Origin of the sequence: Nesterenkonia cremea (assembly GCF_014642675.1) — a bacterium.
Taxonomy (GTDB): domain Bacteria; phylum Actinomycetota; class Actinomycetes; order Actinomycetales; family Micrococcaceae; genus Nesterenkonia; species Nesterenkonia cremea.
Genome location: NZ_BMIS01000009.1, coordinates 55,577 through 111,529, shown reverse-complemented (window position 1 = coordinate 111,529; position 55,953 = coordinate 55,577). Strand labels below are relative to the sequence as shown.

At 67.5% G+C, this 55,953-nt stretch carries 55 protein-coding genes (2 of these 55 only partly in view); 30 read left to right on the top strand and 25 right to left on the bottom strand.

All coding sequences use genetic code 11. From position 1 onward, the window contains the following. Positions 1-562 carry the 5' portion of a helix-turn-helix domain-containing protein gene (locus IEW85_RS10545; protein ID WP_188685466.1) on the bottom strand. The gene continues 221 nt to the left of window position 1, outside the view, so the window shows 562 of its 783 coding nt (coding positions 1-562); its start codon is at positions 560-562; its stop codon lies off the left edge, out of view. 76 nt (positions 563-638) lie between these two features. On the opposite strand from IEW85_RS10545, the gene IEW85_RS10540 reads away from it, so the two are divergent. Beyond that, a complete protein-coding gene (locus tag IEW85_RS10540) occupies positions 639-1,250 on the top strand; it encodes a DNA-3-methyladenine glycosylase I (RefSeq protein WP_188685464.1) in 612 nt (203 codons plus the stop codon). A 49-nt stretch (positions 1,251-1,299) separates the two neighbouring features. After that, a complete protein-coding gene (locus IEW85_RS10535; protein ID WP_229658961.1) occupies positions 1,300-1,728 on the top strand; it encodes an NUDIX hydrolase in 429 nt (142 codons plus the stop codon). A 13-nt stretch (positions 1,729-1,741) separates the two neighbouring features. Here the strand turns inward: IEW85_RS10535 and IEW85_RS10530 are convergent, their stop codons facing one another. Both IEW85_RS10530 and IEW85_RS10525 read right to left on the bottom strand, forming a co-directional pair. Beyond that, positions 1,742-2,380 carry a GNAT family N-acetyltransferase gene (locus IEW85_RS10530; RefSeq protein ID WP_188685459.1) on the bottom strand — a complete coding sequence of 213 codons (639 nt, stop codon included), beginning with the start codon at positions 2,378-2,380 and terminating at the stop codon, positions 1,742-1,744. Next, positions 2,350-2,970: a LysE family translocator gene (locus tag IEW85_RS10525; protein ID WP_188685457.1), complete on the bottom strand. Its 621-nt coding sequence runs from the start codon at positions 2,968-2,970 to the stop codon at positions 2,350-2,352. The genes IEW85_RS10530 and IEW85_RS10525 overlap by 31 nt, the downstream gene beginning before the upstream one ends. Before the next feature lie 276 nt (positions 2,971-3,246). Between IEW85_RS10525 and IEW85_RS10520 the strand changes: the two genes are divergently transcribed. Beyond that, positions 3,247-4,857, top strand: a complete 1,611-nt coding sequence (locus IEW85_RS10520; protein ID WP_188685455.1) for an ABC-F family ATP-binding cassette domain-containing protein — start codon at positions 3,247-3,249, stop codon at positions 4,855-4,857. 60 nt (positions 4,858-4,917) lie between these two features. On the opposite strand, the gene IEW85_RS10515 is transcribed toward IEW85_RS10520, so the two are convergent. Further along, a complete protein-coding gene (locus tag IEW85_RS10515; protein WP_229658960.1) occupies positions 4,918-6,105 on the bottom strand; it encodes an acetyl-CoA C-acetyltransferase in 1,188 nt (395 codons plus the stop codon). 128 nt (positions 6,106-6,233) lie between these two features. Continuing rightward, complete coding sequence (locus IEW85_RS10510; protein ID WP_188685453.1) at positions 6,234-6,815, bottom strand: DUF4269 domain-containing protein; 582 nt, start codon at positions 6,813-6,815, stop codon at positions 6,234-6,236. Between the two features lie 297 nt (positions 6,816-7,112). On the opposite strand from IEW85_RS10510, the gene IEW85_RS10505 reads away from it, so the two are divergent. The 8 genes from IEW85_RS10505 to IEW85_RS14405 all read left to right on the top strand — a co-directional run bounded on the left by IEW85_RS10505 (position 7,113) and on the right by IEW85_RS14405 (position 13,685). Further along, complete coding sequence (locus IEW85_RS10505) at positions 7,113-8,579, top strand: SDR family oxidoreductase (protein ID WP_188685450.1); 1,467 nt, start codon at positions 7,113-7,115, stop codon at positions 8,577-8,579. 83 nt (positions 8,580-8,662) lie between these two features. Next, complete coding sequence (gene idi, locus IEW85_RS10500) at positions 8,663-9,229, top strand: isopentenyl-diphosphate Delta-isomerase (protein WP_188685448.1); 567 nt, start codon at positions 8,663-8,665, stop codon at positions 9,227-9,229. After that, entirely contained in the window at positions 9,226-10,101 is an 876-nt protein-coding gene (locus IEW85_RS10495; RefSeq protein WP_188685446.1) for a phytoene/squalene synthase family protein, read from the top strand. The genes idi and IEW85_RS10495 overlap by 4 nt, the downstream gene beginning before the upstream one ends. Next, positions 10,098-11,690, top strand: a complete 1,593-nt coding sequence (gene crtI, locus IEW85_RS10490) for a phytoene desaturase family protein (protein ID WP_188685444.1) — start codon at positions 10,098-10,100, stop codon at positions 11,688-11,690. The genes IEW85_RS10495 and crtI overlap by 4 nt, the downstream gene beginning before the upstream one ends. A gap of 13 nt (positions 11,691-11,703) precedes the next feature. After that, positions 11,704-12,018, top strand: coding sequence for a lycopene cyclase domain-containing protein (locus IEW85_RS10485; protein WP_373286561.1), 315 nt, complete (start codon positions 11,704-11,706; stop codon positions 12,016-12,018). Then, positions 12,018-12,362 carry a lycopene cyclase domain-containing protein gene (locus IEW85_RS10480; RefSeq protein ID WP_188685442.1) on the top strand — a complete coding sequence of 115 codons (345 nt, stop codon included), beginning with the start codon at positions 12,018-12,020 and terminating at the stop codon, positions 12,360-12,362. The genes IEW85_RS10485 and IEW85_RS10480 overlap by 1 nt, the downstream gene beginning before the upstream one ends. Continuing rightward, complete coding sequence (locus tag IEW85_RS10475; RefSeq protein ID WP_188685440.1) at positions 12,352-13,209, top strand: prenyltransferase; 858 nt, start codon at positions 12,352-12,354, stop codon at positions 13,207-13,209. The genes IEW85_RS10480 and IEW85_RS10475 overlap by 11 nt, the downstream gene beginning before the upstream one ends. Next, positions 13,128-13,685, top strand: a complete 558-nt coding sequence (locus tag IEW85_RS14405) for a pyrimidine dimer DNA glycosylase/endonuclease V (protein ID WP_308420883.1) — start codon at positions 13,128-13,130, stop codon at positions 13,683-13,685. The genes IEW85_RS10475 and IEW85_RS14405 overlap by 82 nt, the downstream gene beginning before the upstream one ends. Positions 13,686-13,819: 134 nt before the next feature. Here the strand turns inward: IEW85_RS14405 and IEW85_RS10465 are convergent, their stop codons facing one another. Further along, on the bottom strand, positions 13,820-16,171 hold the full coding sequence (locus IEW85_RS10465; RefSeq protein WP_373286560.1) for a heavy metal translocating P-type ATPase: 2,352 nt from the start codon (positions 16,169-16,171) through the stop codon (positions 13,820-13,822). Next, complete coding sequence (locus IEW85_RS10460; protein WP_188685436.1) at positions 16,168-16,386, bottom strand: heavy-metal-associated domain-containing protein; 219 nt, start codon at positions 16,384-16,386, stop codon at positions 16,168-16,170. The genes IEW85_RS10465 and IEW85_RS10460 overlap by 4 nt, the downstream gene beginning before the upstream one ends. Positions 16,387-16,468: 82 nt before the next feature. Between IEW85_RS10460 and IEW85_RS10455 the strand changes: the two genes are divergently transcribed. Next, the gene (locus IEW85_RS10455; protein ID WP_188685434.1) at positions 16,469-16,768 is read left to right on the top strand and encodes a metal-sensitive transcriptional regulator; all 300 of its coding nucleotides are present in this window, start codon (positions 16,469-16,471) and stop codon (positions 16,766-16,768) included. 56 nt (positions 16,769-16,824) lie between these two features. Here IEW85_RS10455 and IEW85_RS10450 read toward each other — a convergent pair whose 3' ends face one another. After that, entirely contained in the window at positions 16,825-17,862 is a 1,038-nt protein-coding gene (locus tag IEW85_RS10450; protein ID WP_188685432.1) for a YeiH family protein, read from the bottom strand. A gap of 220 nt (positions 17,863-18,082) precedes the next feature. On the opposite strand from IEW85_RS10450, the gene IEW85_RS10445 reads away from it, so the two are divergent. The 9 genes from IEW85_RS10445 to IEW85_RS10405 all read left to right on the top strand — a co-directional run bounded on the left by IEW85_RS10445 (position 18,083) and on the right by IEW85_RS10405 (position 27,548). Continuing rightward, positions 18,083-18,919: a sulfurtransferase gene (locus IEW85_RS10445; RefSeq protein WP_188685430.1), complete on the top strand. Its 837-nt coding sequence runs from the start codon at positions 18,083-18,085 to the stop codon at positions 18,917-18,919. Between the two features lie 91 nt (positions 18,920-19,010). Next, positions 19,011-20,774, top strand: coding sequence for a nitrite/sulfite reductase (locus IEW85_RS10440; RefSeq protein ID WP_188685428.1), 1,764 nt, complete (start codon positions 19,011-19,013; stop codon positions 20,772-20,774). Beyond that, positions 20,771-21,529 carry a phosphoadenylyl-sulfate reductase gene (locus tag IEW85_RS10435; RefSeq protein WP_188685426.1) on the top strand — a complete coding sequence of 253 codons (759 nt, stop codon included), beginning with the start codon at positions 20,771-20,773 and terminating at the stop codon, positions 21,527-21,529. The genes IEW85_RS10440 and IEW85_RS10435 overlap by 4 nt, the downstream gene beginning before the upstream one ends. Further along, a complete protein-coding gene (cysD, locus tag IEW85_RS10430) occupies positions 21,526-22,413 on the top strand; it encodes a sulfate adenylyltransferase subunit CysD (protein WP_229658958.1) in 888 nt (295 codons plus the stop codon). The genes IEW85_RS10435 and cysD overlap by 4 nt, the downstream gene beginning before the upstream one ends. Continuing rightward, entirely contained in the window at positions 22,410-23,816 is a 1,407-nt protein-coding gene (locus tag IEW85_RS10425; protein ID WP_188685422.1) for a sulfate adenylyltransferase subunit 1, read from the top strand. The genes cysD and IEW85_RS10425 overlap by 4 nt, the downstream gene beginning before the upstream one ends. Then, complete coding sequence (gene cobA, locus IEW85_RS10420) at positions 23,813-24,577, top strand: uroporphyrinogen-III C-methyltransferase (protein ID WP_188685420.1); 765 nt, start codon at positions 23,813-23,815, stop codon at positions 24,575-24,577. Before IEW85_RS10425 ends, cobA begins: the two co-directional genes overlap by 4 nt. After that, positions 24,574-26,007 carry an FAD-dependent oxidoreductase gene (locus tag IEW85_RS10415; protein WP_188685418.1) on the top strand — a complete coding sequence of 478 codons (1,434 nt, stop codon included), beginning with the start codon at positions 24,574-24,576 and terminating at the stop codon, positions 26,005-26,007. Before cobA ends, IEW85_RS10415 begins: the two co-directional genes overlap by 4 nt. After that, on the top strand, positions 26,004-26,324 hold the full coding sequence (gene fdxA, locus IEW85_RS10410; protein ID WP_188685416.1) for a ferredoxin: 321 nt from the start codon (positions 26,004-26,006) through the stop codon (positions 26,322-26,324). The genes IEW85_RS10415 and fdxA overlap by 4 nt, the downstream gene beginning before the upstream one ends. A 54-nt stretch (positions 26,325-26,378) precedes the next feature. After that, positions 26,379-27,548 (top strand): acyl-CoA dehydrogenase family protein, encoded by a 1,170-nt coding sequence (locus IEW85_RS10405; RefSeq protein ID WP_188685414.1) that lies wholly within the window; start codon positions 26,379-26,381, stop codon positions 27,546-27,548. Between the two features lie 166 nt (positions 27,549-27,714). Here IEW85_RS10405 and IEW85_RS10400 read toward each other — a convergent pair whose 3' ends face one another. Genes IEW85_RS10400 through IEW85_RS10385 form a run of 4 tightly spaced genes read right to left on the bottom strand, consistent with a single transcriptional unit; the run spans position 27,715 to position 31,650 of the window. After that, positions 27,715-28,803 carry a sulfate/molybdate ABC transporter ATP-binding protein gene (locus IEW85_RS10400; protein WP_188685412.1) on the bottom strand — a complete coding sequence of 363 codons (1,089 nt, stop codon included), beginning with the start codon at positions 28,801-28,803 and terminating at the stop codon, positions 27,715-27,717. Between the two features lie 19 nt (positions 28,804-28,822). After that, entirely contained in the window at positions 28,823-29,731 is a 909-nt protein-coding gene (locus IEW85_RS10395; RefSeq protein ID WP_188685410.1) for a sulfate ABC transporter permease subunit, read from the bottom strand. Continuing rightward, a complete protein-coding gene (locus IEW85_RS10390) occupies positions 29,724-30,626 on the bottom strand; it encodes an ABC transporter permease (RefSeq protein WP_188685407.1) in 903 nt (300 codons plus the stop codon). The genes IEW85_RS10395 and IEW85_RS10390 overlap by 8 nt, the downstream gene beginning before the upstream one ends. A 7-nt stretch (positions 30,627-30,633) precedes the next feature. Then, on the bottom strand, positions 30,634-31,650 hold the full coding sequence (locus IEW85_RS10385) for a sulfate ABC transporter substrate-binding protein (RefSeq protein ID WP_188685405.1): 1,017 nt from the start codon (positions 31,648-31,650) through the stop codon (positions 30,634-30,636). A gap of 199 nt (positions 31,651-31,849) precedes the next feature. Here IEW85_RS10385 and IEW85_RS10380 point away from each other — a divergent pair, with 199 nt between their 5' ends. From IEW85_RS10380 to IEW85_RS10360, 5 genes are all read left to right on the top strand, one after another. After that, positions 31,850-32,740, top strand: a complete 891-nt coding sequence (locus tag IEW85_RS10380; RefSeq protein ID WP_188685403.1) for a sulfurtransferase — start codon at positions 31,850-31,852, stop codon at positions 32,738-32,740. Then, on the top strand, positions 32,737-33,234 hold the full coding sequence (locus IEW85_RS10375) for a SufE family protein (protein ID WP_188685401.1): 498 nt from the start codon (positions 32,737-32,739) through the stop codon (positions 33,232-33,234). The genes IEW85_RS10380 and IEW85_RS10375 overlap by 4 nt, the downstream gene beginning before the upstream one ends. Before the next feature lie 268 nt (positions 33,235-33,502). Further along, on the top strand, positions 33,503-34,891 hold the full coding sequence (locus IEW85_RS10370; protein ID WP_188685398.1) for an FAD-binding oxidoreductase: 1,389 nt from the start codon (positions 33,503-33,505) through the stop codon (positions 34,889-34,891). An 84-nt stretch (positions 34,892-34,975) separates the two neighbouring features. Then, positions 34,976-35,776: a methyltransferase domain-containing protein gene (locus tag IEW85_RS10365; protein ID WP_188685396.1), complete on the top strand. Its 801-nt coding sequence runs from the start codon at positions 34,976-34,978 to the stop codon at positions 35,774-35,776. Between the two features lie 78 nt (positions 35,777-35,854). Continuing rightward, a complete protein-coding gene (locus IEW85_RS10360) occupies positions 35,855-36,829 on the top strand; it encodes a CPBP family intramembrane glutamic endopeptidase (protein WP_188685394.1) in 975 nt (324 codons plus the stop codon). A 192-nt stretch (positions 36,830-37,021) separates the two neighbouring features. On the opposite strand, the gene IEW85_RS10355 is transcribed toward IEW85_RS10360, so the two are convergent. Next, positions 37,022-37,978, bottom strand: coding sequence for a hypothetical protein (locus IEW85_RS10355; protein ID WP_188685392.1), 957 nt, complete (start codon positions 37,976-37,978; stop codon positions 37,022-37,024). Positions 37,979-38,233: 255 nt separating this feature from the next. Here IEW85_RS10355 and IEW85_RS10350 point away from each other — a divergent pair, with 255 nt between their 5' ends. Further along, positions 38,234-38,563, top strand: a complete 330-nt coding sequence (locus tag IEW85_RS10350) for a winged helix-turn-helix domain-containing protein (RefSeq protein ID WP_188685390.1) — start codon at positions 38,234-38,236, stop codon at positions 38,561-38,563. 10 nt (positions 38,564-38,573) lie between these two features. On the opposite strand, the gene trmB is transcribed toward IEW85_RS10350, so the two are convergent. The 9 genes from trmB to IEW85_RS10305 form a co-directional block, all read right to left on the bottom strand. Continuing rightward, entirely contained in the window at positions 38,574-39,416 is an 843-nt protein-coding gene (trmB, locus tag IEW85_RS10345; protein WP_188685388.1) for a tRNA (guanosine(46)-N7)-methyltransferase TrmB, read from the bottom strand. Further along, positions 39,416-41,344: a penicillin-binding transpeptidase domain-containing protein gene (locus IEW85_RS10340; protein ID WP_188685386.1), complete on the bottom strand. Its 1,929-nt coding sequence runs from the start codon at positions 41,342-41,344 to the stop codon at positions 39,416-39,418. Before IEW85_RS10340 ends, trmB begins: the two co-directional genes overlap by 1 nt. Positions 41,345-41,386: 42 nt before the next feature. Continuing rightward, positions 41,387-41,827 carry a heat shock protein transcriptional repressor HspR gene (locus tag IEW85_RS10335; protein ID WP_229658957.1) on the bottom strand — a complete coding sequence of 147 codons (441 nt, stop codon included), beginning with the start codon at positions 41,825-41,827 and terminating at the stop codon, positions 41,387-41,389. A gap of 46 nt (positions 41,828-41,873) precedes the next feature. Then, positions 41,874-42,833, bottom strand: a complete 960-nt coding sequence (locus tag IEW85_RS10330) for a DnaJ C-terminal domain-containing protein (protein ID WP_188685384.1) — start codon at positions 42,831-42,833, stop codon at positions 41,874-41,876. Positions 42,834-42,948: 115 nt separating this feature from the next. Then, on the bottom strand, positions 42,949-43,695 hold the full coding sequence (locus IEW85_RS10325) for a nucleotide exchange factor GrpE (protein WP_188685383.1): 747 nt from the start codon (positions 43,693-43,695) through the stop codon (positions 42,949-42,951). A gap of 13 nt (positions 43,696-43,708) precedes the next feature. Next, on the bottom strand, positions 43,709-45,568 hold the full coding sequence (gene dnaK / locus IEW85_RS10320) for a molecular chaperone DnaK (protein WP_188685380.1): 1,860 nt from the start codon (positions 45,566-45,568) through the stop codon (positions 43,709-43,711). Between the two features lie 442 nt (positions 45,569-46,010). Further along, positions 46,011-46,499: a thioesterase family protein gene (locus IEW85_RS10315; RefSeq protein WP_188685378.1), complete on the bottom strand. Its 489-nt coding sequence runs from the start codon at positions 46,497-46,499 to the stop codon at positions 46,011-46,013. Then, on the bottom strand, positions 46,496-47,524 hold the full coding sequence (locus tag IEW85_RS10310; protein ID WP_229658956.1) for a 3-hydroxyacyl-CoA dehydrogenase NAD-binding domain-containing protein: 1,029 nt from the start codon (positions 47,522-47,524) through the stop codon (positions 46,496-46,498). The genes IEW85_RS10315 and IEW85_RS10310 overlap by 4 nt, the downstream gene beginning before the upstream one ends. After that, positions 47,521-48,441 carry a beta-keto acid cleavage family enzyme gene (locus IEW85_RS10305; RefSeq protein WP_188685376.1) on the bottom strand — a complete coding sequence of 307 codons (921 nt, stop codon included), beginning with the start codon at positions 48,439-48,441 and terminating at the stop codon, positions 47,521-47,523. Before IEW85_RS10305 ends, IEW85_RS10310 begins: the two co-directional genes overlap by 4 nt. Positions 48,442-48,562: 121 nt before the next feature. On the opposite strand from IEW85_RS10305, the gene IEW85_RS10300 reads away from it, so the two are divergent. Next, complete coding sequence (locus tag IEW85_RS10300) at positions 48,563-49,501, top strand: LysR family transcriptional regulator (protein WP_188685374.1); 939 nt, start codon at positions 48,563-48,565, stop codon at positions 49,499-49,501. Between the two features lie 59 nt (positions 49,502-49,560). On the opposite strand, the gene IEW85_RS10295 is transcribed toward IEW85_RS10300, so the two are convergent. Next, positions 49,561-50,619 carry a serine hydrolase domain-containing protein gene (locus IEW85_RS10295; RefSeq protein ID WP_188685497.1) on the bottom strand — a complete coding sequence of 353 codons (1,059 nt, stop codon included), beginning with the start codon at positions 50,617-50,619 and terminating at the stop codon, positions 49,561-49,563. Positions 50,620-50,793: 174 nt separating this feature from the next. On the opposite strand from IEW85_RS10295, the gene IEW85_RS10290 reads away from it, so the two are divergent. Beyond that, on the top strand, positions 50,794-52,581 hold the full coding sequence (locus IEW85_RS10290; RefSeq protein ID WP_229658955.1) for a BCCT family transporter: 1,788 nt from the start codon (positions 50,794-50,796) through the stop codon (positions 52,579-52,581). A gap of 109 nt (positions 52,582-52,690) precedes the next feature. On the opposite strand, the gene IEW85_RS10285 is transcribed toward IEW85_RS10290, so the two are convergent. Next, on the bottom strand, positions 52,691-54,166 hold the full coding sequence (locus tag IEW85_RS10285) for an NAD-dependent succinate-semialdehyde dehydrogenase (RefSeq protein WP_229658954.1): 1,476 nt from the start codon (positions 54,164-54,166) through the stop codon (positions 52,691-52,693). A gap of 94 nt (positions 54,167-54,260) precedes the next feature. On the opposite strand from IEW85_RS10285, the gene IEW85_RS10280 reads away from it, so the two are divergent. Further along, positions 54,261-55,523 carry an aspartate aminotransferase family protein gene (locus IEW85_RS10280; RefSeq protein WP_188685372.1) on the top strand — a complete coding sequence of 421 codons (1,263 nt, stop codon included), beginning with the start codon at positions 54,261-54,263 and terminating at the stop codon, positions 55,521-55,523. Positions 55,524-55,638: 115 nt separating this feature from the next. Here IEW85_RS10280 and IEW85_RS10275 read toward each other — a convergent pair whose 3' ends face one another. Continuing rightward, on the bottom strand, positions 55,639-55,953 hold the 3' portion of the coding sequence (locus IEW85_RS10275; RefSeq protein WP_188685370.1) for an SGNH/GDSL hydrolase family protein. The gene runs 477 nt beyond the window's last position; only the last 315 of its 792 coding nucleotides appear in the window; the start codon falls outside the window, past its right edge; the stop codon is at positions 55,639-55,641.

Sequence of the window (55,953 nt, the reverse complement as noted above, 5' to 3'; positions counted from 1 at the left end):
CGCCCAGCCGGTCCGCCCAGCTGTCCAGGCCGTGGGAGGCCGCGGGGTCGGCCAGGATCTGCTCAGCCGCCCCGGCGATCAGCTCATGGGTGGGCATCTGCAGGATGACCGGCTGCGGGACCGGTCTGACCAGGTCCATCACCACGGCCTCTGCCCGGTGACGTTCGCCCTCATCCAGCTCCCCAGTGCGCAGATGCTCCAGCAGCTGGCCCAGCAGCGGGGTGACCTCCACGCTGGCCGGCTCCTCGGTGCGGGCAGGAGTGTGGTCCGGGTCGAAGAAGGTCGCCCGCGAGGTCACCCCGGCGGGCACTGTGCCGGAGTAGACGGTTCCGGCGGGGATCCACAGCGCCTGGGACCCTGCCACCGTCCAGAGCCTGCGGCCGACCAACACGGTGATCGCTCCGCCCTGGGCCCACAGCAGCTCGTGGGTGGGGTGGAAATGATCGGGCCAGCGCGTCTCCTCGCTGTACTGATCCAGCTCCCCGAAGATCCGACCCCACGGAAAACGGTAGGGCTGCTTCACGGAGGCAGCCAGGAGGTCGGGGGTCTTGGGCAGGCTCATGATCCATCCAGCATAAGAGGTCCGGCTGAGCAGAACCTCATCCGCTCCGATGGTGCTTCCCCGTAGGCTGAGAGCTATGACCATCTCCGCTGAGACCACCGCCTCCGACGGCCGTCCCCGCTGCCCGTGGAGCACCGGCGCCCCCGAGCTGACCAGCTATCACGACGCCGAGTGGGGCTTCCCGGTGGATCAGGATCAGCGGCTGTTCGAGAAGCTCTGCTTGGAGTCCTTCCAGTCCGGGTTGAGCTGGCGGACCATCCTGAACAAGCGGGAGGCCTTCCGCGCAGGATTCGCCGGATTCGAGATCGCCGCCGTCGCACGGTTCGGTGAGGAGGACGTCCGACGACTGCTGGCCGATGCCGGCATCGTGCGCAACCGCGCCAAGATCGAGGCCTGCATCAACAATGCTCAGCGGGCCGAGGAGCTCATCGCCCAGGAGGGGTCCCTGGCCAGCTTCCTCTGGCGCTTCGAACCGTCGGCCGAGGAGCTGGCCGAACCGCAGACGCTGACCGTCTCACCGGCGTCGGGAGCTCTGGCCAAGGAGCTGAAGAGGCGCGGATGGAAGTTCTTCGGACCCACCACCGCCTTCGCCTTCATGCAGTCGATGGGCATGCTCAATGACCACGTCCACGACTGCATCCTCCGCGAGCCGGTGGAGCGCGCGCGGGCAGATTTCCACCGGCCCTGAGCTGGGCACAGAAGGAACGGTGCGGAGAGCGCCCTGTTACAGTGCACGGGTGGATCTCAGAGTCGCCGCCTATGCCGTGATCACCGACGACGCCGGACGCATGCTGCTGCCCCATTGGCACCAGGGCCCCGGCGGATGGACGTTGCCGGGCGGCGGCATCGACCCCGGTGAGGACCCGGCCGACGGTGTGATCCGCGAGGTCCGCGAGGAGACCGGCTACGAGGCCGAGGTCGTGGAGCTGCTGGGGATCGACAATATGGTCATCCCGGGCGACCGCCGTCTCTCCGAGGAGAAGCAGGGCACGCCCATGCAGGCGCTTCGGATCATCTACCGAGCGCGGATCACCGGCGGTGAGATGACCGTGGAGCAGGACGGCTCCACCGACGGCGTCTCCTGGTTCGCCCCGGAGGAGATCGAGGGGCTCAAGCGCGTCTCCCTGGTGGATGTGGGACGCCGCATGGCCGGGCTGATCAGCTAGCCCTGGGGGCCGCTCAGCCCTGCTGGCCGGCGGGGCGCCACATCCCGATCATCGGCGAGGTCCCGTAGGCCGGGATCTCGCTGATCTCCACGAAGCCGTAGCGTGCGTAGATCGGAACGTTCTCCGGCTTGGAGGACTCCAGGTACACCCCGACGCCGGCGCGGTCGGCCTGAGCGAGCCCGTGCCGGATCAGCGCGGACCCCACTCCCCTGCCGCGGGCCTGCGGGGAGGTGCCGAGGACTTTCAGATACCAGTGCGGAGCCTTGGGGCGGTGACGGGCGGCCTCGCGATAGGTCCGCTTCACATCCTTATAGCGGCGGCCATAGATGCGGCGCATCGCCACCGCCTCAGTGAGCTGCTCGCGGCGGCCGGCCTCCTGACCGGGTGCGCCCCAATAGGCCACACCCAGCGGTTCCGCGCCGGCGTCGGCGCCGTCCACAGCCACATAGACGTGACCGCCGGTGCGCAGGTTGCTCAGCGCCTCGAAGCGGAACATCTGCTCCATACGGTCCTGCCTGCGGTCCTGCGGCAGCAGTCCGGCGATATGCGGGTCATCGCCGAAGGCACCGGCGAGGACCCGGGCGGCGGCGTCGGCGTCGGCCTCCGCGGCGGGACGGATGATCACGGAAGAAGCGGCTGGATCGATTCCCATGTCTCTATGATCGCAGGGACCACTGACACCACCAGCAGCCCGGCCATCACGTTGTTGAAGATCCGCATATGACGCGGCCGCGCGATCAGCCTGCCGGCGCCCACGCCCAGCACCGTCCAGGCGGTGGTGCATGGGGCCCCGAAGACCAGGGCGAAGGCTGCGATCACCAGGACTTCGGCGAGGAAGGAGTCCCAGAATCCGGTGAAGGTCGACAGTGCGGCCAGAGCCAGAGTCCAGGCCTTGGGGTTGACATACTGGAACAGCGCCATCTGCACGAAGCCCGGCGGACTTCCCTCACGCCGAGCCTTCAGATCGGTGGGGCCGGTGCCGATCCTCCAGGCCAGCCACAGCAGGTAGGCCACACCCAGCGGGCGGATGATGTCCAGCAGGAAGGGCCACTGGGCCAGGACCCCGCCCAAGCCGAGGCCCACCAGCACGATCATGACGGGGAACCCGACGTTGATCCCGGCGATGGCCGGCACGGACTTCCGGAAGCCGAAGACAGCCCCGGAGGCCATCACGATGGTGTTGTTCGGCCCCGGAGTTCCGGCCCCGGCCACGACGAACAGGATCAGCGACAGAAAGGTCATGAGGAGAATCTACTTGCTCGGGTTGTGTGGTGCGGGCGCGGATCCCGCCGGGCTGCGCTACAGTTGAAAGCGTCTTTGTTCCCGACCACGAGGTGCCCGTTGAAGTTCTGAGGTCTGAGACCTGCGCAGTCTGCCCGCGACGTCCTGATGGCGTCCCGCCCGGCACTGTGCTCTCCGACCGATCAGAAGTTCACGATTCTCCGCCGTTCCGGCTGCACCCGTGGCATCTGCGCAGCGTCTCCACGCGTCATCGACCGCTTCTGCCTGTGGAGACCTATGCCTACCCCCATACTTGCCACACATTCCCTGTCCTATCGCCTGCCCGAAGGTCGCATCGTCCTGGACCAGGTCAGCTTCGGACTGACGCCCGGCCGGCACGCTCTGATCGGTGACAACGGCGCCGGGAAATCGACCCTGCTGAAGCTCATCACCGGTGAGCTCACGCCCTCCTCAGGGACAGTCCAGCTCGACGGCGACCTCGCCCACCTTCAGCAGAACCCGGCCGTGGATGAACACATCCCCGTGGCTGAGCTGCTGGGCGTCCAGCAGACGCTGGACGCCCTGGAGGCCATCGAAGCCGGATCGGTGAGGGAGGAGGACTTCGACGCCGTCGGAGACGACTGGGACATCCGCGAACAGATCCTCGCCTCCCTAGCACGTGCCGGGATGGAGGGGATCGAGCTCTCCCGCACGGCCAGAAGTCTCTCCGGAGGCGAGCTGATCCTGCTCAGCCTCACCGGACTCGTCCTGCGTCGACCATCGCTGCTCATCCTGGACGAGCCCACCAACAACTTGGATGCGCACGCCCGACGGCGACTCAGCGACATCCTCGATCAGTTCTCAGGAACTGTCCTGGTGGTCAGTCATGACCGTGACCTGCTCGAAGAGGTGGACTCCATCGGGGAGCTGCGCCGCGGATCGCTGCGCTGGTTCGGCGGCGGACTCTCGCTCTACGAGGAGATCATCGCCGCTGAGTCCGAAGCCGCCGCCCAACAGGTGGCCCAGGCCAAGGCTGATGTGAGGAGGCAGCGCCGCGAGCTGACCGAACAGCGGCGCAGGCAGGCCGCCCGCGACCGCCAGGGGAAGCAGAGTGCCCAGAGCATGCCCAAGATCCTGGCCAATGCCCGGAAGTCCAAGGCTGAGGCCAACGCCGGCAGAGCCTCGGCGGCCCACCACACCCGGCTGGAAGAGGCGCGGAAGTCACTGGAACAGGCCGAGGAGCAGGTCCGTAAGGATCAGCAGATCCATCTCGACCTCCCTGGCGCCGAGGTGCCCAAGGGTCGCGAGGTGTTGGAGGTGGTCGGACTGCGCCCGCCGCACGGCACCGCTGTGGTCGACCTCCACCTGCGCGGACCGCAGCGCGTGGCGCTGACCGGGCCCAACGGCGTCGGGAAGACCTCAGTGCTGCGCTGCATCACGGGGGAGGCGCAGCCGCTGGAGGGCAGCGCCGGCGTCGCGGTGCCGTTCCGCTGTCTGCCGCAGAATCTGCAGCTGCTCGACGACGGTGCCAGCGTCCTGGAGAATGTGCAGCGCTTCGCGCCGACCACGACGCCGGTTCAGGCTCGACATCGACTGGCGCAGTTCCTGATCCGCGGCGACGCCGTCCACCAGCCGGCCGGGTCGCTCTCCGGCGGGGAGCGTTGGCGGGCCACACTGGCCTGCCTGCTGCTGGCCGAGCCGACGCCGCAGCTGCTCATCCTGGATGAGCCCACCAACAACCTGGACCTGGCCAGCGTGGCTCACCTGACCCACGCTCTGCAGGCCTACTCCGGTGCGCTGCTGGTGGTCAGCCACGATGAACGGTTCCTGCGTGAGCTGCAGCTGGACCAGCGGGTGGACCTGCGGGAGCCGGAGGAGATGGAGGCTCCACCAGGAGGTGAAGTCTGAGCCGGCACGGTGAGCGACCGGCGTCGGGCGGGGCCGCCCAGGTCTGATCAGACCATCTGATCAGACCGTCAGGATCAGGGCGTCGCCCTGGCCTCCGCCTCCGCAGAGTCCGGCGGCTCCGGTTCCGCCGCCGCGCCGTTTGAGCTCCAGTGCGAGGTGCAGCAGCACGCGAGCACCTGACATTCCCACCGGATGGCCCAGGGCGATGGCGCCGCCGTTGACGTTGACCTTCTCCAGGTCGATGCCCAGCTGGCGGGACGAGGCCAGTCCGACCGCGGCGAAAGCCTCGTTGATCTCCACCAGATCCAACGATTCTGCGGCGATCCCCTGCTTGGCGCAGGCCTGGACGATGGCGTTGGCCGGCTGCAGCTGCAGGCTGGAGTCGGGGCCGGCGACCATGCCGTGGGAGCCGATCTCGGCGATCCAGCTCAGCCCCTGCTCCTGAGCCCTGCGCTTGGACATGACCAGCAGGGCGCAGGCTCCGTCGGAGATCTGCGAGGAGGTTCCGGCGGTGATGGCCCCGTCGGCGGCGAAGGCCGGGCGGAGCCGGGACATCGATTCGGCTGTGGTGCCGGGGCGGAATCCTTCGTCCTGACTGACTGTGACCGGGTCGCCCTTGCGCTGGGGCACCTGGACGGGGACGACCTCCTCAGCGAAGAGACCCTCCTCCCAGGCGGCCGCCGCCCGCTGATGCGAGGCCGCGGCGAGCTCATCCTGCTCCTCCCGGCTGACCTGGACCTCACCGGAGTTGCAGGACTCGGTCAAGGCGCCCATGGACTGGCGGGTGGCCTGGTCATACAGGGCGTCATAGGCCATGGAGTCCACCAGGGCGGTGTCCCCATAGGTGAACCCCCTGCGGGATCCGGGCAGCAGGTGCGGAGCCTGGGACATGGATTCCATGCCGCCGGCCAGGACCACCTCGCATTCGCCGGCGCGGATCATCTGGTCCGCTGTGGCCACTGCATTCAGCCCGGAGAGGCAGACCTTATTGACCGTGATGGCCGGTATGTGGGCCGGGATCCCGGCACCCAGGGCTGCGCTGCGAGCAGGGTTCTGGCCGGAACCCGCCTGGATCACCTGCCCCATGATCACGTAGTCGACCTCAGACGCCTCTGTTCCGGCCTTCTCCAGCGCTCCGCTCAGCGCGGCAGATCCCAGTTGGGCCGCGGAGAGGGAGGAGAGGCCTCCCATGAGCTTCCCGATGGGTGTGCGGGCTCCTGCGACGATCACAGTCGGTTCGGCAGACACAGAGTTCTCCTTCGGCGGGCGGGATCAGGCTATGTGCAGTAGACCACATTTTCAGGCGGCCCTGCACGCCCGCCCAGGGTGCGGCATGCCTGCCTCGAGGGGCCCAACCTCGCGGGACTCCCCGCTGATCAGTCCAGCAGCGCCGGGTCCAGCAGGGCGAGGTAGGGATCGCCGTCGAGGTTCAGCGCCTGGGCGAAGGCCGGCTCAGTCTTGAGACCGGACTGCTTGAGCTGGAAGATCTCCTGCCGGAACGCCGCTCCGTGACGCTGCAGCAGCACATATTCGGCCACCAGGTGCCGGAAGGCGCGCTGCTCAGCCAGCGCCCGATCCTGCAGGAAGAACTCGATGAGGAAGCCCTGGGATTCGAAGGTCACGCACCAGGCCCCTGCCTCAGCGCTGTGCGCCCAGGCGGCGAACTGCGACAGCTGCCCGAACTGTTCGGTCAGCTCCTCTCGGGCCGCAGCCACCTCCGAAGTGCAGACCAGCACGTCCAGATCCGATTCCGGCAGGTCCACCCCCAGCGGGATCGTCCCGGCCAAAGCCCACTCGCGCACTCCCGGAAGATCCCCGACGCCGAGCTCCTCCAAGACCGCCGCGGCCCGACGCTGGCGAGGGTTGCCCCGGTGCAGATACTCCGTGCCGAGCAGCTGAACCTCAGCCTGCTCTGCGCTGATCCGGGCAGCGGCGTGCGGGCTCATCGGATCAGGCATGCCTTCATCCTAGTCAGCGCTGTACTCGACCTCTGCACTTTTCGCCCGTTGAATCGATCCGGTGGTGTCCCACTCATCGGTCAGCGCTTCGAGCGGCGTGGATACGGCGAATCGGGCGAAATCAGCCTCACAAGGACATCACGTCACGACTACGCCTGCGGAACACTCCCCCGGCGGATGAGGTTTTTGCACCCTGCTGCCACCGTCGCCGTGGGGAGATAGTGTGAAACTGACGACCAGGCCACAGTCCGAACCACCGAATCCGACGATCGTGATCGCTGAGCGAGAGGACATTCCATGACGAACATCGCAGTGACTGGGGCTACAGGTTACATCGGAGGACGTCTTGTGCCTCAGCTGTTGAAGGCGGGGCATCGGGTTCGGGTGCTGACCCGCCGGGCCGAGTCGCTGCGGGATGTTCCCTGGCGCGACGAGGTCGAGGTGATTGAGGGAGATCTCTCAGACGCCTCGGCAGCCCGGAGACTCTGCGACGAAGTGGATGTGCTCTATTTCCTCGTGCATTCCATGAGCGGTGGCCGGGACTTCGCTGACCTGGACAAGCGATGCGCCGAATGTGTGGCCACAGCGGCTGAGGAGGCCGCAGTGAGCGGAATCGTCTATCTCTCCGGACTTCACCCCGACGAGGAGCTCAGCCCACACCTGCGGTCGCGAGTCGAGGTGGGCGAGATTCTGGAGTCCAGCCGCGTTCCGACGCTCACCCTCCAAGCCGGGCTGGTGATCGGCTCCGGATCTGCCAGCTTCGAGATGGTCCGCCATCTCACCGATGTGCTGCCGGTCATGCCTTCACCGCAGTGGGTGCTGAACCGCGTGCAACCTATCGCCGTACGCGATGTGCTGCACTACCTGAGCCGAGCCGCAGACGTGGAATGGGAGGAGAGCCGCCGGTATGACATCGGAGGCCCGGACGTCCACACATACGCGGATCTGATGAGGCTCTACGCACGGGCTGCCGGCCTCCGGGAGCCCACTGTTCTTCCGGTGCCGGTTCTCACGCCGTGGCTGGCGGCGCAATGGGTCAACCTGGTCACTCCGATCCCCCGCTCACTGGCCGTCCCCTTGGTCCAGTCCCTGCAGCACGATTGTGTAGTCCAAGACCGCAGCATCGACGAGCTGCTCCCTCCCCCTGACGCCGGGCTCACGGACTATCCGTCGGCCGTCGGCCTGGCATTGGAGAAGATCTCAGCGGACCGTGTGGAGACGACCTGGGCCGGGTCGCATCCTTTGGATGCACCGTCCGAACCGCTGCCCTCTGATCCTGACTGGTCAGGGCGCACCGTACTGACCGATGAACGCCGAGTTCGCTCTGCGGCCTCGCCGGAGGCGGTCTTCGCGGTCATCGAAGGCATCGGAGGAGACAGGGGGTATTTCGCCCTGTCACGAGCCTGGAGGATCAGGGGACTGGCGGACAAGCTCGTCGGCGGGGTCGGACTGAGCCGAGGACGCCGCAGTCGCCGGCAGCTTCAACTCGGTGACGCAGTGGACTGGTGGCGAGTAGAGAGACTGGACCGCGGGAAGCGACTGCGACTGCGCGCAGAGATGAAGGTACCCGGGCAGGCCTGGCTCGAGTTCCTCGTCGAACCCGAAGGCGAGGGCTCAGTATGCACTCAGCGTGCGATCTTCTTCCCGTCTGGGCTGGGCGGGCGCCTCTACTGGTTGGCACTGGCGCCCTTCCATTCGGTCATCTTTCGGAAGATGGCCGCGCGGCTTGCGCAGGAATCGGAGTCGAATGCCGCACGGCACTGACGGCGTCGTGCGATCTGATTGGAGACAGACACTAAAGTTACCTAAGCTAGTTATTAGACAGGCAAACTATAGAGGGGAAGCAGATGCATCACGAGGACTCCCAGCATGTGGTGCTGGTCAGCTCGGATGGCGAGCCGTGTGGAACTCAGCCCAAACGATCGGTGCACAGTGCCAGCACACCATTGCACCTCGGCTTCTCATGTCACGTGCTCAGCCCCAGCGGAGACGTGCTCGTCACTCGACGCGCCCTGACCAAGCGGACCTGGCCGGGGGTGTGGACCAACAGCTTCTGCGGCCATCCTGCCCCCGGCGAAGACTGGGCAGACGCAGTGGCCCGGCACGGCTTCGACGAGCTGGGGTTGGAGCTCACCGAGCTGTCTCTCGTCCTGCAGAGTTTCCGTTATCGCGCCACCGATGCCTCAGGCGTGGTCGAGAACGAAATATGCCCGGTGTTCACCGCGGTTACCTCATCCCGGCCCGAGCCGGACCCGAGCGAAGCGATGGAGATCGCATGGTCTGCCCCAGGTGATGTCTCCCGGGCGATCCACCATGCTCCCTGGGCGTTCAGCCCATGGTTCTCGCTCCAGGTCCCGCAGATGGACGTGTACAGGACACAAGCCCGACCGTCTATCGGCGCTGCTGACTCATGAACGGTTTGGAACTCTACACCCGCACATCCACGGAAGCTGCCGCTCGTGTGATCAGAGCCTACTCGACGTCGTTCGGCATGGCGGCGAATCTGCTTCCGCCTGACCGCCGCCGGGGGATCCGGAACATCTATGCTCTTGTCCGCACTGCTGACGAGATCGTCGACGGGACAGCCGCAGAGGCAGGACTGACAGCGGATCAGCAGCGCAGCGTACTGGATGCGTTGGAGCAGGAAGTTCTTCTGGGAACAGCACGTGGATTCAGCGCCAACCCGGTGGTGCACGCGTTCGCCGTCACCGCCCGCGACGCGGACATTGAGACGCCTCTGATCACAGCCTTCTTCCACTCGATGCGCCGAGACCTGAGCCCAGTCGAACGCCTGAGCCGCGCACAGTATGAGGAGTATGTGTATGGCTCGGCCGAAGTCGTGGGACTGATGTGCTTGCGCGTCTTCCTCAACGGCCACGCGTGGGATGCCGAACGGCTCCAGCCCGTCGAGCATGGCGCCGCTCGTCTCGGCGCGGCCTTCCAGAAGATCAACTTCCTGCGCGACCTCGGCGACGACGCGGCCCACCTGGGCCGGGCCTACTTTCCCGGAGCACTGCCAGGACAGCTCAGCGAGCGGGAGAAGGCGGACATCCTCGATGAGATAGACGAGGATCTGGCCGCAGCGAGGACCGGCATCGCCCAGCTGCCCCCCGGCCCGCGTCGGGCTACACTGCTGGCCGCCCAGCTCTTCGAAGACGTCACCGCGCAGCTGCGCAGAACGCCCGCAGCCGAGATCCTGCACCGCCGTGTGTCAGTCCCCCGGCGCAGGAAGACCTACCTTCTGCTGAAGACACTGCTGCCGGCGAACTTCAGGGGGCGGCCATGACGGAGCGCAGGGGCAAGGCCCGCACCGCCGTCGTCATCGGAGCAGGCTTTTCCGGTCTTGCCACCGCGGCGCTGCTGGCTCGTGACGGTGTCGACGTGACTGTTCTCGAAGCCCACGAGTCCGTGGGCGGACGCGCAGGTGAATGGCATCAGCAGGGTTTCCGCTTCGAAACGGGCCCATCCTGGTATCTGATGCCTGAAGTCTTCGATCGCTTCTTCGAAGAGATGGGAACCACCACGGCCGATGAGCTGGAGCTCATTCGGCTGGATCCTGCCTATCGGGTCTTCTTCGAGGAGCAGAGCCAGCCCTTCGACCTGCCTGACCAGGACTCCCTCGGCGCACTTCAGGAGTGGGAGCAGACCCCGGGGTCATTGACCGCCTATATGAGATCCGCAGAGGAGACCTGCCGGCTCGCGACGGACCGACTGCTCTATTCTCCCTATGACTCCCCGCGGGACTTCGCAGACCCTGGGCTTCTCCGACGTCTGCCCCGGCTGCTGCGCCTGCTCTTCGAGCCGATGGACCGCTTCATCAGTCGGCACACCTCGGATCCCCAGGTGCAGAAGATCCTCGGGTACCCAGCGGTGTTCCTCGGAACCTCGCCGAAAGCAGCACCGAGCCTCTACCACCTGATGAGTCATCTGGACGTCAATCAGTCCGTGCTGTATCCGCGCGGAGGGTTCAGCGCGGTCGTCGCAGCGATCGCCCGCTTGGCACGACAGCACGGTGTGGATCTGCGCACCGGGCATCGGGTGACGGAGGTGATCACAGAAGGAACGAACGCTGCGGGGGTGCGGTTCACCACCCCAGAGGGCGAACACAACAGTCTGGCCGCCGACATCGTCGTCTCCAGCGCAGACATCCACCATACGGATACGGCGCTGCTGGCACCGCGCTTCCGCAGCCGCTCGACGGCTTCCTGGGAGCGACGGAACCCGGGGCCCGGGGCAGTGTTGGCGTTGCTGGGCGTTGAGGGTGAACTGCCTGAACTGGCTCATCATTCGCTCTTCTTCACCGAAGACTGGCAACGGGGGTTCGAGGAGATCGAGGGCAGGCTCCCTGCCCAGGGGCCTCCCAGGTCCCTCTATGTCTGCAGGCCCAGCGCCACAGACGATGAGGTCGCCCCTGCGGAACATGAGAATCTCTTCATCCTCATTCCCGTCCGGGCAGATCCTGATACCGGAGCGGGGGGCATCGATGGGTCTGGCTCCCCCTCCGTCGAAAGGTTCGTGGACGAGGCCATAGACCAGATCGCATCCTGGGCAGACGTTCCAGATCTGTCGTCACGGGTGACCGTGCGACGCAGCGTCGGACCGGCCGATTTCGAACGGGAGTTCGGGGCATGGCGCGGTGGTGCGTTGGGGCCGGCCCATACTCTGCGACAGAGCGCATTCCTGAGGGGGCCCATTCGTTCTTCGAAGCTCGATGGACTGTACTACGCCGGCTCGACAACAATGCCAGGAATCGGCGTACCCATGTGCCTCATCAGTGCCGAACTGGTCCGGACATCTGTTCGCCGCGGCCCGAGGAGGTCTCTGCTCCGACGCTTCCGACATCGACCGGCCACCCAGGGGGCGCGACGTGCCTGAACAACTGATCAGCTTGGCATACCTCACGGCTCTTCTCGTCTCCTTCGGCTGCATGCTCCTCATCGACCGACGCTTCGGCCTGTTCCTCTTCCGGGATCCGCTTCGTGCCGCACTGGTGCTGGCAGCCGGTCTCATCTTCTTCCTCGCGTGGGACCTGGCAGCCATCTCCCTGGGAATCTTCCTCCACGGTCCGGCTCCCTATATGACCGGCATCATGTTGGCTCCGGAACTCCCCCTGGAGGAACTGGTCTTCCTCCTCTTCCTCTCGCATCTGACCATGGTCCTGGTGCTCGGGTTCCAACGCCTGTTCAGCCGAGGTGAGGCATGATGGGCGCCAACACCTACCTGGTCCTGAGTGCAGGGTTCGTCGCAGGTGCAGTGGCTGTGGCGCTTGTGGCGGCACACGTGCGCGGCAGAGCAGAACGGCCTGGACGTCTGCTTGGTTCCGCGGCCGCTGCCGCTGCCGCGCTGCTGCTGCTCACCGCCGTCTTTGACAACGTGATGATCGCCGTCGGACTGTTCGAGTACGCGGAATCGGTCATCTCAGGGCTGCGCCTCGGAATGGCGCCGATCGAGGACTTCGCCTATCCGATCGCTGCGGTCATCCTGCTGCCTTCACTATGGGTTCTGCTCGCACCCCTGCGCAGCGACAGGAGCAACAATGATCACTGACATGCTGCGCTCTTCGCGTCCCTTGAGCTGGATCAACACGGCCTACCCTTTCGCCGCCGCATGGCTGCTGAGCGGTGGAGGCTGGGAACCTGCGCTGGTGGCGGGAACCCTGTTCTTTCTGATTCCCTACAACTTCGCTCTCTACGGCATCAATGACGTCTTCGACCACGCGTCAGATATGGCCAACCCTCGTAAGGGAGGAGCGGAAGGCGCCCTGCTGGACACGACTCTGCACCGGCCGGTCCTGATCGCCAGCGTGGCGCTGGTCCTCCCCTTTCTGCTGGTCCTGGTCCCGATGGGAGGTCCCGCATCCTGGTTCATCCTTGCGGTGAGCATGCTGGCGCTCGTCGCATATTCGGCGCCTCCGCTGCGCACCAAAGAGATCCCGGTGCTGGATTCGCTGACCTCGAGTCTGCATTTCGTCACCCCCGCAGCCTATGGCGCGGCCTTGGCTGGAGCTGAGGCCAGCATGGTCCTGGTGTGCGCGTTGGGGGCGTTCCTGCTCTGGGGCATGGCCAGCCATGCCTTCGGAGCGGTGCAGGACATCGGCCCGGACCGTGAGGCCGGCATCAGTTCGATCGCTACGGCGTTGGGGGCAGCGAGCACGGTCCGCCTGGCGCTCGCCCTGTGGGCCGCAGCCGGTCTGCTGGTGCTGGGGACCGGATGGCCCTGGTCTCTGGCCGCCGTGTTGGTCGCGCCCTACCTCGTGGCAGGGGCTCCCCACTGCTCTCTGCGCGATGAGGAGGCGGACCGGGCGCACAAGGGATGGAGGCATTTCCTCTGGATCAACTACGCCGCAGGAGCTGCGCTGACCATCCTGCTGCTGCTGGGCACGGAGGTGGTCTGAGGATGCGTCTATGGTCACTCCACCCAGACCTGCTGGACCGCCAGGGGCTCATCGCATGCTGGCGGGAGTCGCTTCTCGCACAGGCCGTTCTGCTGGGCCGCACACGCGGGTACACCCGGCACCCACAGCTGGAACGGTTCCGGGATCATTCTGAGCCGGAATCAGCGATCGGTGCTTACTTGGCGCAGCTCCACGCGGAAGCGCAACGTCGAGGCTATCGGTTCGATGCGGCGCGGATCGCCCACCCTCCTGTCCCGTCGGAGCTGATGAGAGATGACCCGAGTGCTGCCCTCAGCGCCGTGCCGCAGATGAGTGTCACCAGTGGTCAGCTGGCCTTTGAACGTGACCACCTGCACACGAAGCTGGCACAGCGTTCCCCGCATCTGCTCGATGGATTCCCACAGGGTGCAGTGCCAGCAGCTCATCCGCTCTTCCTCGTGGTGGAGGGAGATGTCGAGCCCTGGGAGCGGGCATGAGCAGCCCCGGACGTGACCAGTCCCTGCGCCCTGGCTGCGCTCCAGCCATCGCTGAAGGCAGATCTCTGCCGGGTCAGCGACATCTCAACCCCGCTGTGACGCGTGAGATGTCGCCAACCCAATAGAGAATCGCCTCACGCTCCCTGGTACCGGCGCAGCCGCAGCGAGTTCGCCACCACCGACAGCGAGCTGAGCACCATCGCGAGCCCGGCCAGCATGGGGTTGAGCAGCCCGACGGCGGCCAGCGGGATCGCAGCCGTGTTGTAGAGGAAGGCCCAGAAGAGGTTCTCCCGAATGGTCCGCAGCGTCCGGCGGGAGAGCTGCACGGCGTCGGCCACTGAGCGCAGGTCCCCGCGGATGACGGTGATGTCGGCGGCGTCGAGGGCCACATCGGTGCCGGTGCCCATGGCCAGGCCGAGATCCGCCTGCGCCAGTGCGGCGGCGTCGTTCACGCCGTCGCCGACCATCGCCACGGACTGGCCCTCGGCCTGCAGCTGCTGGATGACCCGCACCTTATCGCCGGGCAGGGCCTCCGCGATCACCCGATGCACGCCCACGGCATCGGCCACACGGCGGGCCGCGCCCTCATTGTCGCCGGTCAGCAGAATGGGCTCCATGCCCAGCTTCTTCAGCTGAGCCACCGCGCCCACAGCGCTCTCCTTGACCGTGTCCGCCACGATCACCACACCGGCGAAGTGTCCATCGATGCCGACCAGCACCGGTGTGCTGCCCTGGGACTCGGCATAGCTGAGCAGCCCGCCGACCTCCGCGGGCACTTCGATGCCCTGGTCCTCCAGGAAACGACGCCGGCCCACCAGCACTGAGCGGCCGCGGACCACCCCGCTGACCCCGTAGCCCTGGTGGTTCCGGAATTCCTCGGGCACCGACAGCGTGCCGGACCGCGAACCCAGCGACTCCCGGGCGGCATTGGCGACGGCCCGGGCCACCGGGTGCTCGGAGGAGGACTCCAGCGCACCGGAGAGGCGCAGCACAGTCAGATCGTCGAAGCCGTCGGCAGTGTCGGTGCAGCCCACGCTGTGCAGCGCGGTGACCTGCATGGCCCCGGTGGTGACAGTGCCGGTCTTATCCAGCACCGCCACATCTATCCCCCGCGAGGACTCCAGCGCCTCCGGCCCCTTGATCAGGATTCCGAGCTGGGCGCCGCGGCCGGTGCCGACCAGCAGAGCGGTCGGCGTCGCGAGTCCCAGCGCGCAGGGGCAGGCGATGATGAGCACGGCGACGGCGGCGGTGAAGGCGACTTCGGCGGGTGCGCCCAGCAGCAGCCAGGCCAGCAGGGTGACCACGGCGATGACCAGCACGATGGGCACGAAGATCCCGGAGATCCGGTCGGCCAGCCGCTGGACCTCAGCCTTGCCGGACTGGGCGTCCTCCACCATGCGTGCCATCTGGGCCAGCTGGGTGTCGGATCCCACGCCGGTGGCGCGGACCCGCAGACGGCTGGACTCATTGATGGTGGCGCCGATGACGCGGTCTCCCTCGGCCACCTCCACCGGGACGGATTCGCCGGTGAGCATGGACATGTCGACGGCGGAGAACCCGGAGACCACCACACCGTCGGTGGCGATCTTCTCGCCCGGACGAACGATGAACTCGTCCCCCACGACCAGGTCCTTGATGGGGATACGGGTCTCCTCCGGCGCACCGGAGTCGCGGGGGCGCAGCACGGAGACCTGTTTGGCACCCATGGTCAGCAGGGACCGCAGGGCCTGGCCGGCGCGGGCCTTGGAGCGCTTCTCGAAGTAGCGCCCCAGCAGCAGGAAGGAGGTGACGGCCGTCGCCACCTCGAAGTAGACATTGGCCGATCCCATGCTCTCCCCGGAGACCCAATAGGGCTCGGCAAAGAGCACGAACTCATGACGCAGGTGCGGGTCCCCGGCATGGCCGAAGAGCATCGCGTAGAGCGACCAGAGCAGGGCCGCCAACGTCCCCAGAGAGATGAGGGTGTCCATCGTGGCCGCACCGCGGCGGGCGTTCAGTGCGGCGGAGCGGTGGAAGGGCCAGCCGGCCCAGAGGACCACCGGCAGGCTGAGCACCAGCGAGACCCAGGCCCAGTAGGGGAACTGCAGGGCCGGCAGCATGGCCAGCAGCACCACGGGGATGCTGAGGACTGAGGCGATGACCAGGCGCAGACGGAGCCGGGAGAGGTCTTTGTCGGCCACAGATCCACCGGTTGGCTCCTCCTCCGGGGCCAAGGGCGGCTGTGCGGTGTAGCCGGTCTTCTCCACGGCGGCGATGAGCTCCTGGACATCGGCGCCGCCGGTGATCGAGGCTTTCTCGGTGGCGTAGTTGACGGTGGCGCTGACGCCGTCGAGCTTATTGAGCTTCTTCTCGATGCGCTGGGCGCAGGCGGCGCAGGTCATGCCGCCGATCTCGAGCTCGATGTGCTGGGTTTCGGCAGACTCAGAAGCGGCAGACTGGGCAGCGGCCCGAGCGCCTGTGGAGGCGGTGTCTTCGGTACGCGTCACGGGACCCTCACCCCCTGGTATCCCGCCTCATCCACAGCAGCGAGGACGGCGTCGTCGCTGGGGGCCTCAGCTCCCAGGGTGACGAGGAGGGACCCATCGGCGGCGCTGACCTGGATCTCTCCCACCCCGGGGAGCTCAGAGAGCTCTTGTCGGATGGCCTGCTCGCAATGTGCGCAGGACATACCGGTGACCGCATAGCGGCGCGTCTCCGACATCTGAAACTCCTTCGGACGGGGTGACTGTGACATCGACACCCAATATACCCCCAGAGGGTACATTTTTATACCCCTCAGGGGTATGATCTTCCCCATGGACTCAGAGCATGGCTATATGAGCGACAAGGAAAAGTACCTCGCCCGCCTGCGGCGGATCGAAGGGCAGGCCCGCGGCATCCACCGAATGGTCGACGATGACACCTACTGCATCGACATCCTGACCCAGATCAGCGCCACGACTTCAGCACTGGAGAACGTGGCCCTGGCCCTGCTGGATGACCACCTCACCCACTGCGTGGCTCACGCCTCCGAGCACGGCGAGGACGCCGAGGAGAAGATCGCCGAAGCCTCGGCGGCCATCAAGCGCCTGGTGAAGTCCTAACGCGCGCGGCGGGCGCACTACACCGAGCAGCACCGGCCGAGACCATCAGCAGAACGTCACACCACCAGCAGCACCGCGGCCAGCGTCCCGACCCCCATCACTGCGGTGGACACACCCCCGACGACGGCGCCACGGCCGCCGGTCTTCGCCAGGTCCTTCAGGTCGATTCCCACTCCGAGGCCGAACATCGCACCGGCCAACAGCCAGGTGGCAGTCAGCGAGGCGGCATCCAAGAACCCCGCAGGCAGCGGCACCACGGAGCGCACCGCCACCATGGCAAGGAACCCCAGGACGAAGAGCGGAACCAGCGGCACGTTCGGAGCTGAGCCGGCGTCGGCGTCGCGGGCACCCCGGTCACCAACACCCCGGTCACGGGCAGCGCGCCGCCAATAGAGGGCTGAGAAGGTCAGCACCGGGGCCAGCAGGACCACGCGCCCCAGCTTGACCACGGCGGCCGTGGCCAACGCAGCAGCCCCGACCAACCCTCCGGCGGCCACCACCTGCGCCACCTCGTGCACCGTCAGGCCGATCCATACTCCGCCCTGTTCCTGAGTCAGCCCCAGCATGCCGGAGACCAGCGGAAGCGCCAGCAGAGCTGCGGTGCCATAGAGGGTGACCATCGCGACGGCGGAGGCGACCTCCTCATCTTCTGCATTGACCACACTCTGCGCACCAGCCACCGCTGATGCCCCGCAGATGGAGAATCCGGCGGCATAGAGCACCGAAGCGGCCGGACTCATGCCGATCCGGCGGGCGAACCAATGCGTGAAGACGAAGCCGATCAGCACCGTCGCCCCGATCAGCACCAGAACCGGAACGCCCAGGGCGAGGATCTCCGGGACGGCCAGCTGCAGCCCCATCACCACGATCCCCAGGCGCAGCAGCGGCTTGGTGGCCCGCTGAACGCCGGGGCGGACCGCAGGACGGAACAGCCCGAGGTTGCGCAGCAGCAGTCCCAGCACCAGAGCGATGAGCAGAGCGCCCACTGCACTCTGGATGCTCCCCAGCAGCAGCGCCGCCGTGGCCACCGCGGCCAGCAGGATCCGCCCCGGAAGCCGACGGACTCCCGGACTGCCGGCATCCTGGGAACTCACTCGGCCACTTTTCCTTTCTGCGGAGGAAGATGATGCGACACGGCCCCACCCAGGACCGGCGCCCTTCAGGATAGTCGCCCGCCGCTCTTAGCCCCGCACCACTCACAGGGGGGTCCGCGCCCCAAGACCGCACCCACACCGCATCGATGACGCAGCCACCGACCCCGTCACATAAGTTCACGCGATCATTCACCATCCTCAGGACCACTAGCCTGCAGACATGACCGCCCCCGCCGTCACCATCACCGCCCCAGCCCTCCGCGAGCTCCAGGACTCCGGCGCCCCGCTGGCCGTGCTGGATGTGCGGTGGCGCCAGGACCGCCCCGAAGGCCTGCCCGACTATCTGTCCGGGCACATCCCGGGAGCGATCTTCGTGGACCTGGACTACGAGCTCGCAGACCCTTCGCGGGCACCGCAGGAGGGAAACCACCCGCTCCCCTCGGCCGGCGCCTTCCAGGAGACGCTGCGCCGGTGGGGCATCACGCAGGAGCACACCGTGGTGGTCTATGACGATCTGAAGAACCTCTCCGCCGCCCGCGCCTGGTGGCTGCTGCGGGCCGCGGGCCTGAGTGAGGTGCGCATCCTCGACGGCTCGCTGCGCGCCTGGACCTCAGCCGGATATCTGCTCTCCACAGAGATGGAGTTCGCCGAACCCAGCGAGATCAGCATCAGCCTCGGCCACCTGCCCACCGCCCACGCCGAGGAGGTCGCCGCCCTGGGCAGTCAAGACACCCTCCTCGACGCCCGGCCGGGAAGCCGCTACAGAGGCATCGATGACCCGCTGGCCGAACGGCCCGGACACATCCCCGGTGCGATCAGCGCTCCGACGGCGGCGAACACCGACAGCACTGGTCACCTGCTGACTCCGGAAGAGATCCGCGAGCGCTACGCCGCCCTGGGAGCACCCCCGGGCAGCCGTGTCCACGTCTACTGCTTCTCCGGGGTCCACTCCGCCCATTCGGCGCTGGCGCTGACCAGCGCGGGCTACGAACCGGTGCTCTACCCAGGCGGATTCGGCCAGTGGAGCCGAGATCCCCAACGCCCGGTGGAGCGCTGACAGCCTCGGGGTCGCACTCGCCCGACCGCGAGGATGAACTTTGTTTACGAACAAATTCATAAGTTCATTCATGGTCTTCTAGAGTGGCCGCATGGCCTCACTCACACCCACCGAGACCGCCGACGCCGCACCCAAGCGTCCGGCCCGACCGTCCAAGCGCCCCAACGGCCAGTGGAAGGTCGACGGGACGGACCCGCTGAACCACAACGAGGAGTTCAAACAGGCGGACAACGGCCTCAACGTCCGCGAGCGCATCGAGCAGATCTACTCGAAGCAAGGCTTCGCCTCCATCGAGCCGGATGATCTGCGCGGCCGCTTCCGCTGGTGGGGCCTCTACACCCAGCGCCGCCCCGGCGTGCCGGCCGGTGCCCACACCTCGCTGCCGCCCGAGGAGGTGGACGACGAATACTTCATGCTGCGGGTCCGGATCGACGGCGGCGCGCTGACCACCGAGCAGCTGCGGACCATCGGCGAGCTCTCCCGCGACTACGCCCGCAACACCGCCGATGTCACCGACCGGCAGAACATCCAGCTGCACTGGGTCAGGGTGGAGGACGTCCCCGAGATCTGGCGCCGCCTGGAAGCCGTCGGCCTCGGCACCACTGAAGCCTGCGGCGACACCCCGCGCGTCATCCTGGGGTCTCCGGTGGCCGGCATCTCCGCCGATGAGATCATCGACCCCACTCCGGTGATCCAGGAGATCTCGCGGCGCTACATCGGCGACGACACGCTCTCGAACCTGCCGCGCAAGTACAAGACCGCGATCACCGGCCACCCCAGCCAGGACGTGGTCCACGAGATCAACGACTTCGGACTGGTCGGCATCGACCACGCCGAGCACGGCCCCGGCTACGACGTCTGGGTCGGCGGCGGGCTGTCCACCAACTCCCGGCTGGCCGAGCGCCTGGGCGCCTTCGTCACCGAGGCGGAGGCCCCCGAGGTCTGGCAGGCGGTCACCCAGGCCTTCCGCGACTACGGCTACCGTCGGCTGCGCAATAAGGCCCGGCTGAAGTTCCTGATCAACGACTGGGGCGCCCAGAAGTTCCGCCAGGTCATCGAGGACGAGTACCTGGGCTACCGGCTCAAGGACGGCCCGCCCGCGCCGGCGCCTTCCACCCCCGGGGACCACGTGGGTGTCCACCCGCAGAAGGACGGACGCTACTACATCGGAGCCGCCCCCGTGGTGGGACGGGTCGACGGCGAGCTGCTGATCCGTCTGGCCGAACTGCTGGAGGCTCACGGGTCCCACCGGCTGCGCACCACTCCTCACCAGAAGATCGTGGTGCTGGACATCGCGGCAGAGCACATCGACTCGGTCAAGGAAGGCCTGAAGGCACTGGACCTGGATCCCGAGCCCACTGTCTTCCGCCGCTCCACGATGGCCTGCACCGGCATCGAGTACTGCAAGCTCGCCATCGTGGAGACCAAGGTGACCGCCCGCCAGACCATCGAGCAGCTGGAGACCCGCCTGGCCGACGTCGCCGACCAGCTGCCCGAGCGCCTGACCCTGCACATCAACGGCTGCCCCAACTCCTGCGCCCGGATCCAGACCGCGGACATCGGGCTGAAGGGGCAGCTGCTTCCCGACGACGACGGCGAGAAGACCCCCGGCTTCCAGGTCCACCTGGGCGGCGGACTCGCCTCCAGCGACCGGGAGGACCCGGGCCTGGGCCGCACCGTGCGCGGGCTGAAGGTCACCGCAGACGGCCTGGTGGACTACAGCGAAGCTCTGATCCGTCGGTACCTGCGCACCCGCAGCAGCGCCTCAGTGACCTTCGCCGAATGGGCCCATCGGGTGGACGAGTCCCACCTCCAGCTGGAGGACCCGGAAGAGCAGGAAGGGAGCCGAGCATGACCATCTACCCCACCCCGGAGCAGCAGACCGCCTCGGAGCAGCAGACAGAGACGGCAGAGCTGCGTGCCCTGGCTCAGTCCGGCGCGGAGGCACTGGACTGGGACGCCCGAGCCGAGGACGTCATCGCCTGGGTCGCCGCGAACTTCCCCACCCGTGAGGTCGCCGTCGCCTGCTCCATGCAGGACGCTGTGCTGCCGGCCTTGGTGGCCGAACAGATCCCCGGCGTGGACGTGCTGTTCCTGGAGACCGGCTACCACTTCGCCGAGACCATCGCCGAGCGCAACGAGGTCGCCCGCGCCCTGGACGTGAACATCGTGGATGTGACGCCCAGGCTGACCGTAGCCGAGCAGGACGAGAAGCACGGCAAGGACCTCTTCGCCTCTGATCCGGCCGCCTGCTGCCGGATGCGCAAGATGGAGCCGCTGGCCGAGGCTCTGACCGGCTATAGGCTCTGGTTCACCGGAGTCCGCCGCGATGAGGCCCCCACCCGGATCGACACTCCCCTGGTGACCTTCGACGAGCTGCACGGGCTGATCAAGGTCAACCCGCTGGCCACCTGGAGCTTCGATGACCTGGTCAGCTACTCCCACGAGCACAGCGTCCCGGTGAACCTGCTGCTGGAGAACGGATACCCCTCCATCGGCTGCCAGCCCTGCACCCAGCCCGTCGCCCCCGGAGAGGACCCGCGGTCCGGCCGCTGGGCCGGCTCCGGCAAGGTCGAATGCGGCATCCACACCACGGAGGCCACCTCATGAGTTCACTGGCACGGCTCGAGGCCGAATCCATCCACATCATCCGCGAGGTGGTCGCCGAGTTCGACCGCCCCGCCATGCTCTTCTCCGGCGGCAAGGACTCTGTGGTCATGCTGCACCTGGCCGCCAAGGCCTTCCACCCCGGACCCGTCCCCTTCCCGGTGGTCCACATCGACACCGGCCACAACTTCGAAGAGGTCATCGACTTCCGCGACCGCACCGTCGAGCGGCTGGGCCTGCGCCTGGTGGTCGGCTCGGTCCAGGAGCTCATCGACTCCGGTGAGCTGCAGGAGCGCGCCGACGGCACCCGCAACCCGCTGCAGACGGTGCCGCTGCTCAACACCATCCGGGACAACCGGTTCGACGCCGTCTTCGGCGGCGCCCGCCGGGATGAGGACCGGGCACGAGCCAAGGAGCGGATCCTCTCGCTGCGCGATGAGTTCGGCCAGTGGAATCCGCGCAGCCAGCGGCCCGAGCTGTGGAACCTGTACAACGGCCGGCACACCCCCGGCCAGCATGTCCGGGCCTTCCCCATCAGCAACTGGACCGAGCTTGATGTGTGGCGCTACATCGCCGCCGAGGGCATCGAGCTGCCCCCGCTGTACTACGCCCACCACCGGCAGGTCTTCCGCCGCGACGGCATGATCCGCGCCGTCGGGCCCCACAGCCTGCCCACCGAGGAGGAGCCTGTGGAGACCATGCAGGTGCGCTACCGGACCGTGGGCGATATGTCCTGCACCGGCGCCGTGCTCTCCGAGGCCACCACCAATGAACTCGTCCTCCAGGAGGTCGCCGCCGCCACGGTCACCGAGCGCGGAGCAACCCGTGCCGATGATCGGCTCAGCGAAGCCGCCATGGAAGACCGCAAGAAGGACGGTTACTTTTGATCACCCCGAACTCAGACCAGACCGGCTCGCTGTTCCGGCTGGCCACCGCCGGAAGCGTGGACGACGGCAAATCCACCCTGGTGGGCCGCCTGCTCCACGACGCTCAGGCCATCCTCTCCGACCAGCTGGCCTCAGTGGCCCGCACTTCGGCCGAGCGCGGCTTCGACGCCGGCGAGGCCCCCGGTCAGAGCGACCGTGGCGAGCTGGCGGAGCAGCCGCTGGACCTCGCGCTGCTGACCGACGGCCTGCGCGCCGAGCGCGAGCAGGGCATCACCATCGATGTGGCCTACCGCTACTTCGCCACCGACCGGCGCAGCTTTGTGCTGGCCGACTGCCCCGGCCACGTGCAGTACACCCGCAACACCGTCACCGGCACCTCCACCGCCGATGCCGTGGTGCTGCTGGTGGATGTGCGCAACGGTGTGGTGGAGCAGACCCGCCGGCACCTGGCTGTGGCCACGCTGCTCCGCGTGGAGCATGTGATCATCGCGGTCAACAAGATCGACGCCGTGGACTACTCCGAGGAGGCCTTCCGGGCCGTGGAGCAGGACATCCGCGCCGTGGCCGCCGAGCTGGGCAGCCCGGATCCGCGGGTCATCCCGGTCTCAGCCCTGCACGGGGACAACGTGGTGACCGTCTCCGACCGCACTCCCTGGTACCGCGCCCCGGAGCACCTGGGCCAGGCTCTGCTCCCCATCCTGGAGGAGCTTCCCGACGCCGACACCTCGCTGCGCAGCGAGGAGCCGCTGCGGCTGCCGGTCCAGACCGTCATCCGCCCCCACCAGGACTACCGCGGCTACGCCGGGCAGATCGCCTCCGGCTTCCTCCAACCCGGGGACCGCGTGCGCCTGCAGCCCGGCAGCCACATCACCGAGGTGACCTCGGTGGAGCGCACCGAGCTGCAGACCCAGCTGGCGGGCGGCGAGGGCATGCCCCAGCTGGCCACCCCCGGCGAGTCGGTCACCATCCAGCTCGCCGGAGAGTTCGACGCCGCCCGCGGCACCCTGATCACGGATCCGGAGCGTCCCGCCGCGGAGCTCGACGAGCTGACCACCCGGGTGGCCTGGCTGGCCGACAGCCCGCTGAAGCCCGGGGCCCGGGTGCTGTTCAAGCACGGCACCGCCACCGTCAAGGCCCTGGTCACCGAGATCCACGACCGTCTGGACCTCAGCACGCTGACCTCCGAGGCCGCCGAGGAGCTTCAGCTCAACGACATCGGCACCGTGGAGGTCAAGCTGGCCTCCACTCTGCCGGTGGACGACTACTCGGTGTCCAAGCGCACCGGAGCGGCCCTGCTGATCGACCCCACCGACGGCAACACGTTGGCAGCCGGCATGATCCGCGTCCCCGAGCCGGAGGAGGAGCCTGAAGCTCAGAGTGATGAGGAGTGGCTGTCATCATGAGCACCGTCTCCCTCATCGGCGGCGGCCCCGGAGAGGAGTCGCTGATCACCGAGCGCGGCCGGGAGCTGCTGCAGGCGGCCGACGTCGTCGTGGCCGACCGGCTGGGCCCCCGCGGGCTGCTGGAGGACCTCGCACCGGAGGTGGAGGTCATCGACGTCGGGAAGGCCCCCGGGCATCACAGCACTCCGCAGGAGCAGATCAACGCGCTGCTGGTGGAGCACGCGCTGGCCGGACGGACGGTGGCGCGACTGAAGGGCGGTGACCCCTTCATCCTGGGCCGCGGCTCCGAGGAGCGCGAGCACTGCCGGCGCTACGGGATCGAGGTGGAGGTGGTCCCCGGGATCACCTCGGCGATCTCAGTTCCGGCCGCGGCCGGCATCCCGCTGACCCACCGGGGGATCTCCCGCGGATTCACCGTGGTCACCGGCCACGAGGACCTGGGTGTCATCCCCCGGGCCGAAGGGCATACCCTGGTGATCCTGATGGGTGTGAAGACCCTGCGCCGCACCGCCACCGCGCTGATGGTCAACGGCTTCGCCGCCGAGACCCCCGTGGGGATCGTGGAGGCCGGCTGGACCCCGCAGCAGCGGGTCACCCTGGGCCGGCTGGGCGACATCGCCGATCTGGCGGCACAGCGTCAGGTGGCCAACCCGGCGGTGATCGTGGTCGGTGAGGTGGTCACCCTGGCCGACCACTGGGCTGAGCTCTACCAGCCCGCAGCAGACCTCGCACACACAACGACTTCGCAAAGGCAGCCATGACTGATCGGACACTTCGCATCGCCGTGATCGGCGCCGGCCCCGCCGGTGTCTACGCAGCAGACATCCTCTCCCGCTCCGAACAGGGCGAGCATGTGGAGATCGACCTCTTCGACCGCTACCCCGCGCCCTTCGGGCTCATCCGCTACGGCGTGGCCCCGGACCACCCGCGCATCAAGGGGATCGTCAAGGCCCTGCACAAGGTCATGGAGCGCGGCAAGATCCGCTTCATCGGCAACGTCGACTACGGCACCGACCTCACCCGGGAGGATCTGCAGCGCCACTACGACGCCGTCATCTTCTCCACCGGAGCCATCGACGACGCCGCGCTGAACATCCCCGGCATCGAGCTGGACGGCAGCTTCGGCGCCGCAGACTTCGTCTCCTGGTACGACGGCCACCCCGACTACCCGCGCGAATGGCCGCTGGATGCCCAGAAGGTCGCCGTGCTGGGCAACGGCAATGTGGCCCTGGACGTGGCCCGGGTGCTCTCCAAGCACGCCGACGACCTGCTGGAGACCGAGATCCCGGACAACGTCTACCAGGGTCTGAAGTCCTCGCCCGTCACCGATGTGCACGTCTTCGGCCGCCGCGGCCCCGCCCAGGTGAAGTTCACCCCGCTGGAGCTGCGCGAGCTGGCCCACTCCAAGGACGTGGACATCGTGCTCTACGAGGAGGACTTCGAGTTCGACGAGGCCTCCGATGAGGCCATCAAGACCAACAACCAGGTCAAGACCATGGTCAACACGCTGGCCAACTGGCTGGTGGAGCAGGAGGAGCGGACCGAGCCGGCGTCGCGCCGTCTGCACCTGCACTTCCTGCACTCCCCCGTGGAGATCGGCGGTGACACCGACAGTGGCCGTGACGGCAAGGTCAGCGGCATCCGCTTCGAGCGGCAGGAGCTCGACGGCAGCGGCAACGTCCGCGGCACCGGCGAGTACGTGGACTACGACGTCCAGGCCGTCTACCGGGCCATCGGCTACTTCGGCAGCCCGCTGGCAGAAGTGCCCTTCGACGCCGAGCGCGGCGTCATCCCCAACCAGGCCGGCCGCGTCGTCGACGAGAACGGCGAACACCTGACCGGCATCTACGCCACCGGCTGGATCAAACGCGGCCCGGTGGGCCTGATCGGGCACACCAAGGGCGACGCCTCCGAGACCATCGGATGCCTGCTGGAGGACCTGCCCAGTCTGCCCGCACCGGCCGAACCGGGGGTCGACGTCGTGGAGCTGCTGGAGTCCCGCGGAGTGGAGCCCACCTCCTGGGACGGCTGGATCGCCCTGGACGCCCACGAGCGCTCCCTGGGCGAAGGCTGGGGCGAGCTGCCCGACGGCGGCATCCGCGAACGCGTGAAGGTGGTCCCGCGCGAGGAGATGGTCCGCGTCTCCCGCGCCCTGGAGACTGTGGACGCGGCCGGGAAGGCTGACCGGTGACCTACATCATCGCCCTGCCCTGTGTGGATCTGAAGGACAAGGCCTGCATCGACGAATGCCCGGTGGACTGCATCTACGAGGGCGAACGTTCCCTCTACATCCACCCGGACGAATGCGTGGACTGCGGTGCCTGCGAACCCGTCTGCCCCGTGGAGGCCATCTATTATGAGGATGATCTTCCCGAGGAGTGGTCGGAGTACTACCGGGCCAACGTCGAGTTCTTCGACGACGTCGGCTCCCCCGGCGGTGCGGCCAAACTCGGTCTGATCGAGAAGGATCACGAGGTCATCGCCGCGCTCCCGCCCCAGGAGAGCTGAGGCCCGAGCGCCTCGTCATCCACCGCTGTGCCGTCCTGTTATGAGAGGTAGTCGATGTTCCCTGGTTTCTACGAGGAGATCCACGAGGAGTTCCGTCAGGTCGTCCGGGAATTCGTCACCCGTGAGGTCTCCCCACACTATAGGCAGTGGGATGCGGACCATATGATCGACCGCGCCCTGTGGGAGAAGGCCTCCGAGAACGGGCTGCTCGGCCTGGCCGTGCCCGAGGAGCACGGCGGCATGGGGCTTCAGGACTACCGGTTCCGGATGATCATCGACGAGGAGCTGGCCCGCGCCGATGCCCTCGGCGTGGCCCTGGCCCTGCACCTGCACGACGACTGGGTGCTGCCCGCGGTGCTGCAGTTCGGCACTGAGGAGCAGAAAGCCGGGTGGCTGCCCCGATTCATGGACGCCTCCTTCGTCACCTCCGTGGCCTTCACCGAGCCCGGCGCCGGCTCCGACCTGCGCGGCGTGCGCACCAAGGCTGTGAAGCAGGAGGACGACAGCTGGATCCTCAGCGGCCAGAAGACCTTCATCGGCAACGGCATCTCCGGCGACGGCGCACTGGTGCTGGCACGGACCGACGGCTCCGATGTGAAGGAGCGCGGATCGGCGTCGTCGTTCAGCCTGTTCCTCGTCCAGAAGGAGGACAACCTGGGCTACCGGCCCGGCTCCCAGCTGGAGAAGATGGGGCTCAGAGCCTCCGACACCGCCGAGCTGTTCTTCGACGAGGTCCACATCCCGGCCGAGAACATGATCGGGGCCGAGGGGAAGGGCCTGGAGATCGCCAAGTCGATCCTGCCCCAGGGCCGGCTGGCCGTGGCCGCCGCAGCCACTGTGGTCGCCGGCGAGGCGCTGCGCCAGACCATCAGCTACGTGGGCGAGCGCCAGGCCTTCGACGGCCCGCTGACCCAGTTCCAGAACACCCGCTTCCAGCTGGCAGACCTGCAGACCCGCTTGGAGGTCACCCAGCGCTACATCGCCGCAGCCGTGGACGCCCACAACGCCGGCGAGCTGGACGTGGTCGCCGCCTCCAAGGCCAAGCTCTGGGCCGCTGAGGAGGCGAAGTCCGCCGTGGACACCTGCCTGCAGCTGCACGGCGGCTACGGATACATCCTCGAGTACCCCGTCGCCCAGGCCTACCTGGCGGTGCGGCTGCTGACCATCTTCGGCGGCACCAGCGAGATCCTCCGCGAGACCATCGCGGGGGATGTGCTGGGGTGAGCTGCTGCGGCGTCGGCGTCGGTCGCGCGGTTCCAAGCCCGGGAGGCTGGGGTTTGATCAGATACGCGCGGAATTCCTGCCGAATCGGCTCGAGTTCCGCGCGTATCTGATCACACTCCGCTCGCAAGCAGGACAGAGTGACCCCACCCGGACCGCCGACCGGCACTCACGCAGAGACGAGGGCGGGTTCTCGGGCTGCGGCTCGGTGGGCGGGGCGGAGTTCGGCGTCAGGGTGCGGGGCCACGGTGACCCGGTCCCCCGGGTTCAGGCCCAGCCCACGGGCCTCGGTGCGGGTCAGCTGCACGTGGACCGGGGTCGGCTGCACCGGACCCTGCGCCGTGGCGTCGAGCGTGACCTCCAGGCGGATCTCGAAGCCCACGCGGTTCCAGCGCGTGATCTCCCCGGAGTGCACCCAGCCCAGTTCCGAACCACCCAGCCCGGAGGGCCCGACGCCGGCCGCTCCCCCTGCGCCGGACGCCTCGGAGATCTGGGCTTCCGGGACGATCCGTACGTCGTGGGGGCGCAGCATCGCCTCGCCCAGCTGTGTGGTCTCGCCGATGAACTGGAAGACGAAGTCGCTGGCCGGGTGGTCGTAGATCTCCTCCGGCGTACCGACCTGCTCCACGATCCCCTCGTTGACCACCACGATGGTGTCGGCCACCTCCAGGGCCTCCTCCTGGTCGTGGGTGACGAAGACGCTGGTCACGTGGACGTCGTCGTGGAGGCGGCGCAGCCAGTCGCGCAGCTCCTTGCGGACTTTGGCGTCCAAGGCCCCGAAGGGCTCATCCAGCAGCAGCACCGAGGGGTCGATGGCCAGCGCCCGGGCCAGGGCCATGCGCTGTCGCTGACCCCCGGAGAGCTGGGAGGGCATCTTATGCCCGTGCTGGGAGAGCTGGACCAGGCTCAGCAGCTCCTCCACCCGCTCCCTGATCTGGGCCTTGGGCACTTTGCGGATCTCCAGGCCGAAGGCCACGTTCTTGGCCACGGTCATGTGTTTGAAGGCCGCATAGTGCTGGAAGACGAAGCCGATGTTGCGCTTCTGCGCCGGCAGCACAGTCACGTCCTGCCCGTCGATCTGCACCGTCCCGGTGTCCGGGGACTCCTGGCCGCCCAGGATGCGCAACAGCGTGGTCTTTCCGGAGCCCGAGGGCCCCAGCAGCGCGGTCAGCCCGCCGGAGGGCACCGAGAGGGTGATGTCCTTCAGCGCGGCAAAGTCCCCGTAGCTCTTGTTCAGTCCCTGGATCTCGATGCCCACGGCAGTCTCCTCTACAGCTCTATCGCTTCTCAGACGGTCGGAGGATGGTCACGATGACCAGTGCGGCCACTGCGATCAGGGCCAGCAGGAAGCCCACCGCATAGGCGTGCCCGGTCTCGAATCCCTGGTGCAGGCGCTGCACGGCGATCGTGGCGGTCTCGGTCTGGCCCACCACGCCCCCGGAGACGATCACCACGGCGCCGAACTCGCCCACGGCCCGGGCCAGGGTCAGCACGATCCCATAGGCCGCCGCCCAGCGGATGCTCGGCAGGGTGATCCGACGCAGCACCTGGAAGCCGCTGGCGCCCAGGGACTTCGCCGCCATCTCCTGCTCGGTGCCCACCTCCTGGAGCACCGGCACCACAGCCCGCAGCACCAACGGCAGCGAGATGAAGGTGACCGCCAGAACGATGCCCGGGAAGGAGAAGATCAGCCGGATGCCCAGGTCGAACAGCGGCCCGCCCAGCACCCCGTGGATGGGCCCGTAGGCCAGCAGCAGGGACAGCCCGACGACGATCGGGGACACCGAGGTGGGCAGGTCCAGCAGGGCCGAGAGCGCCCGCTTGCCGGGAAACTCGTAACGGACCAGCAGGATCCCCACGGTGATCCCGAAGACGGTGTTGAGCACCACCGCCCAGGCCGTGGCGGCCAAGGTCACCTGCAGGGCGTACTGGATGGCCGGGTCCTGCAGCGCGGAGACCAGGTAGTTCTCCCCGGAGAAGAAGGTCTCCTGGACCACCCGCCACAGCGGCCAGCCCACCAGCAGGAACAGATAGACCACCACGAGCAGCTGGCGCAGGTTCAGTCCCCGGCCCAGGTCATCACGGATGGTCCCCTCTGCGCCGGTGCGCTGGGCAGGGGTGCGCAGCGCAGAGGCTCCCCGGGCGGCGTCTGGCTGGGCGGCGTCGGGCTGGGCTGTCTCAGGCATGCCGACTCACCCTCCGGGAGATCAGGTCCAGGACGAGGATGGCGCTCAGCGCCACCAGCAGCAGGAAGACCGCCACCGAGGCCGCGGCCGCCGTGTTGTCCACCTCGATATAGGACTGGATGCGGATGGGCGCACCCTCGGAGACGTTGGGCCGATTACCGGTGAGCAGCACCAGCGCACCGAACTCCCCGACGCCGCGGGCGAAGGACAGCGTGGCCCCTGCGGCGATGGCCGGAGCCAGTGCGGGCAGCACCACGCGACGGAAGTTGGTGGCCCGGGTGGCGCCCAGAGATTCGGCGGCCTGCTCGACCTCCTCATCCATGGCCATGAGCACCGGCTGCACGGTGCGCACCACGAAGGGCAGAGTCACGAAGAGCACCGCCAGGAACACCGAATAGGGGGTCCCCAACACGTCGATACCCACCGGACTGCCCGGACCGTAGAGGCTCAGCAGCACCAACCCGGCCACCAGCGAGGGCAGGGCGAAGGGGATGTCGATCAGCAGCTCGATCAGCCGCTTGCCTGGGAAGCGGTCGCGGACCAGCACCCAGGCGATCAGCGTGCCCATCACGATGTTCACCGCCGTGGCCGCGGCCGCCGCGGTCAGGGTCAGCCGGATGGCGTTGGCGGTCTGCTGGTTGGTCAGCACCTCCCACATGTAGCCCAGCCCGTGCTCGCCGGCGGCCACGAAGACCAGGGCCAGCGGGATGAGCACCAGCAGGCTGAACCACAGGACGCTGACGCCCAGTGCGGCGGAAGCCGGCAGGTTCAGCGTGGTGCGCAGACCACGGCCGCGCCGGCCGGACCCGACGCCGCGCCCGCGTCGGGAGGTGGCCTGTTCCGGGGCGGAGGCCCGGCTGTCCGGCGCGCTGGAAGGAGAGGTGGTCGGAGTCATGGCAGCCTCAGTTCAGTCCTGACCCTTCGATGATCTCGGTGATGGTCCCGTCCTCGTCGAAGAAATCGTCCACCACCTGGTCCCAGCCGCCGAGATCCTCGTCGATGGTGGCCAGCCGCTCAACCTCCGGGAAGGGGTCCGAGGGGTCGCCTGCGCCCTCGATCTCCCCGATCTCCGCCTCATCGGCCGCATAGTCGATGGGCCTGAAGCCGAAGTCAGCGTAGATCTCCTGACCGGCGGGGCTCACGGCGAAGTCGAGGAACTCGCGGGCCTCCTCCGGGGCCTCCTCGGTGACCGCGGCGGCGTTCTGGATGAGCAGCGAGCGGTCCGGGACGATGTAGTCGTACTCCTCCCCCTGCTGCAGGCCCAGGATGGCCTCGTTCTCATAGGAGAGGAGGACATCGCCGGTGCCGTCCAGGAAGGAGGTGGTGGCGTCGCGCCCTGATCCGGGGAAGGCCACGATGTTCTCCACCACGTCTTCGGTGAACTCGTCGGCTTCCTGCTCGGTGCCGCCGGCCTGGATCTGGGAGAGGTAGGCGGCCAGGATGTTCCAGCGGGCCGCCCCGGAGGACCCGGGGTTGGGGGTGACCACTTCGACGTCTTCGCGGACCAGGTCCTCCCAGTCGGTGATGTCATCGGGGTTGCCCTCGCGGACCACCAGCACCACCACAGAAGTGGTGACGTGGCCGTCCCAGGCGTTGTCGTTCCAGTCCTGGGCCACCAGGCCCTGGTCGGCGAGCCGGCTGACATCAGGCTCGATGGAGAAGTGGACGAAGTCGGCGGGCTGGCCGTTTCCCACGGCTCGGGACTGGTCTCCGGAGGCTCCGTAGGACTCGGCCTGGGCGAGGCCTTCGCCGGCAGATGTCTGAGTGAAGGCGTTGAACACTTCACTGTTGGCCTCGGCGGGGGAACCATAGCCGACGACGTTGAGCTGGTCGCCGGCGCCCATGCAGCCGGTCATCAGCACAGCGGACCCTGCGGCCGCGGTGAGGCAGGTCCACCTGCGGGTGCCCGCTGTAGCCATCGCTGCCGTCCTCTCTGCTGATGATCCGTGTCCGCCTGGCGTTCACGCTAGAGGAAAACGGAGGGCCGTCACAGCACTCGTGTTACAAAAGTTCATAAATGTTCATGCATTCATTCCTGCGCTCCTCCTGTGGCAGATTGGAGGATCGAGGGCGGTGGAAACACCTCGCGCCGACTCCTGTGTGAAAGGAAGAGAAAAGATGTCGAAGGACTTCTCCCAGTACTCCAACCCTGAGGCTCTGGTCTCCACCGAGTGGGTGGCCGAGCACAAGGATGACGAGAACGTCGTGCTGCTCGAGTCCAATGAGGATGTGCTCCTCTACGAGACCGGCCACATCCCCGGCGCTCACAAGATCGACTGGCACACCGACCTCAACGACCCAGTGACCCGCGACTTCATCGACCCCGAGCAGTTCGCGGCCTTCGCCTCCAAGCTGGGCATCACCCCGGAGTCCACCGTGATCTTCTACGGAGACAAGTCCAACTGGTGGGCCGCCTACGCCCTCTGGGTCTTCACCCTGTTCGGCCACAAGGATCTGCGCCTGATCGACGGCGGCCGCCAGAAGTGGACCGACGAGGGCCGCGAGCTCACCACCGATGTGCCCACTCCCACCCCGTCCACCTACCCGGTCCCGGCCACCCGTAACGACGCCGAGTTCCGCGCCTACCGCGAGGACGTGCTGGGCTCAATCGGCAAGGCGCCCCTGGTGGATGTGCGCTCCCCCGCCGAGTACACCGGTGAGGTGACCTCCGCACCGGGCTTCGAGGACAAGGAAGGCGCGCTGCGCGGCGGCCACATCCCCACTGCCGCTTCGGTGCCGTGGGCCCGTGCCGCCAACGAGGACGGAACCTTCAAGTCCCGCGAGGAACTGGAGGCCATCTACCAGGAGGAGGCCGGCGTCGGGAAGGCTGATGAGGTCATCGCCTACTGCCGCATCGGCGAGCGCTCCTCCCACACCTGGTTCGTGCTGCAGCACCTGCTGGGCTACGACAAGGCGCGCAACTACGACGGCTCCTGGACCGAGTGGGGCAACGCAGTGCGTCTGCCCATCGTGGTCGGTGAGGAGCGCGGCGAGGCACCGGCACGGTGACTTCGCAGAGCACAGCAGCTCAGACCGGCGGGGCGGCCGGGGCCAGTGCGGCCCAACCCAGCGCGGCCGCCGCCGCCCCGCTGGCTGAGATCTTCGAGGAGTTCCGGGCAGTCCCTGATCAGCAGCGGCTGAAGCTGCTGCTGGACTACGCCAACCGGCTGCCCGAGCTGCCGGAGGCCTACCGCGAGAACTTCCACCAGATGGACGAGGTTCTCGAGTGCCAGACTCCGCTGTTCCTGGCCACGGAGTTCCGCGATGAGGACCGCACGGCTGAGTTCTTCTTCGCCGCGCCGGAAGAGGTCCCGACCACCCGCGGCTTCGCCTCCATCATCCAGCACGGGTTGAGCGGGCAGAGCTATGACGCGATCCTGGGCGCCCCGATGGACATCGGCGAGCAGCTGGGCATGGGACGGGTCATCGCGCCGCTGCGGCTGCGCGCGGTCAGCGCCATGTTCGGCCGGGTCCGCCGCAGCGTGGAGGGCCACATCAGCTGAACCACAGACCAGGGGTGGGGCTCGGCCGGAGCTGGGCGGCCCGGGCCGGGTCTCACCTCGTATCTCGCGTGCGGGGTATCTCGCGTGCGGGCGCCGTCGTGAAGCACCCGCCGCACCACCCTCGTTTTACCAAGCAGAACTCAGAGAACCCCTGCAGATTCGGGCAGGTAAAGCTAGAACCGGCTGGTAAAGCGAGAGTTTCGCGTCTCCAGGAGTCGGAACGGGCTCCTGGGGACGCCTCCCTCCCTGGACCATGCAGAATAGAGGCATGGCAGAGACTTCCAGCGACGCCGTCGTCGCGGCATTGACCGAATCCCTCGGTGATCTGGTCATCACCGATCCCGCCCTGCGCGCCCAGAAGGCCCAGGACCGTTCCTATCACCCGGGCGAACCGCCGCTTGCCGTGGTTCGGCCGTCCAGCACCGAGGAGGTGGCCGCAGCGGTGCGGATCTGCTCGCTGCACAACACTCCGGTGGTCCCCCGCGGCTCCGGCACTGGGCTGGAGGGCGGATCCACCACCAGCGCACAGAGCATCTGCCTGGACCTCTCCCCGATGGACCAGGTCATCGAGATCGCCGCCGATGACATGTACGCCAAGGTCCAGGCCGGTGTCATGAAGTCCTCGCTGAACACTGCCCTGCAGCCCCACGGCCTGATGTTCCCCGTGGGACCCGGAGTGGACGCCAGCGTGGGCGGAATGACCTCCACCAGCGCCAGCGGCACCACCGCCGTCAGCTACGGCACGCTGAAGGAGAACGTCATCGGGCTGACCGCCGTGCTGGCCGACGGCACAGTGGTCACCACCGGCGGGATCACCAAGAAGTCCTCGGCCGGCTATGACCTCACCCATCTGCTGGTGGGCGCGGAGGGCACACTCGGGGTCATCACCGAGGTCACCGTGAAGGTCCACCCCATCCCGGAGACCGCCCAGGTCAGCATCTGGTCCCTGCCCACTCTGGCCGCGGCCACCGAGCTGGTGGTCGCCGCGCTGCGCTCCTCGCTGCGGATCGCCCGGGTGGAGCTGCTCGATGAGCTGACCATCGGCGCCCTGGCCGACCACAACGGCATGACCTTCCCGGTGGCACCCACGCTGATGGTGGAGTTCGAGGGCAACGACGCCGATGTGGCCGCCCAGTTCGCCCAGTTCAGCGCCCTGGCCGGGACGTATGCGGCCACACTGGCCGACCAGGCCACCGACCCGGCAGAGTCCGCGCGGATCTGGCAGGCCCGCCATGATGCGCTGCCGGCGTCGTTGTCTCTGATCCCCGGCTCCACCCCGATGATCTCGGATGTCTGCGTGCCCATCTCCCGGCTGGCCGAGGCGGTGCTGGCCGCCAAGCAGGACGTGGACGAGGCCGGACTGATCGCGCCGATCGTCGGGCATGTGGGTGACGGGAACTTCCACGTGGCCTATGTGCTGCCGCCGGAGGACGTCGAGACCTTCGAGAAGGCCAAGGCCATCAATCAGCAGGTGGTGGCCCGCGCGCTGGAGGCCGGCGGCACCTGCACCGGCGAGCACGGGATCGGCAGCGGCAAAGTCACCTCCATGGCCGAGGAACACGCCTCGGCCATCCCGGCCATGCTGGCGATCAAGCAGGCCCTGGACCCGCAGAACATCATGAACCCCGGCAAGGTCGTGCCGGACACCGGCCTATGACTCCTAGCCTGTGACCCAGGTTTCAACATGTCCCTGCGTGACGGGTCCGGCGTCGGGCCGGCTGTGGAAACCTAGAATGAGTCCATGCCCAGCTCCCCGTGGAATCCGGGGGCGTATCTGACCTACGCCTCGGAACGCACTCAGCCCTTCATCGACCTGCTCCAGCGCACCCAACGCCCGGAGGCCGTCACCATCATCGACCTGGGCTGCGGCCCCGGCAACGGCATGCCCATCCTGCGGGCCATGTACCCCCACGCCCAGATCATCGGGGTGGACTCCAGTGCGGAGATGCTCGAGCGCGCCGCCGCCTCCACTGAGGCCGACGCCGGCATCCGCTACGTCCACGCCGACATCCGCGACCTCAGCCTGGGGGCCCTCGGACTGGAGCAGCCCGCTGACCTGGTGGTCTCCAATGCGGCCCTGCAGTGGTTGCCCGACCACCGCGCCCTGCTCCCTCGGCTCATGGAGCTGGTGGCCCCCGGCGGTGCCCTCTCGGTGCAGGTTCCCGGCAACTTCAACGCGCCCAGCCACCAACTGCTGGCCGAGTATGCGGCCAAGCCCGAGTTCGCCCGTCACATCGACCCGGACTCGCTGCTGCAGCCCACCGCTGAGCCGACCGACTACATGCACGACGTCGCTCAGCCCGGGTGGACCGTGGACGCCTGGGAGACCCGCTACCACCACGTCCTGCAGGGCGAGGATCCGGTCTTCCAGTGGATCTCCTCCACTGCCGCACGCCCGGTGCTGCAGGCGCTTCCCGACGCCGAGCGTGAGCAGTTCATCGCCGACTACGCCGCTGCACTGCGCGAGGCCTACCCGCAGAGCCGCATCGGCACCATCCTTCCGTTCCGGCGCCTGTTCTTCATCGCCCGACGCCAGGGCTGAACACCTGAGACCGCGGACCCTGGAGAGCGCGAACGGCGAATATCGCCTCTCCAGGGTGAACCGGTATCGTCGGGGCCTGTGACTACCGCCAGCGTCCCCCGCACACCACTGGTCATCCTGAGCACCTTTGTGGTGGTCAGCCTCGCCTTGGGCTGGCTGATCGCCACACCGCTGGTCCTGCTGGACCCCACAGAACTGGCGGAGGCCCCCATGGATGCCTACTACAACCTGTTCATGCTCACCCCGGCAGTGGCCGCCGTCGTCGCCTATCTGCTGGAGCGCCGCCAGAGCGTGACCACCCTGTACGGACACATCACCGACGACGACGCCGACCGCTTCCGTCCGCAGAAGCTGGTCGACGCCCTGGGCATCACCCCGCTGCGCCCGGTGGGCCGGCTGCTGGGCTGGAGCGTGCTGGCGCTGCTCATCTTCTTCGTCTTCAGCCTGGCCGCCCTGCCGCTGGGCGGACTGCTGGGGGTCTATCCCTTCGACTCCTCCATGCCGATCTTCGTCCAGGACCTGGGCACCCGGCTGGGCCATGACCCCACGGAGTTCATCGCCACCGGCCTGCTGGTCGAGGCCGGAGTCATCTTCGGCATGGCCGCAGCCCTGGTCTTCCTGCACGCCGGCCAGGAGATGGGCTGGCGCGGCTACCTCTACCCGCGGCTGCAGCAGCGTTGGGGCGTGCTGCCCGCAGTGGGACTGACCGGCCTGGCCTCGGGCCTCTGGTACGCCCCGCTGCTGTCGGTGGGCTTCTTCTACGACCAGACCGCGCTCTTCGAGGCGCTGGTCCTGATGCTCGGCTTCTGCACCATCATCGGCGGCCTGCTGGCTTGGTTGCGTATGCGCTCAGGCTCCATCTGGCCTGCGGCCTTCGCTCAGTCCATGATCACCGCGGCCACTGTGCTGCACTACTGGTTCTCTGAGTTCGGCGGGAACATCGACTTCCGCATGGCCACGCTGCAGGGCTGGTCCGGCTGGATCATCCCGGCCGTGGTGCTTGCGGTGCTGCTGCTCTTTCGGAAGAAGACCTTCGCCTTCCCGGTCCGCTGAGCCCGCTGCCCCTCCCCTCTTCCGTTTGGTTGGCGCGCAGGTGTCGGAATAGGCGCATTTTCGGGCCCTTTCCGACACCTGCGCGACAACTGAACGGCAAGAAGGCAGCACTGAGGGCCCGGGAGTGTGAACTCGACCGGACCCTCAGGCTTCCGTTCCCACCAGGTGGGTCTGTGCGTCAGCGGCCGTCGCTCAGCTGACCTCCTCCTCCATCAGATCGATCTGATCGGCGAGGATCTCGTCGATGTCCTCGGGCTCCTCGAAGGACTCCCCGATAACCATCACGTGGTTGTTGCCGAAGCTCTGGCCGGCCATGTAGAAGTACCCGTCGACATCGCCGTCCTGGTACCGCATCTGCACGCCGTTGCCGCCATCGATCAGCTCGTACTCGATCTCGATGCCCGGCCCCTCGGTGACAGTGCCGCACTCGTCCACGACGTCCTCGTAGTAGCCGTCGAAGAAGTCGTGTTCCTCAGGGGTGCTCACCAGCATGGTGTAGGCCGTCTGGCCCTGCGCCTCCGCGGTGTACTCCACCGCCGACTGTGCGTCCTCCTCAATGTCATCCACAGCCTCGATGGCGTCATTGCACTCCTGAGAGGCGGCACTCATGTCCAGATTGAAGTTCTTATAGAAGCTGGCGTCACTGTGCTGATCAAAGGCGACCTGCGGCTCCTCCTCGAACTCCCAGCCGGTGGGCAGCTCGTCCTCGGTCAGAGCCACCTCGGTGAGCACCGACGCGCCCAGAGGGCCCGCGAAATCGCCCTCGGAACCGGAGTCGGCGTCGTCACCCTCGCCCTCATCCAGCGGATCCTCGTCGTCATCCTCGTCATTCAGGGGATCCTCATCGTCCTCATCCCCCGCGTCGAAGGCATCCTCGATGTCCTCGAAGCCTTCGATTCCCTCCAGCCGCTCAGCCAGCTCCTTAAGCATCTCCAGGTAGTCCTCCTGGCTGAAGCCGGATCCCACGGCCTCCGGAGAGGAGGCATGGGCGCCGGCGACGCCGAAGGTGCTGGTCAGCGCGAAGGCCGCCATTCCGGCGCCCAGTCGGGCAGACGCCCGACGACGGCGACCCTGCGCCTTTTCTGCGCGCTTCAGCTCAACAGTCTGGTCGGTGATGGTCTGGTCAGTCTCAGCGGTGATGCGGTCCATGACTCTTCCCTTTCGCTCCGCACGGTCACTCCCGGCTTCGCGGAAGCAATTTGCTTACGTTGCAATAGTAATCATAAAGGTTTTGCCGATGCAACCCGAGCTGCGAACTTTCCGCTGAGAAATTTTCGACATACCTGCTTTACACAGGCGACAAAGCAGGGAAACGCCGCTCTCCTACGCTGGTCTCACAGTGGTGATGGACCGAGCGGAATGGATCTGAGAAGGAACGATGATGGAACGGGGTGCACGTGAGCGATGACAGAGACTGCACCTGAGGTCGCCGACGACGACTACTCGCTCAGTATGCGCACGCGCTCCGGAGAGCTGGAGATCGTGGGCAATGAGGTGCGCCTGCCGGAGCCCCATCAGGAGCCGATCCGCCTGGCCCCCGGCCCGCTGGCACTGATGCGCGTGCTCGTCAAGGCCCAGGGTGCAGTTCTCTCCCGCAATCATCTGCTGACCGTGCTGCCGCACTGCGGCTCCGAGCACGCCCTGGAGATGTGGGTGTCACGGCTGAGGCGCTCCCTGCCCGACCCGGAGATGGTCAAGACAGTGGTCAAACGCGGCTACCGCCTCGCCGTCTGAGCAGCAGCCCTCAGGAGGAGCTGCGGACGAAGGTCAGATCGAAGATCTTCCGTCCCACGTTCAGCGCTTTGGCCTCGAAGCCGGTGAGGGTGCGTCCGGCGAACCGAGGTGCCCATCCGCCGTCGTGGTCCAGTGCCTCCTCCAGCGGCAGTGGAGCGGTCTCCTTGCCCAGACTGGCGGCGTCGAGGTCTCCCAACCGGACCTCGGTCAGCGGGGACCCCTCCCCGGCCCCTTCCCCCGCGTGGGGGTTCACGAAGTGCTCGGAGGCGGAGATCAGCTCGCGCATCTGCACCGCATAGGAGGACCAGTCGGTGGCCAGACGCCAGATGCCACCCTCGGGCAGGACGCGGGCGGCGCGCTCGATGAACTCCTCCTGGACCAGGCGGCGCTTATTGTGCTTCTTCTTATGCCACGGGTCTGGGAAGAAGATCCACAGCTCGGCCAGGGCGCCTGCCGAGATGAGCTTGTCCAAGACCTCCGGGGCGTTGGCCACGGCCACGCGCACATTGGTCAGCCCCTCGCGGCGCAGCCGGCTGGCCAGCTGGGCGGCACCGGGACGGTAGACCTCCACGGCGATGAAGTCGTTCTCCGGGTTGTCGGCCGCGGCATGGGCCACCGCCTCGCCGGAGCCGGAGCCGATCTCCAGGATCAGCGGGGCCGTGCGGCCGAACTCGGCCTCCCAGTCGATGCTGAACCCATCGGCCACCGAGGTGTCGTGATCACCGTGCGGGATGTCGAGCAGCTCGTGGCCCAACGCGGCATCCCAGGCGCGCTGGTAGCTGGGCTTGAGCCGGTTGCTGCGGCGGACGAAGGAGAAAGGGTGGCGCAGGGGACGCTTGGCAGGTTCAGTCATCAGGAGCCAAGGATATCGTGTGCGCCGCTGAGGAACTCATGCAGCAGCGGTCCGTTGGTGGAGCCGCCGAACTCACCCTCCTCCAGGAAGATCGCCACGGCCAGGTCTCCCTGGACGGCGATCACCCAGGTGTGGGCGTAGGTGTCGTCGCCGTCGCCGGCTTCTGCGGTGCCGGTCTTGGCGTAGACATGCTCTCCGGGCACCTCCTCCATGCTCTCCAGCGTGCCGAAGGAGACCGTATCGGTCATCAGGGTCAGCAGGTCCTCACCCTCCTCCTCGCTCAGGCCCTCGCCCTCGCGGGGCTCATCCGGGACTGCCAGATGCGGGTGGACCGTCTGGCCGGCGCCGATGGAGGCGGCCACTGTCGCCATACCCAGCACCGAGGCCTCCACCTCACCCTGACCGAAGAGGTTGGCCGCGTGAAGATTGCCCTCGCTGTCATCCGGGACCGAGCCCTTGATGGCGGGAACGCCGATGCCCATATCATTGTCCAGGCCCAGGTCCAGGGCCGCCTGGGCCACCTCCTCGGAGGTGACGTCATCATAGGCGGCGGCGAAGAGGGTGTTGCAGGAGGCAGCCACCGCATCACGGAAGGGCAGAGTGCCCACGTATTCGCTCGGGTAGCCCGGCACATTGCCGAATTCCTGGCCGTGGACCACAGTGCTGTTCGGGCAGCTGACCTGGGAGTCCGGGGTCAGGCCGTCGCGCAGCATGGCCAGGGCCGAGACCACCTTGAACGTGGAGCCGGGCGCATAGGTGGACTGGGTGGCGTGCTCCACCTGGCCGCCGTCGGGGTTGTGGCTGGCCGAGGCCAAGATCCCGCCGTCGGAGGGCCGGACGGCCACCAGGGAGGCGGTGACGTCCTGATCGTCCACGAGCTCCTGGGCCAGGTCCTGCATCCGCGGGTCCAGGCTGGTCTCCAGATCCTCGCCGGCCTCGGCGTCCAGGGAGAAGACCTCTTGGCCGTCCATCTCGATGCTGATCCCCGGGGCGCCGCGCAGCCGCTCATCATGAACCGACTGCAGCCCGCCCATGCCGACCATGTCACCGGCCAACAGCGTGGGGTCCTCCTCCAGGTGGTCTGCAGTGACCGGACCCACCCGGCCCAGCAGCAGCGGGGCGAAGTCGGAGGACTCGGCCAGCGGCATCTGGTCCTCATGGGCCACTGCGCCGGGGATGGCCTCCAGCTCGGCGGCAGTGACGGCGTCGGAGTCGCGGCGGTGGACGATGGCCTCCACGAAGGCCTCATCGCCGTGGGCGAGCACCGACTCGGCATACTCCTCAGCGTCGATTCCCACCAGCTCGGCCAGCTCCTCGGCGGCCGCGCGCTGGGTGTCCTCATCCGGGGTGCCCTCGCCCAGCTGGGTCTTATCGATGCCGATCCGCAGCACATCGCGCTCATAGACCATGGCGGTGCCGGCGTCGTCCATGATGCGGCCGCGCTCGGCGGCCACCGTGTTCAGCCCCACAGTCTCATACCCGCCGTAGCTGGGGTAGATGACCTCGGTGCCGGCGTCGAGCTGCCAGGACTCGGCGTCCTCGCTGTAGATGAAGGTGGCCGCAGTCTCGTACTCCCAGGCCTCGTCCTCCACGCCCAGGGGCTCCAGATCCCAGCTGTGGTGCAGCTGGACATCCGCAGTGGGCGGCTGAGGAGACTCCTCCTCCGGCTCGTCCAGCTCGATCTCACCCACAGTGATCTCAGGGCTCAGGTCATCCAGGGGACCACGGAGGTTCTCGACGCCGTCCACCAGCTCCGCCACGCCGCCGCTGCGCATCTCGACGCCGCCGAAGTCACCGGAGGTCAGGGCATCGGCCAGAGCCGCCGCGTCCTGGTCGATGAGATCGGCCGCATCCTCGGAGCAGCCGGACAGGACCAGGAGCGCCGCAACACCCAGAACGGGAGCTGAACGTGAGCTGGAGAAACGCATGCCCCCAGTATGGATCACACCGGGGACATGCAGCAGAAGATGTCAGCGGTCCCGCCACAGGACCATGGCCTGAGTGCGCGGACGGGGCCTGCGGCCACGGGCCACAGTGACCACATCACCGTGGGGCCCGACGGCGAAGACGCGCGGCTTGGTGGAGTGGCGCTCGGCCTCGCGCAGCTCGTAGCGCAGCTCGTCCACCGTCTCCTCCAGCTCCTCCACGCGGTTCTGCAGCTGCAGGATCCGACGGATCCCCTCTAGGGAGACGCCCTCCTGGGAGAGCTGCTGGATCTGGCGCAGCTGGTCCACGTCATAGGGAGAATAGCGCCGGTGGCGTCCACCCTGACGGCGCGGGATGACCAGGCCCATGCGGTCGTACTGGCGCAGGGTCTGGGGGTGCATATCAGCCAGCTCGGCGGCCACGGAGATCACGAACAGCGGGAAATGCCGCTGCTCCGGCTCCGACATCCGGGGGTCCTCCGCCATCTGTGCCTCCTTCAGCCCCTATTCTCCCGCGTGAAGCGACTGTCTTCTAGACTGCGGCCTTCTCCTCGAGTCCCTCCCGGGGGTCGATGCTGCGAGTAGCCTCAGCATAGGCCCGGACGGCCTCCAACGCCTCCTCCGGCAGGTCCTTGGGGACCTGGACGTCCACGACGACGAGCATGTCGCCCTGGCTGTTCTTCCGGCGGATCCCGTGGCCCTTCAGGCGCAGCACCTTGCCGGAGCCGCTGCCGGCCGGGACCTTGATCTTGACCTTCTCGCCGTGGACGGTGGGGACCTCCACCGTGGTGCCCAGGGCCGCCTCGTCGAAGGAGACGGGCAGGTGCACGCGGATGGTGTCGCCGTCGCGCTCGAAGAAGCGGTGCGGGCTGATGCTGACCTCCACCAACAGATCGCCGGCACCGCCGGGACCCTGCTGGCCCTTGCCCTTGACCCGGACCTTCTGGCCGTCCTTGACTCCGGCGGGGATGCGCACATCGATGACGCTGCCGTTCTGCTCGCGCAGACCCACAGTGGTCCCGCGGACGGCGCCGGAGAAGGAGATGGTGGTCTTGGCGGTGCGGTCAGCACCCTTGGCGGGGGCTCCGCCGCCGAAGCGGCCGCCCATCCCGCCGAACAGGTCTGCGAAGTCGGGGCCTCCTCCGAAGCGGCCGCCGCCGGTGCCCGGGGCTCCGCCGCCGAAGAGGTTCCCGAAGAGGTCTTCGAAGCCGCCGCCTCCGCCTCCGCCTGCGGGGCTGCCGGAGAAGCGGGCGCCCGAGCCCATAGCTCGGATGGCGTCGTACTGTTCACGCTGCTCCGGATCGGAGAGCACAGTGTTGGCTTCGGAGACGTCCTTGAACTTCTGCTCGGCCGCCTCGTCACCGGGGTTCTTATCCGGGTGGTACTGGCGGGCGAGCTTGCGGTACGCCTTCTTGATCTCTTCCTCGGAGGCGTCCTTGGAGACGCCCAGAATGGCGTAGAAGTCCTTCTCGACCCAATCCTGTGAGGCCACTGGAGCGCCTCCCTCCTTCGTGAAGTCTGTGTCTGTGGGATCCGAGCGGGGTTTCGGCCCTCATGACCGGTCATCCGGTCTCATGAGGGCCGAGACCCCTGCTCAGATCACGCGATCACTCTGCCGGACCGCTGGAGACCATCACCTGGGCGGCGCGCAGCAGGCGCTCCCCGTGACGGTAGCCCGAACGCAGCACCACGGCTACGTGATCGGCCTCGATCTCCTCATGCGGCTGCTGCATGATCGCCTCGTGGATGGTCGGGTCGAAGGCGACGCCGACCTCATCGATCCGCTCGAGGCCCTGCTGCTGCAGGACGGTCTCGAGACGGTTGGCGATGTGGGCGAAGGGCCCGTCCTCGAGGTCGCCGGCCTGGCGTGCCGCGGAGATGTCGTCGAGCACCGGCATCAGCTCAGTGATGACCTGGCCGATGGTGCGCTCCTTCTCTGTGGCACGGTCCCGGTCCACGCGACGCCGGTAGTTGACGTACTCCGCCTGGAGACGCTGCAGGTCTGCCTGCAGCTCGGCCTCCCGGTCGGAGGCCGCCTCAGCGGCCACCTCACCTTCGGGCACCTCCTCGACGACGGCGTCGGCCTCCTGGCCGGCGGCGCCGAGGATCTCCTCGGCAGCGCTCACCACTGCGTCGGCATCCTCATCGGCCGAGGCGACCTCGGGCTCCTCGGCTGCGACTGCGGCGTCGTCGGCGGGGTCTTCTGCCGGTGCCTCCGGATCGGTGCCGTGGACGTCCTGGGACTCAGGCTCCATGCCCTCCGGCGCCGAGCTCTCCGGGCCCGTGCCCTCAACGGTCGGGTCCTGCTCAGTCCGGTCCCGGTCATCCGGGGTGTTCGGGTTCTGGTCTGACATGAGTCAGGCCCCCTTACTTGGTCTCGGAGTTCTCGTCCTCGTCGACGACCTCGGCGTCGACGATGTCCTCGTCTTCGGCCGGAGCATCGCCTGCCGGGGCGCCCTCGGCACCTTCGGCGCCGCCCTGGGCGTAGAGGTGCTCACCGATCTTGACCTGGGATGCCTGCAGCTTCTCGAATGCTGCGTCGACCTCCTCGTCGTTCTCGGTGCCCTCCAGAGCCTGCTTCAGAGCGTCGACGTCGGCCTGGACCTCGGTCTTGACCTCCTCGGGCAGCTTCTCATCGTTGTCCTTGAGCAGCTTGTCCACGGAGTAGGCGCTGGCCTCTGCGGCGTTGCGCTTCTCAGCGGCCTCGCGGCGCTTCTTGTCCTCTTCGGCGTGCTGCTCGGCGTCGGCCACCATACGGTCGATGTCCTCCTTGTCCAGGGAGGTGCCGCCGGTGATGGTCATGGACTGCTCGGTGCCGGTGCCCTTGTCCTTGGCGGAGACGTGGACGATGCCGTTGGCGTCGATGTCGAAGGTGACCTCGATCTGCGGCACACCGCGCGGAGCCGGTGCGATGCCGGTCAGCTCGAAGGTGCCCAGCGCCTTGTTGTCGCGGGTGAACTCACGCTCACCCTGGAAGACCTGGACGGCCACCGAGGGCTGGTTGTCCTCCGCGGTGGAGAACACCTCGGAGCGCTTGGTCGGGATCGCAGTGTTGCGCTCGATCAGCTTGGTCATCACACCGCCCTTGGTCTCGATGCCCAGGGACAGCGGGGTGACGTCGATGAGCAGCACGTCCTTGCGCTCACCGGCCAACACGCCGGCCTGCAGAGCCGCACCGACGGCGACGACCTCGTCCGGGTTCACGGACTTGTTGGCCTCCTTGCCGGAGAGCTGCTTGACCAGATCGGCCACCGCGGGCATACGGGTGGAGCCGCCCACGAGGATCACGTGGTCGATCTCGGAGATCTTCACGCCGGCCTCACCGATGACGTCGTTGAACGGCTTCTTGGTGCGGTCCAGCAGGTCCGAGGTCATGTCTTCGAACTTGGCGCGGGACAGGGTCTCATTGACGTGCACCGGGACGCCGTCGCTCTGGGTGGCGTAGGGGATGTTGATGGTGGCGCTGGAGGCGGAGGAGAGCTCCTTCTTGGCGCGCTCAGCCTCTTCCTTCAGACGCGGGACGGCGATCTTGTCCTTGGAGAGGTCCACGCCCTCCTTCTGCTTGACCTGCTCGACCAGCCAGTCGATGATCCGCTGGTCCCAGTCGTCGCCGCCCAGGCGGTTGTCGCCTGCGGTGGAGCGGACCTGGATGGTGGAGAAGTCGTCCTCGTCCTTGCCGACCTCCAGCAGGGAGACGTCGAAGGTGCCGCCGCCGAGGTCGAAGACGAGGATGAGCTCGTCCTCCCTGCCTTTGTCCAGGCCGTAGGCCAGAGCAGCGGCAGTGGGCTCGTTGACGATGCGGGAGACCTTCAGGCCTGCGATCTCGCCGGCCTCCTTGGTGGCCTGGCGCTCGGCGTCGTTGAAGTAGGCGGGCACGGTGATGACAGCCTCGGTGACGTCCTCGCCCAGGTAGGACTCGGCGTCGTGCTTGAGCTTCATCAGGGTGCGGGCAGAGATCTCCTGCGGGGTGTACTTCTTCTCGTCCACCTCCGTGGTCCAGTCGGTGCCCATGTGGCGCTTGACCGAGGCGTAGGTGCGGTCCGGGTTGGACACGGCCTGACGGCGCGCGACCTCACCGACGAGGACCTCGCCGGACTTGGAGAAGCCGACGACGGACGGGGTGGTGCGGGCACCCTCGGCGTTGGCGATGACGGTGGGCTCGCCGCCTTCGAGGACGGTGACCACAGAGTTGGTGGTTCCGAGGTCGATACCTACTGCACGGGACATGTGCGGACTCCTTTCAGAGAGCTCCATAAGGCTTGGCTGACGCTCTGTTGAGCGAACTGGACTCAAGTGTTCACCCGGTTGAATCGGGTGTCAAACTGAGTTGAGTCAGTCACGCTCAACTTTGCTGCATGGGGTCCAACAGCAGTGGCCTCGGGATCATTCCCGCGGTGGTGAGTGGGGCGATTTCTGGGGTGGGGCGCGCGTGGATGCGGAAGCTGCTGCGATGGGCTCGGGGCCGGCGTCGTGGGGATGCGGGGGCGTGGGCACTTCCATCACTGGCGGGAATGAACGCCCCGACGGGTGCAGCTGTTCGCTGACAGCTCAGCGGGACGGCGCCTCACTCATGAACCGTCTGGTTGTCGCGCAGGTGTCGGAATAGTGCGGATTTCGGCTTCTTTCCGACACCTGCGCGACAACTGAACGGGGTTGGGAGGGTGACGAGTCAGGCCACCGGGCGGATGGCGCGGCCCGTCCAGGCCGGGGCATCCTGACCGCTGTGCTGGGCGATCAGCTCGGCCACCTCTGCGGGGAAGGGCTGAGCGCCGGCGGGGTCGCCGCCCACGTGGACACCCAGGATCTCCTCCGTGGCGACCAGCTCGCCGGAGCCCTCCTCAGCAGCCTCAGACTCCACCCGGTACATCTCGTGGGCCAGGTGCAGCTTCTTCTCCGCCGAGCCCGCGATGACAGTGCGCACCTGCACCGAGGCCCCGCGCGGAACCTCCTGCAGATACCGGACATGGGCCTCCACCGTGTACAGCGAGGCGCCGGCCCGCTCGCGATACTCGGGGCCCATCCCCAGGACCTCCATGGCCTGATCCGTGGCACAGCCGAAGATCAGCACATAGAAGGCCTCGGAGAGATGGCCGTTGTAGTCGATCCACTCCTCGGCGATCTCAGTGCTGTAGGCGGGCAACCCCTCAGCGGCGCTCATGCGGCCTCCTCCTGGTGCTGGTCCTGCACGCCCTCACCCTGCGAGGCCGGGGCGGCGGCGATCGGATCCACAGCGCGCATCTGCTCGATCATCCGGCGCAGTGCGATGATGCCGCGGTCGCGCTCGGCCACCAGCTCGGAGACCGGACGGGCATCCTCCTCGGCGCAGCCGCTGACCACCGAATCGCGCAGCTGACCGGTCAGCTCGGGCGCATCCAGGCGGGTCCAGGGCGACTTCAGCGAAGGCCCGAAGTGGTCGAGCATATGGGCCATACCACCCTCTCCCCCGGCCAGGTGAAAGGTCAGCATGGGCCCCTGGAAGGGCCAGCGCAGCCCGGGGCCATCGGTGATGGAGCGGTCGATCTGCTCCACAGTGGCCTCGCCGTTGTCCACCATGTGCAGGGCCTCGCGCCAGAGCGCCTCCTGCAGCCGGTTGGCGATGAATCCGGGCACCTCCCGGTCCATGGTGATCACAGATTTGCCGATGTGCTCGTAGAACTGCGCCGCCCAGGCGGTGACCTGCGGATCGGTGTGCTCACCGCCCACCACCTCCACCAGCGGAATCAGGTACGGCGGGTTGAAGGGATGCCCCACCACAAAACGGTCGGGATTCTGCACCTTCTGCGCCATATCTGTCATGGAGTACCCGGAGGTGGAGGAACCGACGACGACGCCGGCTGCGGCCTCCGCATCCAGGGCCGCCAACAGATCCTGCTTCAGCTCCAGCTTCTCCGGAGCCGACTCCTGGATGAACTGGGCACCCTCCAGCGCCTCAGCCATATCGGTGTGCACGCTGAGCTTCTCGCGGGAGGCGCCGTCGGCCAGTCCCAGCTCGGTCAGAGCGGGCCAGGCCGCGTCGACCAGACGGCGCAGCCGAGGTGCGGCGTCGGCGTCGGGATCCCAGACCTTCACACGGAAGCCGCGGGCCAGGAAGTAGGCGGCCCAGCCGCCGCCGATGGTGCCTGCGCCGGCGCAGGCGACGGTGGTGATCTCCTCAGGCGGGACCATGTGCTGCGCGGCGGTCATGCGGCCGCTCCGGCACCCTGCGGGCGGGTGCTCTCGATGCCGAGGATCTCGCGGGCCTCATCCGGGGTGGCGACCTGCTTGCCCAGGGAGTCGATGATCTTCACGGCCTCTGCGGTGAGCTGGGCGTTGGTGGCCTTCACGCCCTTGCGCAGGTAGAGGTTGTCCTCCAGACCCACACGGGCGTGACCGCCGAGCAGCACGGACTGGGCCACCCAGGGGAGCTGGTTGCGGCCGATGGCGAAGCTGGTCCACTCGGTGCCCTCGGGGACCATGTTGACCATGGCGTTGAGCAGGCCCGGATCGGCCGGGGCGCCGTAGGGGATGCCCATGCAGAGCTGGTACATCGGGGGCGCGGCCAGCAGGCCCTCCTGCTGTAAGACATTGGCGAACCACAGGTTGCCCGTGTCGAAGAGCTCCAGCTCAGGCTTCACGCCGAGCTCCTTGATGCGTGCAGCGCCCTCGCGGACCATATCCGGGGTGCCCACGTAGATCTGGCTGCCGTCACCGAAGTTCAGGGTGCCACAGTCCAGGGTGCAGATCTCCGGGCGAATGGCCTCCACATGCTTGAGCCGCTCCAGACCGGAGACCAGATCGGTGCCGTCGACGCGGCCGAGGCTCTCCCTGGGGCTGGAGGGGTCCAGGGTGAGGTCGCCGCCCATGCCGGCAGTCAGGTTGATGACTGGGTCCACGTCTGAGGCGTCGATCAGGCGCACGACCTCCTCGTAGAGGGGAGTCTCGCGGGAGCCTTGAGTGGTCTCGGGGTCGCGGACGTGGATGTGGACCACGGAGGCGCCGGCGCGGGCGGCTGCGATGGCGTCATCGGCGATGTCCTGCGGGGTCACGGGGACATGTTCGGACTTGCCGGCAGTGTCGCCTGCGCCGGTCAGGGCGCAGGTCAGAATAGTGGGCTTGGCCATGGGTGCTCCTCAGCGTCGCTAGGTTCTGCAGGGATGTCGGCATCCATCGTTCCGGCGTTGCACCGTCCAGCACAAGCAAATGATGCATAGCCATTGTCAAGCGATGGTTTACAGTTGAGGCATGCCTGACAGCACCCCTGATCTCATGCGGCTGCGCACCTTCGCCGCCGTGGTCGCCGAGGAATCCATCAGTGCCGCAGCTGATAATCTGCGGATCACGCGCGCCGCAGTGAGCCAACAGATGCAGACCCTTCAGCGGGAGACGGGACTGACACTGCTGGAGCGGCGCGGACGCGGCGTGGTGATCACAGCGGCCGGCCGGCAGTTCGCAGCACGTGCCCTGCGGCTGCTCCAGGAGGCCGGCGATCTCCAGGCGCTGGCCTCTGACCTGCGGGAAGGCCGCTCCGGATCTCTACTGATCTCCCACTTCGTCTCCGTGGGGGTGGCTTGGGTGCCGGCCATCGTCGGGACCATCGCCGCCGAGTTCCCTGACCTGCGCATCACCATGCGGCTCTGGGATCTGGAGCAGTCCGCCGAATGGGAGCCCGACGCCGAGATCTTCGTCCAGCACCCCGAAGTGGTGGAGCGCCCCGGATACCGCACAGTGGAGCTCATGCAGGATCCCTATGTGGTGGTGCTGCCGGAGGCCCACCCGCTGGCCGCCGAGCACTCAGAGGACGCCGTAGAGCTGGCTGAGCTGGGCGGGGAGGTCTGGGTGGACAACGACTACACCCGCGGACCCAACCGACAGATCCTGCTGCAGGCCTGCGCCGCCGTCGGGCTGACCCCGAACTTCCGGATCGAGACGCAGGACTATGCCGCGGCCGCCGCCTGCGTGCAGGCCGGGGCGGGGATCACCGTCATGCCGCAGCTGTCCTGGCAGACGGTGTCCCCACTGGTCAGCGGCACAGAGGCCCGCCCCTTGGCCGAGCCGACCCCTGTGAGGACGCTGGCAGTGCGCACCCGCGAGGGGATGGACCGCTCCCCTGCTGTACAGCGCCTGCTGGAGCTGCTGCAGCAGGCGGCAACCCGTTCAGTTGTCGCTCAGGTGTCGGAATAACGAGGATTTCAGCCTCATTGCGACACCTGCGCGACAACCGAACGGAGAAAGGAGGCGCCTCAGAGTGAGCGCCGCAGGGTCTCCACCAGCTCCTGGGCGCGGACATCCCGCCCAGAGGGCAGCATCTGTGTGGTCAGGAAGCTGAAACCGATCCCGGCATCGGGGATCGCGCCGTGGAGTCCACCGCCGGCCCCGGAATGCCCGAAGCCCCAGTCATAGAGCTCGAAACCCAGCCCGAAACGCAGCTCCGACCCGGTCAGCGCGTCAGTGCCCTCCGCCCAGACCTCAGTGGCGCGGCTCAGTGTCTCAGCACCCACGACGCCGACCTCTGCGCTGATCAGCTGAGAGTAGAAGCAGGCCAGAGCATCAGCAGAGGCGATCCCCCCGGCCCCGGCCAGCTCGGCGCGGTAGAGCTCCCGTGAGGTGAAGAAGCCGGGCACCTTCACCGTAGACCCGTACATGGCATCCAGCGCCCGAACAGTCTCCTCGTTCTGGACATCGGCCCCGGGAGCATAGTCGGGGGCCGGGAGCACAGGCTTCATCCGGTGGTGCTGATCCTCGGGCAGACCGAGCCAGAGGTCGAGAGCAGACCCGGCCTGAGCCGAACTGCCCGGGGCGGCGTCGTCAGCCAGCTCCCGGATGAGCTCACCGGGAGTGCGGCCGGTGATGCGGCGCAGCAGCTCGCCCACCAGATAGCCGTAGGTGATCGGGTGATAGGCCACCCGCTCCCCCTCCGGCCACAGCGAAGCCTGTTCGGCAAGCGCCTGGGCATTGGCCAGCGAATCCAGCGGGCCCCAACGGCCGGGCGGCGGGTCCTCCACATAGGGCAGTCCGACAGTGTGGGACAGCAGGTGCCGGACTCGCGCCTGTTCCTTACCGGCCTGGGCGAATTCGGGCCAGTACTGGGCCACCGGGGCGTCGGCGTCGAGGTCCCCGCGCTCCATCAGCCGCGCGGCAGCGGCGGCCAGCAGTCCCTTGGTGCCGGAGAAGATGACCGTCAGATCATCGGGCTCGAGGCCTGACCCGCCCAGCCGCAGCAGAGGTTCGCCCTGCCGATAGACGCAGAAGGCCATGCCGCCTGCGTCCAGATGCCGGCTGAAGGTCTCCTCGAGCTCCATACGTAACACCGCTTTTACCTCCCCGTACGAAGAGCGATCAGGAACCGTGTCAGCATAGGGGATCCCCAGTTGCTGAGCGGGCACCGCGGTGCCCGGAGGAAGTGAAGTGAATATGCCTGATGACCATCCGCCCCGTCGTGGCCGGGGAAGCTGATCGATCACGCCACCCTGCCGGTGGGACGCTGCAGCAACCACCCAGCGCTGCTGCCGGGGATCGGAGTGGACAAGACTCCCAAACGCTACGGCCTGAACATCCCGGTCTTCGTGGTGGCCGCGCTCGGCGTGCTGGGCGTGGTGCTGTGGGGCATGTTCGCCCCGGAGAGCCTGGAGACGGCCTCCGGCGAGGCCCTGGGCTTCGCCACCCATGAGCTCGGCTGGTTCTTCGTGGTGCTGACCATCGTGGTCTTCGGCTTCATGCTGTGGCTGGGACTGGGACGTCATCGCCACATCAAGCTCGGCGCCGATGATGAGAAGCCCGAGTTCTCCACGGTCTCCTGGATCGCGATGCTCTTCTCCGCAGGAATCGGCATCGGTCTGATCTTCTACGGCCCGCAGGAGCCCTTCACCTACTTCAGCGACCTGCCGCCCATCTACGCCGACCTGGCCGACGACGAGCAGGCGGCGGTCCATGCCGCGATCAGCCAGACGCTCTTCCACTGGGGCCCGCCGGCCTTCGCCTACTACGCGCTGGTCGGCGGCGCGGTGGCCTATGCCGCCTACCGCAAGGGCCGCGTGCCACTGATGTCCGCACTGCTGGAGCCGATCTTCGGCAAACGCACCCAGGGGCCGCTGGGCACTGCGGTGGACATCCTGGCCATCCTGGTGACCCTGTTCTCGACGGCGATCTCGCTGGGCATCGGCGCACTGCAGATCGGCACCGGCCTGCAGATCGTCAGCGGAGTCGGCGAACTCGGCAATGCGGCGATCATCGGCATCATCGCCATCCTGTGTGTGATCTTCGTGCTCTCGGCGGTCTCCGGGCTGAAGCGCGGCATCCGGGCACTGTCCAATGTGAACATGGTCCTGGCCGGCGGACTGGGCATCTTTGTGCTGCTGGCCGGCCCCACCATCGTCATCCTGAACCTGATCCCCGGCGTGGGTATGAGCTTCCTGTCCGACCTGCCCTCGCTGATGGGCCAGAACGCGGCCATGGGCGACACCTCATCAGGCACCCCCGCGGCTGAGTTCATGTCCACATGGACCATCTACTATTGGGCCTGGTGGGTCTCCTGGACCCCGTTCGTGGGCCTGTTCATCGCGAAGATCTCCCGCGGCCGCACGCTGCGCGAGTTCGTGGCGGCCGTGATCATCGCGCCCAGCATCGTCTGCCTGATCTGGTTCACCATCATCGGCGGAGCCAGCCTGCACTACGAGCGGGAGGCCGGAATCATGAGCGCCTCCGCCTCCGGGGAGTCGATGTTCTTCGACCTGCTGGATCAGCTGCCGCTGTCCATGGTCACCTCGGTGATCGTGATGATCTCGATCATCATCTTCTTCGTCACCTCCGGCGACTCGGCCTCCGTGGTGATGTCCTCGATCGCCGAGCGCGGCTCCCCGGCTCCGAAGCTGTGGAACACCGCCGTCTGGGGTGTGGGCATGGCGGCGGTGGCCGCGGTCCTGCTGACCGCCACCGGAGAGGCTGCGCTGGGCCAGCTGCAGTCGCTGATGATGGTCAGCGCACTGCCCTTCGCGCTGATCCTGGTGCTGATCATGGTGGCCTGGGCCAAGGAGCTCAACCGCGACCCGATGACCCTGCGACGGCGCTTCGAGAAGGAGGCGCTGCGCCAGGGCGTGGCCGCGGGCATCAGCCAGCACGGCGACGACTTCACCCTGGCTGTGGAGGAATCCCCGAAGGGTGAGGGCGCCGGCGCCTGGCTGGACACCGAGGATCCCGCCCTCACCGAGTGGTGGGACACCGCCACCGGGCCCATCAGCACTGTGGAGCAGGAGGAGGAAAAGTAGGCCCGGCCTCACCTGAACCCGTTCAGTTGTCGCGCAGGTGTCGGAACAACGAGGATTTCAGCCTCATTCCGACACCTGCGCGACAACCAAACGGAGAGAGGAGGCGAGATCACATCGCGATGCCGATGTACTTCGTCTCCAGGAACTCGTCGATGCCGATGTCGCCCCCCTCGCGACCCAGCCCGGATTCCTTGATGCCGCCGAAGGGTGCGGCCGGGTTGGAGACCACGCCCAGGTTGATGCCCACCATGCCGGACTCCAACGCCTCGGAGACGCGGATGGCGCGGTTGAGGTCATTGGTGAACACGTAGTTCGAGAGACCATATTCGGTGTCATTGACCGCTGTGACGGCCTCCTCCTCGGTGTCGAAGGCAGCCACAGGTGCCACCGGACCGAAGATCTCCTCCTTGCGCACCCGCGCCTGCTCCGGGATCTCGGTCAGCACAGTGGGCGGATAGAAGTAGCCCTCACCGGCGGCCGGCTCGCCGCCCAGCAGAACCTTGGCGCCGGAGCGTACGGCGTCCTCCACCAGGTCCTGGACCTTATCGCGCTGACCTGCGTTGATCAGCGGACCGACTTTGACGCCGTCGTCGACTCCACGGCCCATGGGGTACTCCCCCATCGTCTCGGCCAGGCGCCGAGCGAACTCATCGGCCACTCCGCGCTGGACGAAGATCCGGTTGGCGGCAGTGCAGGCCTCACCGGAGTTGCGCATCTTGGCCGCCAGCGCGCCCTCGACCGCCTTGTCCAGGTCAGCGTCCTCGAAGACCACCAGCGCGGCGTTGCCGCCCAGCTCCATCGAGGTGCGCATGACGTGCTCCGAGCACTGCTCCAGCAGCTTCTTCCCGACGCCGGTGGAACCGGTGAAGGAGAGCTTGCGTGCGATCCCGGAGCGGATCAGCGGTTCCATGACCTGGCCGGACTGGGAGGTCACCAGGATGTTGACCACACCGTCCGGCACGCCGGCCTCCTTGAGGATGTCGGCCAGGGCCAGCATGGACAGCGGGGTGAGCTCGGCGGGCTTGAGCACGCTGGTGCAGCCGGCCGCCAGTGCGGGGCCCAGCTTGCGGGTGCCCATGGCCAGGGGGAAGTTCCACGGGGTGATGAAGATCGAGGGACCCACGGGCTGCTTATGGATCAGGAAGCGCTGCCCGCCGCCGGGGGCCACCTGGTAGCCGCCGTTGATGCGAGTGGCCTCCTCGGCGAAGTGCCGGAAGAACTCTGCGGCGTAGTTGACCTCACCATAGGCCTCGGCCAGGGGCTTGCCCATCTCCAGCGTCATCAGCAGGGCGAGGTCGTCCTTGCGCTCATGCATGAGCTGATGAGCGCGCATCAGGATGTTCGAACGCTCCCGCGGGGCCATCGCGGCGAAGTCGGCCTGGGCCTTCTCGGCGGCCTTCAGCGCCTTCCATCCGTCGGCCTCGTCGGCGTCGGCCACCTGGCAGAGGACCTGTCCGGTGGAGGGGTCCACGACGTCGAGCGTCCGTCCGCTCTCAGCTGCGACCCACTGGCCGTCGATGAACAGCTGTTTGGGAGCCTGGTCGATGACCGTGCCTTCCTGGGCGGGGGTGATCTGCTGAGTCATAGCTGTGCCTCCTGGGCTGACATTCGGATGCTCACCCAGTAGCCTAGCCCCAGAGAAGATTGTCAACAATCCTCATCGATCCGAAGGAGTCACGGTGTCTCATCTCTCCCCCGTTCTGAAGCAGGCCACACCGGTGCTCGCCACCCACGGCGAGGGCGTCTACCTCTACGACGACGCCGGCGGACAGCACCTGGACTTCACCGCCGGGATCGGCGTCACCAGCACCGGCCACTGCCACCCGCGCGTGGTCGAGGCCGCCCAGGCCCAGGTGGGCAGCCTGATCCACGGCCAATACACGACGATCATGCATAAGCCGCTGCTGGCGCTGAGCGAGAAGCTCACCGCGCTGCTGCCCGAGGGGCTGGACTCGCTGTTCTTCTCCAACTCGGGCTCCGAGGCCGCCGAGGCCGCGCTGCGCCTGGCCCGCCAGGCCACCGGTCGGCCGAACATCGTGGTCTTCCAGGGCGGCTTCCACGGCCGCACCGTGGCGGCCGCCTCGCTGACCACCTCGGGCACCAAGTTCAAGGCGGGCTTCAGTCCGCTGATGTCCGGCGTCGCAGTCTCCCCGTTCCCCAACCCGGCGCACTACCGGGCCTATGGCTTCGATGAGGAGCAGGCCACCGACTTTGCCCTGCGGGAGCTGGACCTGGTGCTGCAGACGCAGTCGCATCCTGCCGACACCGCCGCCTTCCTGGTGGAGCCGGTCCTCGGCGAAGGCGGCTACATCCCCGGAAACAAGCGGTTCTTCGAGGGTCTGCGGAAGAAGGCCGATGAGCACGGAATCCTGCTGATCGTCGATGAGGTGCAGACCGGCTTCGGGCGCACCGGCACGTTCTGGGGCCAGGATCACTTCGGGCTGCGCCCGGATATCCAGATGTTCGCCAAGGGGATCGCCTCCGGCTTCCCCATCTCCGGCATCGCCGCATCCGAGGAGCTCATGGCCAAGGCATGGCCGGGTTCCCAGGGCGGAACCTATGGCGCCAACGCTGTAGCCTGCGCGGCGGCGCTGGCCACTCTCGAGGTCATCGAGGAGGAGCAGCTGGTGGCCAATTCGGCGGCCCGCGGCGCCCAGCTGAAGGCCGGACTGGAGAAGATCGGCGAGAAGCACAGCCAGGTCCAGGAGATCCACGGGCTGGGCCTGATGGTCTCGGTGGAGTTCACCGACGCCGACGGCGAACCCGACGGCGCCACCGCGGCGGCAGTCCACAAGGCCGCCGCGGAGAACGGCCTGCTCCTGCTGACCAACGGCATGTACGGCCACCACGTCCGCTTCATCCCGGCGCTGGTGGTCGCCGAGGGCCAGATCGACGACGCCCTCGCGGTGTGGGAGAAGACCCTGGACGAGACCCTCGGCTGAGGCTGATTCGCATGGCCCTCGCTGGTGCGTGGGCACTATGACTCGTCATGCAGGGCACGACGGCGCTCAGAGCGCGCCAAAGTGCCCAAACAACCTGAGAGCCCAGCCCCACCGCTTACCAGACGCGGGAGGTGAGCTTGGGGAACTTGGGAGACATCCCGTCACCGGAGGAGGCGCGGGTGAGGCGCCGCTTCACCCAGGGGGCTAAGTAGTCCTTAGCCCAGACCGCCTCGGCGAGGGCCTTCTCCGGCAGGGAGGTCACCGGCGGCTCGTCCACCTCGGGGTCGGCGATCTCGTCCGTCTCGCCCAGCACGGCAAGAACCTCTTTGGCCATCAACGTGTGCCCGGCGATGCCCAGGTGCAGGCGATCCACATCCCAGAACCGCCAGTCCTGGAACTGCTTCATATGCCAGAAGTCGACCAGGTCGGT

Coding starts and splice junctions, on each gene's coding strand:
- IEW85_RS10505 (WP_188685450.1), top strand. CDS start 7,113: ATGACGAACATCGCAGTGACTGGGGCTACAGGTTACATCGGAGGACGT.
- IEW85_RS10455 (WP_188685434.1), top strand. CDS start 16,469: ATGATCTTCCCCATGGACTCAGAGCATGGCTATATGAGCGACAAGGAA.
- dnaK (WP_188685380.1), bottom strand. CDS start 45,568: ATGTCCCGTGCAGTAGGTATCGACCTCGGAACCACCAACTCTGTGGTC.
- IEW85_RS10305 (WP_188685376.1), bottom strand. CDS start 48,441: ATGGCCAAGCCCACTATTCTGACCTGCGCCCTGACCGGCGCAGGCGAC.
- IEW85_RS10355 (WP_188685392.1), bottom strand. CDS start 37,978: ATGGACCGCATCACCGCTGAGACTGACCAGACCATCACCGACCAGACT.
- IEW85_RS10315 (WP_188685378.1), bottom strand. CDS start 46,499: ATGAGCGCCGCTGAGGGGTTGCCCGCCTACAGCACTGAGATCGCCGAG.
- IEW85_RS14405 (WP_308420883.1), top strand. CDS start 13,128: ATGGAGGCATTTCCTCTGGATCAACTACGCCGCAGGAGCTGCGCTGAC.
- idi (WP_188685448.1), top strand. CDS start 8,663: ATGCATCACGAGGACTCCCAGCATGTGGTGCTGGTCAGCTCGGATGGC.
- IEW85_RS10530 (WP_188685459.1), bottom strand. CDS start 2,380: ATGGGAATCGATCCAGCCGCTTCTTCCGTGATCATCCGTCCCGCCGCG.
- IEW85_RS10540 (WP_188685464.1), top strand. CDS start 639: ATGACCATCTCCGCTGAGACCACCGCCTCCGACGGCCGTCCCCGCTGC.
- IEW85_RS10385 (WP_188685405.1), bottom strand. CDS start 31,650: ATGGCTACAGCGGGCACCCGCAGGTGGACCTGCCTCACCGCGGCCGCA.
- IEW85_RS10495 (WP_188685446.1), top strand. CDS start 9,226: ATGAACGGTTTGGAACTCTACACCCGCACATCCACGGAAGCTGCCGCT.
- IEW85_RS10340 (WP_188685386.1), bottom strand. CDS start 41,344: ATGCGTTTCTCCAGCTCACGTTCAGCTCCCGTTCTGGGTGTTGCGGCG.
- IEW85_RS10395 (WP_188685410.1), bottom strand. CDS start 29,731: ATGCCTGAGACAGCCCAGCCCGACGCCGCCCAGCCAGACGCCGCCCGG.
- IEW85_RS10310 (WP_229658956.1), bottom strand. CDS start 47,524: ATGACCGCCGCGCAGCACATGGTCCCGCCTGAGGAGATCACCACCGTC.
- IEW85_RS10440 (WP_188685428.1), top strand. CDS start 19,011: ATGGCCTCACTCACACCCACCGAGACCGCCGACGCCGCACCCAAGCGT.
- IEW85_RS10325 (WP_188685383.1), bottom strand. CDS start 43,695: ATGTCAGACCAGAACCCGAACACCCCGGATGACCGGGACCGGACTGAG.
- IEW85_RS10525 (WP_188685457.1), bottom strand. CDS start 2,970: ATGACCTTTCTGTCGCTGATCCTGTTCGTCGTGGCCGGGGCCGGAACT.
- IEW85_RS10415 (WP_188685418.1), top strand. CDS start 24,574: ATGACTGATCGGACACTTCGCATCGCCGTGATCGGCGCCGGCCCCGCC.
- crtI (WP_188685444.1), top strand. CDS start 10,098: ATGACGGAGCGCAGGGGCAAGGCCCGCACCGCCGTCGTCATCGGAGCA.
- IEW85_RS10365 (WP_188685396.1), top strand. CDS start 34,976: ATGCCCAGCTCCCCGTGGAATCCGGGGGCGTATCTGACCTACGCCTCG.
- IEW85_RS10510 (WP_188685453.1), bottom strand. CDS start 6,815: ATGCCTGATCCGATGAGCCCGCACGCCGCTGCCCGGATCAGCGCAGAG.
- IEW85_RS10435 (WP_188685426.1), top strand. CDS start 20,771: ATGACCATCTACCCCACCCCGGAGCAGCAGACCGCCTCGGAGCAGCAG.
- IEW85_RS10390 (WP_188685407.1), bottom strand. CDS start 30,626: ATGACTCCGACCACCTCTCCTTCCAGCGCGCCGGACAGCCGGGCCTCC.
- IEW85_RS10370 (WP_188685398.1), top strand. CDS start 33,503: ATGGCAGAGACTTCCAGCGACGCCGTCGTCGCGGCATTGACCGAATCC.
- IEW85_RS10380 (WP_188685403.1), top strand. CDS start 31,850: ATGTCGAAGGACTTCTCCCAGTACTCCAACCCTGAGGCTCTGGTCTCC.
- IEW85_RS10295 (WP_188685497.1), bottom strand. CDS start 50,619: ATGGAGCTCGAGGAGACCTTCAGCCGGCATCTGGACGCAGGCGGCATG.
- cysD (WP_229658958.1), top strand. CDS start 21,526: ATGAGTTCACTGGCACGGCTCGAGGCCGAATCCATCCACATCATCCGC.
- IEW85_RS10475 (WP_188685440.1), top strand. CDS start 12,352: ATGATCACTGACATGCTGCGCTCTTCGCGTCCCTTGAGCTGGATCAAC.
- IEW85_RS10445 (WP_188685430.1), top strand. CDS start 18,083: ATGACCGCCCCCGCCGTCACCATCACCGCCCCAGCCCTCCGCGAGCTC.
- IEW85_RS10520 (WP_188685455.1), top strand. CDS start 3,247: ATGCCTACCCCCATACTTGCCACACATTCCCTGTCCTATCGCCTGCCC.
- trmB (WP_188685388.1), bottom strand. CDS start 39,416: ATGACTGAACCTGCCAAGCGTCCCCTGCGCCACCCTTTCTCCTTCGTC.
- IEW85_RS10285 (WP_229658954.1), bottom strand. CDS start 54,166: ATGACTCAGCAGATCACCCCCGCCCAGGAAGGCACGGTCATCGACCAG.
- IEW85_RS10480 (WP_188685442.1), top strand. CDS start 12,018: ATGGGCGCCAACACCTACCTGGTCCTGAGTGCAGGGTTCGTCGCAGGT.
- IEW85_RS10350 (WP_188685390.1), top strand. CDS start 38,234: ATGACAGAGACTGCACCTGAGGTCGCCGACGACGACTACTCGCTCAGT.
- IEW85_RS10300 (WP_188685374.1), top strand. CDS start 48,563: ATGCCTGACAGCACCCCTGATCTCATGCGGCTGCGCACCTTCGCCGCC.
- cobA (WP_188685420.1), top strand. CDS start 23,813: ATGAGCACCGTCTCCCTCATCGGCGGCGGCCCCGGAGAGGAGTCGCTG.
- IEW85_RS10405 (WP_188685414.1), top strand. CDS start 26,379: ATGTTCCCTGGTTTCTACGAGGAGATCCACGAGGAGTTCCGTCAGGTC.
- IEW85_RS10335 (WP_229658957.1), bottom strand. CDS start 41,827: ATGGCGGAGGACCCCCGGATGTCGGAGCCGGAGCAGCGGCATTTCCCG.
- IEW85_RS10460 (WP_188685436.1), bottom strand. CDS start 16,386: ATGTCGGAGACGCGCCGCTATGCGGTCACCGGTATGTCCTGCGCACAT.